The sequence below is a fragment of the Blastococcus atacamensis genome (assembly GCF_002938425.1).
In the GTDB taxonomy this organism is placed as follows: domain Bacteria; phylum Actinomycetota; class Actinomycetes; order Mycobacteriales; family Geodermatophilaceae; genus Blastococcus; species Blastococcus atacamensis.
Map to the genome: position 1 here is coordinate 1 of NZ_POQU01000004.1, position 57,018 is coordinate 57,018.

At 73.8% G+C, this 57,018-nt stretch carries 56 protein-coding genes and 3 tRNA genes; 19 read left to right on the plus strand and 40 right to left on the minus strand.

The window, feature by feature from the left end; all coding sequences use genetic code 11:
• Positions 1 to 234: 234 nt before the first annotated feature.
• Positions 235 to 1,584, plus strand: a complete 1,350-nt coding sequence (locus tag C5508_RS01885; RefSeq protein WP_232796853.1) for an LCP family protein — start codon at positions 235 to 237, stop codon at positions 1,582 to 1,584.
• Positions 1,585 to 1,625: 41 nt separating this feature from the next.
• Here the strand turns inward: C5508_RS01885 and C5508_RS01890 are convergent, their stop codons facing one another.
• The 6 genes from C5508_RS01890 to C5508_RS01915 all read right to left on the minus strand — a co-directional run bounded on the left by C5508_RS01890 (position 1,626) and on the right by C5508_RS01915 (position 8,787).
• Positions 1,626 to 2,711 (minus strand): amidohydrolase family protein, encoded by a 1,086-nt coding sequence (locus C5508_RS01890; protein ID WP_104523063.1) that lies wholly within the window; start codon positions 2,709 to 2,711, stop codon positions 1,626 to 1,628.
• Positions 2,708 to 4,288 carry a signal recognition particle protein gene (gene ffh / locus C5508_RS01895; RefSeq protein WP_104523065.1) on the minus strand — a complete coding sequence of 527 codons (1,581 nt, stop codon included), beginning with the start codon at positions 4,286 to 4,288 and terminating at the stop codon, positions 2,708 to 2,710. Before ffh ends, C5508_RS01890 begins: the two co-directional genes overlap by 4 nt.
• A gap of 78 nt (positions 4,289 to 4,366) precedes the next feature.
• Positions 4,367 to 4,558 (minus strand): hypothetical protein, encoded by a 192-nt coding sequence (locus C5508_RS01900; RefSeq protein ID WP_104523067.1) that lies wholly within the window; start codon positions 4,556 to 4,558, stop codon positions 4,367 to 4,369.
• 95 nt (positions 4,559 to 4,653) lie between these two features.
• Positions 4,654 to 7,011, minus strand: coding sequence for a [protein-PII] uridylyltransferase (locus C5508_RS01905; RefSeq protein ID WP_104523069.1), 2,358 nt, complete (start codon positions 7,009 to 7,011; stop codon positions 4,654 to 4,656).
• Between the two features lie 94 nt (positions 7,012 to 7,105).
• On the minus strand, positions 7,106 to 7,444 hold the full coding sequence (locus C5508_RS01910) for a P-II family nitrogen regulator (protein WP_104523071.1): 339 nt from the start codon (positions 7,442 to 7,444) through the stop codon (positions 7,106 to 7,108).
• Positions 7,441 to 8,787, minus strand: a complete 1,347-nt coding sequence (locus C5508_RS01915) for an ammonium transporter (RefSeq protein WP_104523073.1) — start codon at positions 8,785 to 8,787, stop codon at positions 7,441 to 7,443. The genes C5508_RS01910 and C5508_RS01915 overlap by 4 nt, the downstream gene beginning before the upstream one ends.
• 213 nt (positions 8,788 to 9,000) lie before the next feature.
• On the opposite strand from C5508_RS01915, the gene C5508_RS01920 reads away from it, so the two are divergent.
• The 5 genes from C5508_RS01920 to C5508_RS01935 all read left to right on the plus strand — a co-directional run bounded on the left by C5508_RS01920 (position 9,001) and on the right by C5508_RS01935 (position 12,530).
• Positions 9,001 to 9,702, plus strand: coding sequence for an energy-coupling factor ABC transporter permease (locus C5508_RS01920; RefSeq protein WP_198597794.1), 702 nt, complete (start codon positions 9,001 to 9,003; stop codon positions 9,700 to 9,702).
• Entirely contained in the window at positions 9,699 to 10,010 is a 312-nt protein-coding gene (locus C5508_RS19755; protein WP_198597795.1) for a PDGLE domain-containing protein, read from the plus strand. The genes C5508_RS01920 and C5508_RS19755 overlap by 4 nt, the downstream gene beginning before the upstream one ends.
• A 1-nt stretch (position 10,011) precedes the next feature.
• Positions 10,012 to 10,794, plus strand: a complete 783-nt coding sequence (gene cbiQ / locus C5508_RS01925) for a cobalt ECF transporter T component CbiQ (protein ID WP_104523075.1) — start codon at positions 10,012 to 10,014, stop codon at positions 10,792 to 10,794.
• Positions 10,791 to 11,540, plus strand: a complete 750-nt coding sequence (locus C5508_RS01930; protein ID WP_104523077.1) for an energy-coupling factor ABC transporter ATP-binding protein — start codon at positions 10,791 to 10,793, stop codon at positions 11,538 to 11,540. The genes cbiQ and C5508_RS01930 overlap by 4 nt, the downstream gene beginning before the upstream one ends.
• 201 nt (positions 11,541 to 11,741) lie before the next feature.
• The gene (locus tag C5508_RS01935; protein ID WP_104523079.1) at positions 11,742 to 12,530 is read left to right on the plus strand and encodes a hypothetical protein; all 789 of its coding nucleotides are present in this window, start codon (positions 11,742 to 11,744) and stop codon (positions 12,528 to 12,530) included.
• A gap of 4 nt (positions 12,531 to 12,534) precedes the next feature.
• Here C5508_RS01935 and ftsY read toward each other — a convergent pair whose 3' ends face one another.
• The gene (ftsY, locus tag C5508_RS01940) at positions 12,535 to 13,728 is read right to left on the minus strand and encodes a signal recognition particle-docking protein FtsY (protein ID WP_104523081.1); all 1,194 of its coding nucleotides are present in this window, start codon (positions 13,726 to 13,728) and stop codon (positions 12,535 to 12,537) included.
• 75 nt (positions 13,729 to 13,803) lie between these two features.
• Between ftsY and C5508_RS01945 the strand changes: the two genes are divergently transcribed.
• Positions 13,804 to 15,477, plus strand: a complete 1,674-nt coding sequence (locus C5508_RS01945; RefSeq protein ID WP_104523083.1) for an alkaline phosphatase D family protein — start codon at positions 13,804 to 13,806, stop codon at positions 15,475 to 15,477.
• Positions 15,478 to 15,489: 12 nt separating this feature from the next.
• Positions 15,490 to 16,302, plus strand: coding sequence for an endonuclease/exonuclease/phosphatase family protein (locus C5508_RS01950; RefSeq protein ID WP_104523085.1), 813 nt, complete (start codon positions 15,490 to 15,492; stop codon positions 16,300 to 16,302).
• Positions 16,303 to 16,317: 15 nt separating this feature from the next.
• Here C5508_RS01950 and C5508_RS01955 read toward each other — a convergent pair whose 3' ends face one another.
• The 12 genes from C5508_RS01955 to C5508_RS02010 form a co-directional block, all read right to left on the minus strand.
• Positions 16,318 to 16,917, minus strand: a complete 600-nt coding sequence (locus C5508_RS01955) for a hypothetical protein (RefSeq protein WP_104523087.1) — start codon at positions 16,915 to 16,917, stop codon at positions 16,318 to 16,320.
• Positions 16,918 to 17,098: 181 nt separating this feature from the next.
• Entirely contained in the window at positions 17,099 to 20,665 is a 3,567-nt protein-coding gene (gene smc / locus C5508_RS01960) for a chromosome segregation protein SMC (RefSeq protein ID WP_104523089.1), read from the minus strand.
• A gap of 107 nt (positions 20,666 to 20,772) precedes the next feature.
• Positions 20,773 to 20,955 (minus strand): hypothetical protein, encoded by a 183-nt coding sequence (locus C5508_RS01965; RefSeq protein WP_104523091.1) that lies wholly within the window; start codon positions 20,953 to 20,955, stop codon positions 20,773 to 20,775.
• Between the two features lie 190 nt (positions 20,956 to 21,145).
• On the minus strand, positions 21,146 to 22,036 hold the full coding sequence (gene mutM / locus C5508_RS01970; RefSeq protein WP_104523093.1) for a bifunctional DNA-formamidopyrimidine glycosylase/DNA-(apurinic or apyrimidinic site) lyase: 891 nt from the start codon (positions 22,034 to 22,036) through the stop codon (positions 21,146 to 21,148).
• 16 nt (positions 22,037 to 22,052) lie between these two features.
• Positions 22,053 to 22,820 (minus strand): ribonuclease III, encoded by a 768-nt coding sequence (gene rnc, locus C5508_RS01975; RefSeq protein ID WP_104523095.1) that lies wholly within the window; start codon positions 22,818 to 22,820, stop codon positions 22,053 to 22,055.
• A gap of 19 nt (positions 22,821 to 22,839) precedes the next feature.
• On the minus strand, positions 22,840 to 23,019 hold the full coding sequence (gene rpmF / locus C5508_RS01980) for a 50S ribosomal protein L32 (RefSeq protein ID WP_104523097.1): 180 nt from the start codon (positions 23,017 to 23,019) through the stop codon (positions 22,840 to 22,842).
• Position 23,020: 1 nt separating this feature from the next.
• A complete protein-coding gene (locus C5508_RS01985) occupies positions 23,021 to 23,545 on the minus strand; it encodes a YceD family protein (RefSeq protein WP_232796854.1) in 525 nt (174 codons plus the stop codon).
• Positions 23,546 to 23,856: 311 nt separating this feature from the next.
• Entirely contained in the window at positions 23,857 to 24,534 is a 678-nt protein-coding gene (locus tag C5508_RS01990) for a hypothetical protein (RefSeq protein WP_104523101.1), read from the minus strand.
• Complete coding sequence (coaD, locus tag C5508_RS01995; protein WP_104523103.1) at positions 24,531 to 25,016, minus strand: pantetheine-phosphate adenylyltransferase; 486 nt, start codon at positions 25,014 to 25,016, stop codon at positions 24,531 to 24,533. Before coaD ends, C5508_RS01990 begins: the two co-directional genes overlap by 4 nt.
• Positions 25,013 to 25,567, minus strand: a complete 555-nt coding sequence (rsmD, locus tag C5508_RS02000; RefSeq protein WP_104523105.1) for a 16S rRNA (guanine(966)-N(2))-methyltransferase RsmD — start codon at positions 25,565 to 25,567, stop codon at positions 25,013 to 25,015. Before rsmD ends, coaD begins: the two co-directional genes overlap by 4 nt.
• Before the next feature lie 61 nt (positions 25,568 to 25,628).
• Positions 25,629 to 27,824, minus strand: a complete 2,196-nt coding sequence (gene recG / locus C5508_RS02005; protein ID WP_104523107.1) for an ATP-dependent DNA helicase RecG — start codon at positions 27,822 to 27,824, stop codon at positions 25,629 to 25,631.
• A 2-nt stretch (positions 27,825 to 27,826) separates the two neighbouring features.
• A complete protein-coding gene (locus tag C5508_RS02010; RefSeq protein ID WP_104523109.1) occupies positions 27,827 to 29,422 on the minus strand; it encodes a DAK2 domain-containing protein in 1,596 nt (531 codons plus the stop codon).
• A 186-nt stretch (positions 29,423 to 29,608) separates the two neighbouring features.
• Between C5508_RS02010 and rpmB the strand changes: the two genes are divergently transcribed.
• Positions 29,609 to 29,800 (plus strand): 50S ribosomal protein L28, encoded by a 192-nt coding sequence (rpmB, locus tag C5508_RS02015; RefSeq protein ID WP_104523111.1) that lies wholly within the window; start codon positions 29,609 to 29,611, stop codon positions 29,798 to 29,800.
• A 114-nt stretch (positions 29,801 to 29,914) separates the two neighbouring features.
• On the opposite strand, the gene C5508_RS02020 is transcribed toward rpmB, so the two are convergent.
• Genes C5508_RS02020 through C5508_RS02030 form a run of 3 tightly spaced genes read right to left on the minus strand, consistent with a single transcriptional unit; the run spans position 29,915 to position 32,083 of the window.
• Positions 29,915 to 30,541, minus strand: coding sequence for a cytidylate kinase-like family protein (locus tag C5508_RS02020; RefSeq protein WP_104523113.1), 627 nt, complete (start codon positions 30,539 to 30,541; stop codon positions 29,915 to 29,917).
• Entirely contained in the window at positions 30,529 to 31,059 is a 531-nt protein-coding gene (locus tag C5508_RS02025; RefSeq protein WP_104523115.1) for a GNAT family N-acetyltransferase, read from the minus strand. The genes C5508_RS02020 and C5508_RS02025 overlap by 13 nt, the downstream gene beginning before the upstream one ends.
• Positions 31,043 to 32,083, minus strand: coding sequence for a thiamine-phosphate kinase (locus tag C5508_RS02030; RefSeq protein WP_104523117.1), 1,041 nt, complete (start codon positions 32,081 to 32,083; stop codon positions 31,043 to 31,045). The genes C5508_RS02025 and C5508_RS02030 overlap by 17 nt, the downstream gene beginning before the upstream one ends.
• Positions 32,084 to 32,175: 92 nt before the next feature.
• On the opposite strand from C5508_RS02030, the gene C5508_RS02035 reads away from it, so the two are divergent.
• Both C5508_RS02035 and C5508_RS02040 read left to right on the plus strand, forming a co-directional pair.
• Positions 32,176 to 32,409: an Lrp/AsnC ligand binding domain-containing protein gene (locus tag C5508_RS02035; protein WP_104523119.1), complete on the plus strand. Its 234-nt coding sequence runs from the start codon at positions 32,176 to 32,178 to the stop codon at positions 32,407 to 32,409.
• A 65-nt stretch (positions 32,410 to 32,474) separates the two neighbouring features.
• Entirely contained in the window at positions 32,475 to 33,002 is a 528-nt protein-coding gene (locus C5508_RS02040; RefSeq protein WP_232796855.1) for a DUF3515 domain-containing protein, read from the plus strand.
• An 8-nt stretch (positions 33,003 to 33,010) separates the two neighbouring features.
• Here the strand turns inward: C5508_RS02040 and C5508_RS02045 are convergent, their stop codons facing one another.
• A complete protein-coding gene (locus C5508_RS02045; protein ID WP_104523123.1) occupies positions 33,011 to 33,682 on the minus strand; it encodes a hypothetical protein in 672 nt (223 codons plus the stop codon).
• A complete protein-coding gene (locus tag C5508_RS02050; RefSeq protein WP_104523125.1) occupies positions 33,679 to 34,815 on the minus strand; it encodes a D-alanine--D-alanine ligase family protein in 1,137 nt (378 codons plus the stop codon). Before C5508_RS02050 ends, C5508_RS02045 begins: the two co-directional genes overlap by 4 nt.
• Positions 34,816 to 34,912: 97 nt before the next feature.
• Between C5508_RS02050 and C5508_RS02055 the strand changes: the two genes are divergently transcribed.
• Positions 34,913 to 35,683 carry a CDP-alcohol phosphatidyltransferase family protein gene (locus C5508_RS02055; protein WP_104523127.1) on the plus strand — a complete coding sequence of 257 codons (771 nt, stop codon included), beginning with the start codon at positions 34,913 to 34,915 and terminating at the stop codon, positions 35,681 to 35,683.
• On the opposite strand, the gene C5508_RS02060 is transcribed toward C5508_RS02055, so the two are convergent.
• The 3 genes from C5508_RS02060 to C5508_RS02070 form a co-directional block, all read right to left on the minus strand.
• Positions 35,654 to 36,814 (minus strand): cystathionine gamma-lyase, encoded by a 1,161-nt coding sequence (locus C5508_RS02060; protein ID WP_104523129.1) that lies wholly within the window; start codon positions 36,812 to 36,814, stop codon positions 35,654 to 35,656. The two genes, C5508_RS02055 and C5508_RS02060, sit on opposite strands and share 30 nt — an antisense overlap.
• Before the next feature lie 149 nt (positions 36,815 to 36,963).
• Positions 36,964 to 37,959, minus strand: a complete 996-nt coding sequence (locus C5508_RS02065; RefSeq protein WP_104523131.1) for an NAD(P)H-dependent glycerol-3-phosphate dehydrogenase — start codon at positions 37,957 to 37,959, stop codon at positions 36,964 to 36,966.
• Positions 37,956 to 38,723 carry a lysophospholipid acyltransferase family protein gene (locus tag C5508_RS02070; protein WP_104523133.1) on the minus strand — a complete coding sequence of 256 codons (768 nt, stop codon included), beginning with the start codon at positions 38,721 to 38,723 and terminating at the stop codon, positions 37,956 to 37,958. The genes C5508_RS02065 and C5508_RS02070 overlap by 4 nt, the downstream gene beginning before the upstream one ends.
• A gap of 102 nt (positions 38,724 to 38,825) precedes the next feature.
• On the opposite strand from C5508_RS02070, the gene cofC reads away from it, so the two are divergent.
• Genes cofC through C5508_RS02085 form a run of 3 tightly spaced genes read left to right on the plus strand, consistent with a single transcriptional unit; the run spans position 38,826 to position 42,469 of the window.
• Positions 38,826 to 39,473 carry a 2-phospho-L-lactate guanylyltransferase gene (gene cofC / locus C5508_RS02075; RefSeq protein WP_232796856.1) on the plus strand — a complete coding sequence of 216 codons (648 nt, stop codon included), beginning with the start codon at positions 38,826 to 38,828 and terminating at the stop codon, positions 39,471 to 39,473.
• 4 nt (positions 39,474 to 39,477) lie between these two features.
• Positions 39,478 to 41,568 (plus strand): RNA degradosome polyphosphate kinase, encoded by a 2,091-nt coding sequence (locus C5508_RS02080; protein WP_232796857.1) that lies wholly within the window; start codon positions 39,478 to 39,480, stop codon positions 41,566 to 41,568.
• The gene (locus tag C5508_RS02085; protein ID WP_104523139.1) at positions 41,552 to 42,469 is read left to right on the plus strand and encodes an NUDIX hydrolase; all 918 of its coding nucleotides are present in this window, start codon (positions 41,552 to 41,554) and stop codon (positions 42,467 to 42,469) included. The genes C5508_RS02080 and C5508_RS02085 overlap by 17 nt, the downstream gene beginning before the upstream one ends.
• A 72-nt stretch (positions 42,470 to 42,541) precedes the next feature.
• Here C5508_RS02085 and leuD read toward each other — a convergent pair whose 3' ends face one another.
• The gene (gene leuD, locus C5508_RS02090; RefSeq protein WP_104523141.1) at positions 42,542 to 43,165 is read right to left on the minus strand and encodes a 3-isopropylmalate dehydratase small subunit; all 624 of its coding nucleotides are present in this window, start codon (positions 43,163 to 43,165) and stop codon (positions 42,542 to 42,544) included.
• Between the two features lie 3 nt (positions 43,166 to 43,168).
• On the minus strand, positions 43,169 to 44,575 hold the full coding sequence (leuC, locus tag C5508_RS02095) for a 3-isopropylmalate dehydratase large subunit (RefSeq protein ID WP_104523143.1): 1,407 nt from the start codon (positions 44,573 to 44,575) through the stop codon (positions 43,169 to 43,171).
• Between the two features lie 115 nt (positions 44,576 to 44,690).
• Between leuC and C5508_RS02100 the strand changes: the two genes are divergently transcribed.
• The gene (locus tag C5508_RS02100) at positions 44,691 to 45,353 is read left to right on the plus strand and encodes an IclR family transcriptional regulator (RefSeq protein WP_269801738.1); all 663 of its coding nucleotides are present in this window, start codon (positions 44,691 to 44,693) and stop codon (positions 45,351 to 45,353) included.
• 4 nt (positions 45,354 to 45,357) lie between these two features.
• Here C5508_RS02100 and C5508_RS02105 read toward each other — a convergent pair whose 3' ends face one another.
• The 10 genes from C5508_RS02105 to C5508_RS02150 form a co-directional block, all read right to left on the minus strand.
• Positions 45,358 to 45,618: a hypothetical protein gene (locus tag C5508_RS02105; RefSeq protein ID WP_104523147.1), complete on the minus strand. Its 261-nt coding sequence runs from the start codon at positions 45,616 to 45,618 to the stop codon at positions 45,358 to 45,360.
• 11 nt (positions 45,619 to 45,629) lie between these two features.
• The gene (locus C5508_RS02110) at positions 45,630 to 47,294 is read right to left on the minus strand and encodes a sodium:solute symporter family protein (protein WP_104523149.1); all 1,665 of its coding nucleotides are present in this window, start codon (positions 47,292 to 47,294) and stop codon (positions 45,630 to 45,632) included.
• 25 nt (positions 47,295 to 47,319) lie between these two features.
• Positions 47,320 to 48,486 carry a galactokinase gene (galK, locus tag C5508_RS02115; protein WP_104523216.1) on the minus strand — a complete coding sequence of 389 codons (1,167 nt, stop codon included), beginning with the start codon at positions 48,484 to 48,486 and terminating at the stop codon, positions 47,320 to 47,322.
• Positions 48,483 to 49,568, minus strand: a complete 1,086-nt coding sequence (galT, locus tag C5508_RS02120; protein ID WP_104523151.1) for a galactose-1-phosphate uridylyltransferase — start codon at positions 49,566 to 49,568, stop codon at positions 48,483 to 48,485. Before galT ends, galK begins: the two co-directional genes overlap by 4 nt.
• Before the next feature lie 179 nt (positions 49,569 to 49,747).
• Positions 49,748 to 49,820 (minus strand) — tRNA-Glu (locus tag C5508_RS02125).
• A 109-nt stretch (positions 49,821 to 49,929) separates the two neighbouring features.
• A tRNA-Glu gene (locus C5508_RS02130) sits at positions 49,930 to 50,002 on the minus strand.
• Positions 50,003 to 50,036: 34 nt separating this feature from the next.
• A tRNA-Gln gene (locus C5508_RS02135) sits at positions 50,037 to 50,108 on the minus strand.
• An 80-nt stretch (positions 50,109 to 50,188) separates the two neighbouring features.
• Entirely contained in the window at positions 50,189 to 51,148 is a 960-nt protein-coding gene (locus C5508_RS02140) for a CPBP family intramembrane glutamic endopeptidase (RefSeq protein WP_104523153.1), read from the minus strand.
• Between the two features lie 185 nt (positions 51,149 to 51,333).
• Positions 51,334 to 52,824 (minus strand): glutamate--tRNA ligase, encoded by a 1,491-nt coding sequence (gltX, locus tag C5508_RS02145; RefSeq protein ID WP_104523155.1) that lies wholly within the window; start codon positions 52,822 to 52,824, stop codon positions 51,334 to 51,336.
• Complete coding sequence (locus C5508_RS02150) at positions 52,821 to 53,633, minus strand: fumarylacetoacetate hydrolase family protein (protein WP_104523157.1); 813 nt, start codon at positions 53,631 to 53,633, stop codon at positions 52,821 to 52,823. The genes gltX and C5508_RS02150 overlap by 4 nt, the downstream gene beginning before the upstream one ends.
• A gap of 61 nt (positions 53,634 to 53,694) precedes the next feature.
• Between C5508_RS02150 and C5508_RS02155 the strand changes: the two genes are divergently transcribed.
• The 3 genes from C5508_RS02155 to C5508_RS02165 all read left to right on the plus strand — a co-directional run bounded on the left by C5508_RS02155 (position 53,695) and on the right by C5508_RS02165 (position 55,260).
• On the plus strand, positions 53,695 to 54,063 hold the full coding sequence (locus tag C5508_RS02155; protein WP_104523159.1) for a VOC family protein: 369 nt from the start codon (positions 53,695 to 53,697) through the stop codon (positions 54,061 to 54,063).
• Positions 54,064 to 54,184: 121 nt separating this feature from the next.
• Positions 54,185 to 54,511, plus strand: coding sequence for a putative quinol monooxygenase (locus C5508_RS02160; protein WP_104523161.1), 327 nt, complete (start codon positions 54,185 to 54,187; stop codon positions 54,509 to 54,511).
• A gap of 38 nt (positions 54,512 to 54,549) precedes the next feature.
• On the plus strand, positions 54,550 to 55,260 hold the full coding sequence (locus C5508_RS02165) for a glutamine amidotransferase (protein WP_232796865.1): 711 nt from the start codon (positions 54,550 to 54,552) through the stop codon (positions 55,258 to 55,260).
• Here C5508_RS02165 and cimA read toward each other — a convergent pair.
• On the minus strand, positions 55,211 to 56,839 hold the full coding sequence (gene cimA / locus C5508_RS02170; RefSeq protein ID WP_104523163.1) for a citramalate synthase: 1,629 nt from the start codon (positions 56,837 to 56,839) through the stop codon (positions 55,211 to 55,213). The genes C5508_RS02165 and cimA overlap by 50 nt on opposite strands.
• Positions 56,840 to 57,018: the final 179 nt, after the last annotated feature.

The window sequence follows — 57,018 nt, forward strand, 5'->3', positions numbered from 1 at the left end:
CCCCGGAATCGATGCACCGTGAGCGGATGCCGCGACCAGCAGGCCGAACCCGCTGGTCGGCCCCGGCCCCCGAGGCTTGACCCGCGCGCCGGGCTGCCGCCGCGATCCCGAGCCGGCGCCCGGCCCGCCCGTCCCGCGCCGCCCGCCCGTCCCGCGCCGTCGGCCCGGCCGTCGTCCGCTCGCCGCAGCCCCCGGGCCGCGGTCATCGGCCGCGTCGTCGCCGGCCTGCTGTCGGTGGCGGTCCTCGCCGGCTCCGGCTGGGGCTGGTACCTCGGCCAGGTGGCCGACGCGACGGTGAACCGGACCGACGCCATCCCCAGTGAGGGGAACGAGGGCGACGGCGAGGCGCTGAACCTGCTGCTGGTGGGCAACGACAGCCGCAGCGACCTCACCGAGGAGCAGCTCGCGGAGCTCAACGCCGGCACCGACTCCGGCGTCAACACCGACACGATGATCCTGGTGCACGTGCCCGCCGACGGGTCGGGCGCCTCGTTCGTCTCGTTCCCCCGCGACTCCTACGTGGAGATCCCCGGCCACGGCGAGGACAAGCTCAACGCCGCCTACTCCTACGGCTACCACGGGATGGAGGACTCGGCGCCGGAGAACCAGCGGCAGGCGGCCGGCGCGCAGCTCCTGGTCCAGACGATCAGCCGGCTGTCCGGCCTGCAGATCGACCACTACGCCGAGGTCGACCTGCTCGGCTTCTTCAACCTGACCTCGGTCGTGGGCGGTGTGGAGGTGAACCTCTGCGAGGCGGTCGACGACTCCTTCTACTCCGGCGCGGTCTTCCCCGCCGGCAAGCAGACGATCAGCGGGGCCGACGCACTCAAGTTCGTCCGGCAGCGGCACGGCCTGCCGCGGGTGGACATCGACCGGATCGTGCGCCAGCAGGTCTTCATCGCCGGCGTGCTCCGCAAGATGCTCTCCGACGAGGTCCTGCTCGACCTGGGCAAGCAGCGGGAGCTCGTCCAGGCCGCCGCCGAGTCGCTGACCGTCGACAGGAACCTCGACCTGCTGCAACTCGCCGAGCAGATGCAGTCGGTCACCGCGGAGGCCATCGAGTTCCGGACCATCCCGATCGCCAACCCCGACGGCCGCGACGAGGACGGCCGCTCGATCGTGGAGCTGGAGGACGAGGAGACGCTGCACCGGTTCTTCGCGGGCCTGTCGGCCGAGCCCGAGGAGTCGGCGCCGGAGGCCGAGGCGCCGGAGCCCGCCGACCCGTCCGAGGTCTTCGTCGCGGTGTTCAACGGATCGGGCATCAGCGGGCTCGCCGCGTCGGCGCGGGACGAGTTGGAGGCGGGTGGCTTTCCCGTCGTCTCGGCCGGCAACGCCGCCTCCTCCGACCTCGAGCAGACCGAGATCCGGCACGCCGCCGGCGACGAGGCCCTGGCCGCCGGGCTCGCCGCCGTCGTCCCCGGCGCGGTCCTCACCGTCACCGACGACGCGACGCCGGGCACCGTGCAGCTCGTCCTGGGCTCCGACTTCAACGGCATCGGGCAGGCTCCGGACGCGGAGGCACCAGCGGACCCGGCGGCCGGGGACGAGGCCCGGACCGCCGCGGACACCGGCTGCATCTACTGAGAGCCAGCTGCCGGAACGTACAGCGGCTGTAGGGAACGGCCTCAGCCGACGACGCGCCCGCGGAGGATCGTTCGTTGCGGTCGCTGTAGCGAATCGAGGTCGGCGCGCGGATCGGTCTCGTACACCACGACGTCGGCCTGCGCGCCCTCCTCGATGCCGCGCAGCCCCAGCCACTCCCGCGCCTTCCAGGAGCCTGCCGCCAGGGCCGCCTCGGCCGGGATGCCCGCCTCGCACAGCGCCCGGATCTCGTCGGCGATCACGCCGTGGTCGATCCCGCCGCCGGCGTCGGTGCCGGCGAACACCGGCACACCCGCCTCGTAGGCGGCCCGCACCACGGCACCGGAGTGCGCGTAGAGCCGCCGCATCGTGCTGGCGTAGGTGGGGAACTTCTTCTCCCCCGCCTCGGCGAAGCCGGGGAAGTTCTCCACGTTCACCAGGGTCGGGACGACGGCGGTGCCCCGGCGGGCCATCTCGCCGATGAGCTCCTCGGTGAGCCCGGTGCCGTGCTCGATGCAGTCGATGCCCGCCTCGATCAGGGCGGGCAGGGCGTCGGTGCCGAAGGTGTGCGCCGTGGCCCGCGCGCCCTCCTCGTGCGCGGCCGCGATCGCCGCCGCCACGACGTCGGGCGGCCACTCGGGAGCGAGATCACCGACGGAGCGGTCGATCCAGTCACCGACCAGCTTGACCCATCCGTCGCCGCGCCGGGCCTGGATGCGGGTCTGCTCGACGAGGTCCTCGGGCTCGATCTCGACGCCCAGGCCCGGGATGTACCGGCGGGTGCGCGCGATGTGCCGTCCGGCCCGGATGATCGTCGGCAGGTCCGGCTCGTCGTCCAGCGCCCGGGTGTCGACCGGGGATCCGCAGTCGCGCAGCGCCAGCACTCCGGCGTCCCGCTCGGTGAGCGCCTGCGCGCGGGCCTCGGCGAGGTCCTCGGCGTGGCCGCCGCCGCGCAGGATCCCGACGTGGCAGTGCGCGTCCACGAGGCCGGGGATCAGCCAGCCGCCGCGGCTGACGGTCTCCGCGCCCGGAACCGGCTCGAAGGTGAACCGGCCCTCGCGCACCCAGACATCGCGGTGCTCCCCCTGGGGGAGCACCACACCGGCGAGGTGGAGCGCGGGTCCGCTCACTTGCCCTGCTGGTCCTTGAACTGGTCGAAGTTCAGCTTGCTCAGGTCGGGCAGCCCCTGACCCGGCGGCAGCCCGGGCACCCCTCCGCCGAAGGGGTTGGCGCCACCCGGGAAGCCGCCGCCGGGCGGCAGGCCCGGAGCGCCCACGGGCCGCCGGGCCGGACCGCCCTTCGGCTTGCCGCCCTTGCCCTTCTTGCCCTTGCCGCGGGCGGCCTGCGCCTGCTGCTGGCGGCCGCGCTGCTTCTTCGACATCGGGCCCATGCCGGGCAGGCCCATGCTGCCGGCCATCTGGCTCATCATCTTCTGGGCCTGCGCGAACCGCTCCAGCAGCTGGTTGACGTCGGTGACGCTGCGCCCGGAACCGTTGGCGATGCGCACCCGCCGCGAGGCGTTGATGACCTTGGAGTTGACCCGCTCCTCGGGCGTCATCGACCGGATGATCGCGGTGATCCGGTCCAACTCCCGGTCGTCGAGCTGCTTGAGCTGCTCCTTCATCTGACCGGCGCCGGGCAGCATGCCGAGCAGGTTCGCGATCGGCCCCATCTTGCGGATGGCGATCATCTGCTCGAGAAAGTCCTCGAGCGTGAAGCCCTCGCGGGAGGCGAGCTTGCCGGCCATGCGCTCGGCCTGGTCGGCGTCGAACGTCTTCTCGGCCTGCTCGATGAGCGTGAGCACGTCGCCCATGCCGAGGATGCGCGAGGCCATCCGCTCGGGGTGGAAGACGTCGAAGTCGGTGAGCTTCTCGCCGGTGGAGGCGAACATGATCGGCTGGCCGGTCACGTGCCGGACCGAGAGCGCCGCACCACCGCGGGCGTCGCCGTCGAGCTTGGTCAGGACGACGCCGGAGAAGCCGACGCCGTCGGCGAAGGCCTGCGCGGTGTTGACCGCGTCCTGCCCGATCATCGCGTCGACGACGAACAGGGTCTCGTCGGGCCGGACGGCGTCGCGGATGTCGGCGGCCTGCTGCATCAGCTCGGCGTCGATGCCCAGCCGGCCGGCGGTGTCGACGACGACGACGTCGTGCATCGTGCGGCGGGCGTGGTCGATCGAGTCGCGGGCCACCTGCACGGGGTCGCCCACGCCGTTGCCGGGCTCCGGGGCGAACACGTCGACACCGGCCTGGCCGGCCACGATCGAGAGCTGGTTGACCGCGTTCGGGCGCTGCAGGTCGGCGGCGACGAGCAGCGGGGTGTGGCCTTGCTCCTTGAGCCAGCGACCGAGCTTCCCGGCGAGCGTGGTCTTACCGGCACCCTGCAGACCGGCCAGCATGATCACCGTCGGCGACTGCTTGGCCAGCCGGATGCGGCGGGTCTCGCCACCGAGGATCTGGATGAGCTCCTCGTTGACGATCTTGACGACCTGCTGCGCCGGGTTCAGCGCCTGGGAGACGTCGGCGCCGCGGGCGCGCTGCTTGATCGCGTCGATGAAGGCCCGGACCACCGGCAGCGCGACGTCGGCCTCCAGCAGCGCGATGCGGATCTCGCGCGCAGTGGCGTCGATGTCGGCGTCGGAGAGCCGACCCTTGCCCCGCAGGCCGGTGAAGACCTTGTCGAGGCGGTCGGAGAGGGTCTCGAACACAGCACGTCCTCAGCAGTCACGGGCGCGGGCTCGCCGCGCCACCTGACTCCCAGCCTAACGAGGGAGCGCCCGGACCGTTCAGGCCGCGCGGGCGGAGGCGACGACGACCGGCAGCACGGCCGCGTCGCCGGTCACGATCGCGGTGCCGCAGTCGGCGCAGGCCCACTCCGGGCACTCGGCGCCGTCCTCGGTGTGACCGTCGACGCACGGCGGCTGCACGAAGTCGGTGTCCTCCCCGCAGGCGGGGCAGGGCCACTGGCGGCTGTCCACGAGGCGCTCCTCTCGACGACGAATCTCAAAGCAGGGGACCGTTCCGTCCCGATCGGTTCCGACCGTCGCACGCACCTCTGACAGAACGCCGTAGGTCAGGACGGCGTGTCGGCCCCCACCGCCACCGCGCCGCCGCCCCGGGTCGCCGCGGCAAGCGCGGAGTCCACCCGCTCGCGCTGCCTGGCGTCCACGGGCGAGCCCGAGGGATCGGCCACGTAGAAGCAGTCGACCGCGTCGCCGCCGAGGGTCTCGATCCGGGCACCGGTCACGTCCAGCCCCTCGTCCGCAATCGCGGCCGTCAGCCGGTAGAGCAGCCCGGCCCGGTCGCCGGCCCGCACCTCGACGATGCCGGTGGCCAGCCCGCTCACCTCGGCGTTGTGCCAGGAGATCCGCGGCGGCGCGGCCCGGCCGTCCTGCCGGTAGTCGGCCTCGCGCTGCCGCAGCCGCTCGGCCAGCGGCAGGGTCCCGTCCAGCGCGGCGCGGACGCCGTCGGCCAGGATCTCGGGCACCGGCGCCCGGCCGAAGCGCGGGCGCACGGCGAACACCCCGGTGGCGTAGCCGTCGGCCACCGTCATGTTGGCGGCGCGGACGTCGAGCTGGTTGAGGGCCAGCACGCCGGCACACGTGCTCAGCAGCCCGGACCGGTCGGGTGCGCCGATGGTCACCTGCTGGCCGTCGGCCACGTCCTCGATGCCCACGGTCACCGGGCCCGAGGCCACCTGGGCGGTCACCTGCGGCGCGGTCGGGTGCAGCACGGGCTCGGGCTCCTCGACGGCGATCCCCCCGATCTCCCCCTGCACCCGCGCCACCAGCGCCGCCACCAGGTGCGCCTTCCACGGCGACCATGCCGACGTGCTCGTGGCCGCGCCGTCGGCCTGGGCCACGGCGTGCAGCAGCTGCAGCACCGAGGCGTCGCGGCCGATCGTGTCGGCGACCCGCTCGATGGTCGCCGGATCGTCGATGTCGCGCCGGGTCGCCGTCGCGGGCAGCAGCAGGTGGTGGCGCACGATCGTCGCCAGCGTGGCGACGTCGGCCGGCGGAAAGCCCATGCGCGTCGCGATCCCGGCGGCGACCGGCTCCCCCACCACGCTGTGGTCGCCGGGGTAGCCCTTCCCGATGTCGTGCAGCAGCGCCCCCACGAGCAGCAGGTCGGGCCGGTCGACGTCGCGGGTCAGCTCGCTGGCCGCCGCGGCCGCCTCCACCAGGTGGCGGTCGACGGTGAACCGGTGCCACGGGTGCCGCTGCGGCAGCGAGCGCACCCGGTCCCACTCGGGCAGCAACCGGGAGAGCAGGCCCTCCTGGTCCAGCTGCTCGAGCACCCGGACCGCGGACCGGCCGCTGGCCAGCACCCGCAGGAACGACCAGCGGGCCTCCGGCGGCCACGGCTCGGGCAGCGGCGGGCTGTGCACCGCCAGCACCTTGAGCGTGTACGGCGAGAGCAGCAGGTCGGACCGTGCGGCCGCCGCGGCGGCGCGCAGCACCAGGCCCGGATCGGCGGCCGGTCGCGCGTCGCGGGCGAGCACCACCTCGTCGCCCTGCCGGACGACGCCGTCGGCCAGCGGTTCGCGGCGTACGCGGAGGTAGCGGCCTCGGGGACGCCGCACGAGTGCGGCCTCCACCCGGCGCCAGGTCTCGTCGGCGACGAAGGCCAGCCGCCGGCCGGCCAGGCTCACCTCGCGCAGGAGGTCGTCCTCGTCGGCCAGTCCCAGGGCCTCGGCGACGGGCCGCTGCTCCTGCCGGACCAGGACGTTCCCGGGCCGCCCGCTGCGGGCGCGCAGCTCGTCGCGCACGTCGAGGAGGAAGTCGTAGGCCTGCTCGGCCTCGACGCTGGGCTCGTCGACCACCTGGGCCGCGGCCGCGGCGCGCAGGACCTGCCCCTCCCGCAGCCCGCCGTATGCCTCCTTGAGGTCGGGCTCCAGCAGGAAGGCCAGCTCACCGAGCCGGGCGGCGCGTTCCCGCCGCAGGTCGCGGAGCTGCGGCAGGAGCCGGGAGGCGTGCTGTCGCCAGCTGGCCAGGGTGGCGCTGCGCAGCCGGCCGGCGAGCTCGGCGTCGCCGGCCACGAGCCGCGCGTCGAGCAGACCCAGCCCGGCCTTGGCATCGGTCGAGGCGACCGACACCGCCTCGGCGACCGAGCGGACGGAGTGGTCGAGTCGGAGCCCGGCGTCCCACACCGGGTACCAGAGCGCGTCGGCGATCGCCGCGATCTCCGGCCGGCCGTCGTGGACCAGCACCAGGTCGAGATCACCGTGCGGCGGCAGCTCCCGGCGCCCGAGACTGCCGACCGCCACCAGGGCCAGGCCGTCGGTCCCGGTCCGGGGCGGCAGTCCTCCGCGGCGGGCCTTCGGAGGGGGCGTCCCACCGACGGCATCGGCGAGCAGCCCGGCCAGCCAGGCGTCCAGCGCCGCGACCCGCTCGGCCCTGCTCATCCGCGGCAGCGCCTCGGTGTCCAGCACGACGTCCTCCTCGCCTACAGCACCGTCATGGGGGAAGGACGTCGGCCGGGGCGGTGGACGTTCCCACCACCCCGGCCGACGCGGAGTGCTCGGTCTAGACCGCGTCCTCCCCGCGTTCTCCGGTGCGGACGCGCACGATCTCGTCGATCGTCGTCACCCATACCTTCCCGTCGCCGATCTGACCGGTGGAGGCGGCCTCGACGACGGCGTCGACCACCCGGGCGGCGTCGAGCTCGCTGACGACCACCTCGATGCGGACCTTGGGGACGAAGTCCACCTGGTACTCCGCGCCGCGGTACACCTCGGTGTGGCCGCGCTGACGGCCGAAGCCCTGGACCTCGCTGACGGTCAGACCGGCGATGCCGATCAGCTCGAGGGCGTTCTTGACGTCGTCGAGCTTGAACGGCTTGACGATCGCGGTGACCAGCTTCATGCCAGCGTCCTCTCGGTGTTGCGGGCCAGGCTGTCGGTGGAGGTGGCGCGCGCCTGGCCGGCCAGTGGTGCGGTGGAACCGCTGCTGCCGAGCGAGGCGAAGTCGTAGCCGGACTCCGCGTGCACGACGGTGTCGATACCGGTGATCTCGTCCTCCTCGGGAATCCGGAAGCCCATCGTCTTCTGGATCACCCAGCCGATGACCAGCGTAAGGACGAAGGAGAAGACCAGCACCGCCGCCGCCCCGACGACCTGGCGCCACAGCTGGTCGGCGCTGCCGCCGAAGAACACGCTCTCGACGCCGGCCGGCGCGTCCGGGTCGGCCAGGAAGCCGATGGCGATCGTGCCCCAGAGGCCACCGACGAGGTGGACGCCGACGACGTCGAGGGAGTCGTCGTAGCCCAGCGTGTACTTCAGGCCCACGGCCAGGGCGCAGAGCACACCGGCGATCGCCCCGAGGATGATCGCGCCGACCGGCGAGACGGCGGAGCACGCCGGGGTGATGGCGACCAGACCGGCGACGACACCGGACGCGGCGCCCAGCGACGTGGAGTGCCCGTCGCGCACCTTCTCCACCAGGAGCCAGCCGAGCGTGGCCGCCGCGGTGGCGACGAGGGTGTTCACCCAGGCCACCGACGCGGTGTTGTTTGCGGCCAGGGCGGAGCCGGCGTTGAAGCCGAACCACCCGAACCACAGCAGGCCGGCGCCGATCATGACCAGCGGCAGGTTGTGCGGGCGCATGGCCTCACGGCCGAAACCGCGTCGCTTGCCCAGGACCAGGGCGAGCGCCAGGCCCGCGGCACCGGCGTTGATGTGCACCGCGGTGCCACCGGCGAAGTCGATGGCCGCCAGGTTGTTCGCGATCCAGCCGCCGACGTGCTCGTCCAGGCTGAAGTCGAACACCCAGTGCGCCACCGGGAAGTAGACGATCGTCGCCCACACGCCCGCGAAGACCATCCACGCACCGAACCTGGCCCGGTCGGCGATGGCGCCGGAGATCAGCGCGACGGTGATGATGGCGAAGACGGCCTGGAAGCCGACGAAGGCCATGGCCGGGAGGCCGCCCTCCTCGCCGGTGGCGTCCTCCATCAGGCCCGTGAGCCCGAAGTACTGCGACGGATCGCCGAGCAGGCCGGCACCGACGTCGTCCCCGAAGGCGATCGAGTAGCCGTAGAGGACCCACAGCACGCTGATCAGCGCCAGAGCCCCGAAGCTCATCATCATCATGTTCAACACGCTCTTCGCGCGGACCATGCCGCCGTAGAAGAGCGCGAGGCCGGGGGTCATCAGCAGCACGAGAGCGGCGCTGACGAGCACCCAGGCGGTGTCGCCGGTGTTGACCACGGCAACCTCCTCCAGTGTTCCGGGGCCGTAGCCGACCCGTCGTCGAGTGGTGTTCACCGTGCCGGTGCAGTGTTTCCGGCGACGGCGACCCGACGTTTCGGTGCGGTGAACTCCGCGGCGCGTGTCCGGCTGGTTCGTTGCGGGGGTGTTGCGCGGGCCTCTCCCGGCTCCCGGAGGCGCCAGTTGCAAACGATGTGCAATAAGGTCGACGTCGTGCACGTCCCCGATGGCTTCCTCGACCCCGCCACCTCCGTCTCCACCGGAGTTCTGGCCGCGGGCACGGTCGCGCTCGCTCTGAACCGGGCCCGCGCCGAGCTCGACGACCGGACCGCTCCGCTGGCCGGGCTCACCGCCGCGTTCGTCTTCGCGGGCCAGATGATCAACTTCCCGGTCGCCGCGGGCACCAGCGGCCACCTGATCGGCGCGGTGCTCACCGCCGTCCTGGTCGGGCCGTGGACCGCCTTGCTCTGCATGACGGCGGTGCTGCTCGTGCAGGCCGTGCTCTTCGCCGACGGTGGTCTCACCGCGCTGGGCACCAACGTCACGCTGATGGGCCTGCTCGCCGTGCTCGTCGGCTACGGCGTGTTCCGCGGGCTGGCCGCCGTGCTCCCTCGCACCCGCACCGGCGTGCTGACCGCCGCGGGCGGAGCGGCCTTCCTCTCCGTGCCCGCCGCGGCGCTGACCTTCGTGGGCCTCTTCGCCCTCGGCGGCGCGGTCGACCTCCCGCTCGGCGCCGTCGCCTCGGCGATGACCGGCGTGCACCTGCTCATCGGCCTGGGCGAGGCCGCGATCACCGTCGCCGTGGTCGGTGCCGTGCTCGCCGTCCGGCCCGACCTCGTGCACGGGGCGCAGGGGCTGCGCACCGCCGCCGCGCTCCAGGACCGCCGGCCCACCGCGGCGGGAGCGGCCCGATGACCAGCCGCGGCCGCACGCTGTGGATCGTCGGCGTCGTCGTCGCCCTGGCCGTCGCCGGGATCGTCAGCTGGTACGCCAGCGGATCCCCCGACGGCCTCGAGTGGGCCGCCGAGCAGGCCGGCTTCGCACACACCGCCGAGGGCAGCGCGACGGCGGGCTCACCGTTCGCCGACTACCTGTGGAACGGCGAGGAGAACCGATTGTCCGCGGGCGCCTCCGGCGTCGTGGGCGTGCTGGTCACCCTGGGCCTGGCCGGGGGCGTGACCTGGCTGGTCCGCCGCCGCGGCACTCCCGCCGGCAAGAACTGACGTGGGAGCGGGCCACGGGGGTGCGCTGACCGCCCGCTTCCTGCCGGGCGACAGCGTCGTCCACCGCCTCGAGCCGCATGCCAAGCTCGTGGCGGTCCTGGCGTTCGCCGTGGTCGTCGTCGCCACTCCCGTCCACGCCCCCTGGGCGCCCGCCGCCTACGCCGGGTACCTCGTCGCCGTCCTGGGCGCCGCCGCGGTTGCCGGGGTCGGCCCGGGGCGCCTGCTGCGCGGGCTGGTCGTCGAGGTGCCCTTCGTGGCGTTCGCCGTGCTGCTGCCCTTCGTGGCCCGCGGACCCCGCGTCGAGGTGCTCGGCCTCGCCCTGTCCCAGAGCGGCCTCGCCGCCGGCGGCGGGCTGCTGGCCAAGGCGACGCTGTCGATCCTCGCCGCGACGGTGCTCGCCGCGACGACCGAGCCCCGTGCCCTCCTGCGCGGTCTCCAGCGGCTGCGGCTGCCCTCGCTGCTGGTCCAGATCCTGATGTTCATGATCCGCTACGCCGACGTCGTCGGCTCCGAGCTGCACCGGATGCGGGTGGCCCGCGAGTCGCGGGGCTTCACCGGCGGCGGGCTCCGCGGCCTGCGCGTCCTGGCCGCTACCGCCGGAGCGCTGTTCGTCCGCTCCTACGAGCGCGGGGAGCGGGTGCACCTGGCGATGCTCAGCCGCGGGTACACCGGCAGCCTGCCCACCGGCCCGGCACCCACCGTCGACGCCCACTCGTGGGCCGTCGCCCTGGCCCTGCCCCTGGCCGCCGCCGGCGTGCTGGCGGCGGGGATGCTGGCGGGGTGACCACTCCGCCGCCGTCCCTGCTGGTGGAGGACCTCGCCTTCGCCTATCCCGACGGGCACCAGGCCCTGTTCGGCGTGGACCTGCGCATCGAGCGGGGTGAGCGGGTCGCGCTGCTCGGGCCCAACGGCGCGGGCAAGACGACGCTGGTGCTGCACCTCAACGGCATCCTGCGCGGCGGCCGCGGCCGGGTGACCGTCGCCGGGCTGGAGGCGGACAAGCGGTCGCTGCCCGAGATCCGCCGGCGGGTCGGCGTCGTGTTCCAGGACCCCGACGACCAGCTGTTCATGCCGACCGTCGGCGAGGACGTCGCGTTCGGGCCGCGCAACCTCGGGCTCCCCGAGAACGAGGTCGCCGTCCGGGTCGCCGAGGCGCTGGACCGGGTGGGCATGTCCGACGCCGCCGATCGCCCGCCGCACCACCTGTCCTTCGGTCAGCGCCGGCGGGTCGCGGTGGCCACGGTGCTGGCGATGCGGCCGGAGATCATCGTGCTCGACGAGCCGTCGTCCAACCTCGACCCGGCCGGCCGCAGGGAGCTGGCGGAGGTCCTCGAGGAGCTGCCGGTGACCCTGCTGATGGTCACCCACGACCTGCCCTACGCCGCCCAGCTGTGCCCGCGCTCGGTGATCCTCGACGGCGGCGTGGTCGTCGCGGACGGCCCGACGCACGAGGTGCTGGCCGACGCCCCGCTCCTGGCCGCCCACCGGCTGGAGCTGCCCTACGGCTTCACCCCGCGCCCGGCCGGCTGAGCGCGGGGCGGCAGCGCCCCCGTAGCGCTGCCGCCCCCCGGACGCCCCGGCAATGCCCCGTCCGCGCACCGGACCGCCCCGCCGTGGTCAGGGACGGAGCGGCTCCTCAGGATGAGCGCGATGCCGCCGCTGAGGGGCGACGCAGTTCCGGGTTTGCGGTAACTTGCGCCGGTCGCGGGGGGTTCCGGAACACGGGGACGAATGTCCAGCACGACGACGGACGCGCACGGGAATCGCAACCCGGCCGACGACCCGTTCGTCCGGCAGATCGTCTGGCTGGTCAACGCCCACGGCGGCCGTGACCAGCTGTCCCGGACATCGGGCAACCGGGTCAGTCCCCGGACCCTGGACAACTGGTGCCGCGGCCGGTACCCGCGCAACGCCGTCACCGGTGCCGTGCGCGAGCTCGACGCCTGGGCACTGGAGAACTCCCCCGGCTATCCCGAGGCGGCGGGTGCTCCGCGCCTGGTCGAGACCTGCGGTCCCGCCTCCGGACCGGCCGCGCCGGTCGAGGACGCCGTCGAACCCGCGCCCGAGGCCGCACCGGCCGGCGAGGACCCGCCCGCGGCACGCGCCTCGTGGCGACGCAGGTGGGTCGCGGCCGCCGCGGCGCTGCTCGTGCTGGCGGCCGGCGGCACCACCGCCCTGCTGCTGCGCGAAGACGGCCCGGACCCGATCCCACCCCTGCCCAGCACCGGCGACGGCCGGCTCCGCCCTGAGACCACCGGCAGCCTCGGGGCGAACACCTTCGCCGATCCGCGGACGCTGCAGGGGCAGGCGCAGCCGATCCCGCCGGACACCACGGTGGAGGTCCGCTGCCGCTACTACGCGCCGAGCATCCCGAGCGTCACGCCCGACGGGTTCTGGTACCTCGTCGACTCCGGCGAGTGGGCCGGCCGGTGGTCACCGGCGAACTCGTTCATGAACGGCGACGTGAAGGGCGAGCCCACGCTGCACAACACCGATTTCGACGTGCCGGTCTGCCGCTGACCGGTCAGACCTCGCCGACGAGACCCTCCGCGAATGCGCGCGGCTCGAACGGCGCGAGGTCGTCCGGGCCCTCCCCCAGGCCGATCAGCTTCACCGGGATGCCGAGCTCCTGCTGCACCCGGACGACGATGCCGCCCTTCGCGGTGCCGTCGAGCTTGGTGAGCGCGACGCCGGTGACGGTGACGGCCTCGGTGAACACCCGGGCCTGGACGACGCCGTTCTGACCCGTCGTCGCGTCGAGCACGAGCAGCACCTCGGTCACCGGTGACTGTTTCTCGACGACCCGCTTCACCTTGCCCAGCTCGTCCATGAGCCCGGACTTCGTGTGCAGCCGGCCCGCGGTGTCGACGACGACGGTGTCCACCTCGGCCTCGACGCCGGTGCGCACCGCCTCGAAGGCCACGGCCGCGGGGTCGCCGCCCTCGCGGCCGCGCACGGTCAGCACGCCGACCCGCTCCCCCCACGTCTCCAGCTGGTCGGCGGCGGCCGCGCGGAAGGTGTCGGCCGCGCCGAGGATCACGCTCTTGCCGTCCCCGACGAGCACGCGGGCGAGCTTGCCCACGGTCGTCGTCTTGCCGGCCCCGTTCACCCCGACGACGAGCACCACGCCCGGCCGCCCCTCGTGCCGGTCGGTGCCCAGCGTCCGGTCCAGGTCGGGGCCGAGGACGGCGGTGAGCTCGTTGACCAGCAGCTCGCGCAGGTCGGCCCCGGAGGCGGTCGCCAGCACCATCGACTGGGTGCGCAGCCGCTCGACGATCTGGGTGGTGGCCGCGATGCCGACGTCGGCCGCCAGGAGGGTCTCCTCAACCTCCTCCCAGTCGTCCTCGGTGAGCTTCTCGCGGGCCAGCACGGTGAGCAGACCGCGGCCGAGCGAGGACTGCGAGCGGGCCAGCCGCGAGCGCAGCCGCACCAGTCGGCCGGCCGAGGGCAGCGGGGTGTCGAAGACCAGGCCGGGCTCGGGCCGGGCCGGGGGCAGCTCCACCGCCGGCGGCGCGTCCGCCACGACCGCGTCGGGCTGGTCGGTGGGAGGCGCCGGCGCCGGAGAGGTCGGTGGAACCGGTCGCGGGCGGGTCAGCGTGGTGCCGGCCGCGTCGTCGTCCTCCAGCCGCATCGTCCGACGCCCGCGGCCGACGAGGAGGCTGATCCCGGTGATCAGCGCGACGACCAGGATCGCGATGGCGATCAGCACGAATTCCATGCCCGCGAGTCTTCCAGTCCGGGGCTCGCGGGGACGCGCGGCCCGGCGCCGACACACATGCGCCAGGCTGTAGTCATGTCGCACCCCGACCGGACCGCCCCGGCCCTGCTCCTCGGACCGCTGCTGCGGCACGTCGACCCGGTCTCCGCGACGCTCTGGGTGGAGGTCGACCGGCCCTGCGAGGTGACCGTGCTCGACCGCCGGGCCCGCACCTTCTCGGTCGCCGGCCACCACTACGCCCTGGTCGTGGTGGAGGACCTGGAGCCCGGCAGCGCGACCCCGTACGAGGTGCACCTGGACGGCACGCGCGTCTGGCCGCCGGAGGACTCCGCGTTCCCGCCCAGCCGGATCCGCACGCCCGGCCGGGCCGGCCCCTTCCGGCTCGCCTTCGGTTCGTGCCGGTACGCCAGCCCGCGGACCGTCGAGGCTTCGGAGGGCATTCCGCCGGACGCGCTGGACCTCTACGCCCAGCGGGTCGCGGCCCAACCGGAGGACCAGTGGCCCGATGCCCTCGTCCTGCTCGGCGACCAGGTGTACGCCGACGAACTCACCGCGCACACGAAGTCGCAGCTCCACCGCCGGCGCGACGCGAAGACCGAGCGCCGGGCAATGGGCGACCAGGTCGCGGACTTCGAGGAGTACACCCGCCTCTACGACGAGTCCTGGAGCGACCCCCAGGTGCGGTGGCTGCTGTCGACGATCCCCTCCTCGATGATCTTCGACGACCACGAGATGATCGACGACTGGAACACGTCGGCGGCGTGGCGGGCCACGGTCTCCCAGAAGCGCTGGTGGCGCGGGCGCATCACCGGGGGCCTGGTCAGCTACTGGGTCTACCAGCACCTGGGCAACCTCAGCCCGCACGAGCTGGCGGAGGACCGGACCTGGCGGGCGATCCAGGGGCTGAGCGCGGACGACCCCACCCGCGATGCCGAGCCGATGCTGCGCGCCATGGCCGAGCTGGCCGACGCCGAGCCCGCGACGATCCGGTGGAGCTTCGTGCGGCACTGGGGCGACGTGCGGCTGATCATGGTCGACAGCCGCGCCGGGAGGGTGCTGGAGGAACAGCACCGCCGGATGCTGGACGAGGACGAGTTCGCCTGGGTCGAGACCGCGATGCGGCGAGCCGTCGAGGACGGCGTCGACCACCTCATCGTCGGCACCTCGCTGCCCTGGCTGCTGCCCCACGCGATCCACAACCTGGAACGGTGGAACGAGACGCTCAACGTCCGCCACCACGGCAAGCTCCGGGGGCGCCTGGCCGAGACGATCCGGCAGGCGGCCGACCTGGAGCACTGGTCGGCGTTCGGGCACTCGTTCGAGCGGCTGGGCGCGGCGCTGGCCTCGGTCGCCCGTGGCGAGCACGGCCGGGCGCCGGCCACCGCGCTGGTGCTCTCCGGCGACGTCCACCACGCCTACGCCGCGGAACTGGTGCGCCCGGCCGGGCTCGAGGCCCGCGTGCACCAGCTCACGGTGTCGCCGTTGCACAACCAGGCACCGCACCCCATCCGCGTCGGCTTTCGGATCGGCTGGAGCCGGACGGCGCGCCGGTGGACCGAGCGCCTGGTGCGGCTGGTCAAGGCGGAACCCACCGATCTCGAGTGGGACAAGAAGGCCGGTCCCTACTTCGGCAACCAGATCGGCGAGCTGGTGCTGAGCGGCCGGCAGGCCCGGTTCCTGCTGTCGGTGTCGGAACAGGGCGACGAGCACCTCCGGCAGGTTCTCGACGAGCCGCTGTCCGACGCCTGAGAGGGTGGAGGAGTGACGAAGCCGGCCCCCGGTCCCGAGCAGCCACCGATCCCCGTACGCCTGGTCACCTTCAACACCCACCACGGCGTGGGTGAGGACGACCGTCACGACCTGCCTCGGCTGGCCAAGCTGCTGGCCTCGGTGGACGCCGACGTCATCTGCCTGCAGGAGGTCGACCGGCGGTTCGGCGCCCGCAGCGAGGACGTCGACCAGGCGGTGCTGCTCTCCCGGGCGCTGGACATGCAGCTGGCCTGGGGCCCGGCGATCGACCGCGGCGGCGAGGAGCGCCCACCGCACGGGGAGCCGCACCGGCAGTACGGGAACGCGCTGCTGTCGCGCCTGCCGATCCTCATCAGCGACGTGCACCCGCTGCCAGGCGGCGGCGAGCCCCGCAGCGCGCTGCGCACCATGGTGGAGCTCGACGGCGGCGCGCTGTGGATCACCGCCACCCACCTGACCACCCGCTCGGCGGAGGAACGCGCCGCCCAGGTCGAGGCCCTGGCCGGCCTGCACACCGAGCCGATGGACACCGGCGTCCTGGTCGGGGACTTCAACACCGAGCCCGACGCACCGGAGCTCGACGCGCTGCGCCAGCGGTTCACCGACGCCTGGAAGCTGGCCCGGGCCCGCGACGACCAGGCCGGCTGGAAGTTCTGGCAGGCCGAGGCGGGGAACACCCATCCCGCGCGTTCCCCGCACCGCCGCATCGACCAGGTGTGGGTGTCCTCCGGGGTCGCGGTGGCTGGCGCCTCTGTCCTGGACGCCGACGGCGCCTCGGACCACCTGCCGCTCATCGTCGACCTCGAGGTTCGCAGCGGCGTCTGAGCCTCGGCAGCGCGATCAGCGACGTTCGAGGCGACTGATCAGGGTCATCAGCGAGGCGATGTCGCGGGGTAGGTAGTCAGTACCGTTCACGACGATCCACGCTTGATCCGCCCCCCACGCTCCTGCCAGGTGGTGCGCGGTCGCGACGACGTCCTCGTCCAAGACACCGCACGCCTCAGCAAGATCCTCGAGGGCATCACGCGCTTCCCAGGGAAAAGCAAGGGTCCCGTTCTTGCTGGTGAAGGCCGCACCGAGCACGTCTTCCAACTGCCCTGTGAGCGACGTGAGCTGCCTCCGCTTGGACAGGTGGATCGCCGAGAGGATCTGATCTGCAGGGCTGTAGATGGGTCTCCTCACCCCGTACGCGTTCGCGACGATGGCGAGTGCTCCGTGGATGGAGGCGTTCAGTCGGATCTCCGCCTGCTTGCGGTCTCGCGCCTCTTGGTCGCGGCGGGACAGAGCATCCACAACCAGAACGACGATGCCGATCTGCCCCATGGCAACGAGGAGCGAGGCGATCACGCCTCCCGCGAAGCCCTGCGGTTCGTGGAACCGGACGAGGAGCAGGTATGACGCGGCCGCCAGCCCGACCAGGGTTAGCGCCGCCACCGTCACCGAGCGCCTCGGCCGAAGGCCACCGAACAACAGCTCGAACCGGCCAGGACCCCAATCGTCCCGACGCCATCTGCGGCGCACGGAACCGGAGCTCCGCCGGACCCGGGACGTCACGCGTCCGTGCCCTTGATCGCGTAGGACAACGGCGCGTCCAGCAACGCCCCCACGTCCCCGTATGCCATCACGCGGTCTCGAGCTCCCGGAGACGCTGGCTGATGACGCCGGTGATGCCGTCGCCGCGCATGCTCACGCCGTAGAGCGCGTCGGCGATCTCCATCGTCCGCTTCTGGTGCGTGATGATGATCAGCTGCGAGGTCGAGCGCAGCTGCTCGACCAGCACGAGGAGCCGGCCGAGGTTGACGTCGTCCAGCGCCGCCTCGACCTCGTCCAGGACGTAGAACGGCGAAGGGCGGGCGCGGAAGATCGCGACCAGCATCGCCACCGCGGTCAGGGAGCGCTCGCCACCGGACAGCAGCGACAGCCGCTTGACCTTCTTGCCCGGCGGCCGGGCCTCGACCTCGACGCCGGTGGTCAGCATGTTCTCCGGGTCGGTGAGCACCAGCCGGCCGGAGCCGCCCGGGAAGAGGGTGGCGAAGACCTGCTCGAACTCGCGCGCCACGTCGGCGAACGCGGCGGCGAAGACGTCGTGGATGCGCCCGTCGACCTCGCGGACGACCGTGAGCAGGTCGCGGCGGGTGTTCTTGAGGTCCTCCAGCTGCGTGGCGAGGAAGGTGTGCCGCTCCTCGAGCGCCGCGAACTCCTCCAGCGCCAGCGGGTTGACCTTGCCCAGGGTGGCGAGGTCGCGCTCGGCGCGGGCGACCCGCCGCTCCTGCACCGCCCGCTCGTAGGGCACCGGCTCGGGCACGGGCTCCCCCGCCGCCTCCGCCGTCGTCACCTGCTGGGGCGAGGGCGGTACCGGCGCGGCGGGTCCGTACTCGCCGATCAGGGTGGCCAGGTCGACGCCGAACTCCTCCGCCGCCCGGTTCTCCAGCGACTCGATCCGGTACCGCTGCTCGGTCCGCGCGACCTCGTCCCGGTGCACCTCGTCGGTGAGCCGATCCAGCTCTCCGGTGGCCGCGCGCACGCGGCTGCGGATCTCGAGCAGCTCGGCCTCGAAGCCGCTGCGCGCCGAGGCGAGGGCGTCCCGCTCGGCGGCGGCGCGGGCGAGCGAGCCCTGGAGCGCGGCGAGCGCGGCGTCGGCGTCGGTGCGCACCGTGGCGGCGACGGCCGCCCCGCGCTGCCGTGCCTCCCGGGCGGCCGCGGCCCGCTCGCGGGCGGCCCGCTCCTGCCGGGCCTGCCGGCGGAGGGACTCGGCGCGGCCCTGGAGCGCCCGTGCCCGCTCCTCGGCGGTGCGGACGGCCAGCCGTGCCTCGGTCTCGGCCTGCCGGGCGGCGGCGACCTCGGCCCGCAGCCGGTCGCGCTCCTCGGTGGGCGGCTCCTCCTCGACCGGCGCCGCCTCGGCCTCGGCGAGCTGCGCCTCGAGTCGCGTCTGGGCCTCGAGGGCCTGTTCGAGTGCCTGCTCGGCTCGCACCCGCGCGGCCAGCGAGCGCTCCGCCTCCGACGCCGCGGACCGTGCCGCCGCGCCGAGCTCGGCCAGGGCGGCGGCCTCGGCGGACCGGGTGCGGTCGGCGGTCTGGCGGGCGGCGAGGGCCTCGTCGACGTCGGCCGACCGGACCTGCGCCTCCTGGCGGGCGACGGTCAGCTGCTCGGCCAGTTCCGCCGCGCGGGCGGTCGCGGCCGTCAGCTCGGTGCCGGCCTCGTCCACGCGGGCGCGCAGCTCCAGGTTCGAGGGTGCGTCCACCTGTCCGCCCACGGCCCAGTCGGCACCGAGTAGCGCACCGGTGGCGGTGACGGCACGGACGCGCGGATGGGTGCGGATCAGCGCGACGGCGGCATCGAGATCGGCGACCAGGGCCACCCGCTCCAGCGCGCGGGCCAGCGCGGGGCGCAGCGGCTCGGGCGCCTGCACGGCGTCCAGCGCCCACCGCGTACCGGCCGGGAGCTCCGGCCAGCCGTCGCGCGGCACGGGCGGCAGCCCGCCGGTCACGAGCAGTCCGGCGCGACCACCCTCGGTCCGGGTGAGGTGGTCCAGCGCCGCGGCGGCCTCGGCCACCCCCTCGACGACGACGGCGTCGGCCATGCCGCCCAGTGCGGCCGCGACCGCGACCTCGTCGCCGGCGGCGACGGTCAGCTGCTCGGTCACCGGCCCGACGACGCCGGCCAGCCCGGCACCGAGCACGGCCGCCGCGCCGTCGGCCGGGGTGAGGCCGAGCGCGAGGGCGTCCCGGCGGGCCTGCCAGGAGGCGCGGTCGCGCTCAGCGGCGCGCTCGGCCTCGGCCAGCTCGGTGACCCGGCGGGCGACGGCGGCGTGCGCGGCGAGGGCGTCCTCGTGGGCGGCCACCAGCGCGACGTCGGTGTCCTCCAGTTCCGCCACCTGGCCGCGCCGGTCGGCCAGCCGCTCGGCGGCGACCTCGGCCCGGTCGGCGGCCTCCGCCGCGGCGAGGGTGAGCCGGTCGATCTCGGCCTGTCCGGCACCGACCCTCGACCGGGCCGCGGCGACCTGGCCGGAGAGCCGGGCCAGGCCCTCCCTGCGGTCCGCGAGCGCTCGCGCGGCCGCGACCCACGCCTTCTCGGCAGCGGCGAGCGCGGACTCCAGCTCCGCCCGCCCGGACACGACGGTCGCCAGCCGCTGCCGCTCGGCCGCGAGCCCGGCCGCCAGCTCGGCCTCGGTGGCGGCCACCCGGTCGGCCTCGGCGTCGAGCTGATCGGGATCCCGTCCGCTTGCGGCGGCGGGTGCGGCGGCGGAGAGGTGCCGGTGCCGTTCGGCGGCCAGTTGAGCGACGCTGCGGAAGCGCTCGCCCAGGGCGGAGAGCCGGTACCAGGTGTCCGACGCCGTCTGCAGGCGCGGTGCGCCGGCGGCGAGCTCCCGCTCCAGCTCCGACTCCCGCCGGGAGACGACGGCGAGCTCGCGCTCCACCACGGTGCGGCGTTCGCGGGCCGCCGTCTCGTCGGCGACGTCGCGGTCCAGGGCGTCGCGCAGCTGCACCAGGTCGTCGGCGAGCAGCCGCAGCCGGGCGTCGCGCAGGTCGGCCTGCACGCCGGCCGCGCGGCGGGCGACCTCGGCCTGCCGGCCCAACGGCTTGAGCTGGCGGCGGAGCTCGGCGGTGAGGTCGGCCAGCCGGTCGAGGTTGGCCTGCATGCCGTCGAGCTTGCGGAGCGCCTTCTCCTTGCGCTTGCGGTGCTTGAGGACGCCGGCGGCCTCCTCGATGAAGGCGCGTCGGTCCTCGGGACGGCCGGAGAGGACGGCGTCGAGCTGACCCTGGCCGACGATGACGTGCATCTCGCGGCCGATACCGGAGTCGCTGAGCAGCTCCTGGACGTCGAGCAGGCGGACCTTGTCGCCGTTGATCTCGTACTCGCTCTCCCCGGAGCGGTACATGCGGCGGGTGATCGACACCTCGGTGTACTCGATCGGCAGCGCGCCGTCGGTGTTGTCGATCGTCAGCGTCACCTCGGCCCGGCCGAGGGCGGGGCGGCCGGCGGTGCCGGCGAAGATGACGTCCTCCATCTTGCCGCCGCGCAGGCTCTTCGCGCCCTGCTCGCCGAGCACCCAGGCGATGGCGTCCACGACGTTGGACTTGCCCGACCCGTTGGGGCCGACGACGGCGGTGATCCCCGGCTCGAGCCGCAACGTGGTCGCGGACGCGAAGGACTTGAAGCCCTTCAGCGTGAGGCTCGAGAGGTGCACGGGTGAACCTTAACCGCGGGTAACGACGACGAGCCGCTCCTGTGACGGCCTCGCCGTAGGGGCCCGCACCGAGCGGAACGAGGGGCGGGGGGCGGCGAGGTCCTTCGTCAGGCCAGTGCGGGGTCGCCGGTCATCGAGAGCAGCTCGTGGGCGATCGCGGCGTCGCGCTGGGCACGGAGCTCCTCGAGCTCCCGCTCCAGCCGGCGGACCTTGGCACGGAGAACGGCGTTCTCCTCGACCACCCGGAGCTCCGTGGAGGTGACGACGTGACCGAACAGGGCCTTGGCCATGGCTGTGACGGCCTTTCCGACAGCGAGAGGGGGTGACCGGCGCCCCGGCGTGCGGTCGGCGCGGTCTGGTGTTTTCCAGGGTGACAGCCACGGACACGCAGGTCAACGGCGCCGCAGCGGGGCCCCTCGAACCGGGTGGTGTTCCGTTCGTCACGTTCCCGGAGCCGCTCGTCAGGTTCCCGGGGCCGCGTCAGCCGCGGGACGGAGCCTTCCGGGCGCGCGGCCGGGGCTGGCAGGTGGGGCAGCTGTAGCTGGACCGGTTCATGAACGGCTCCCGGCGGATGGGCGTCCCGCAGCGCGGGCACGGCCGGTCTCCCTGCCCGTAGACGGCGAGGAACCGGGAGAAGTAGCCGCTCTGCCCGTTGACGTCGACGTAGAGGGAGTCGAACGAGGTCCCGCCCTGGGCCAGCGCCTCCCCCAGGACGTCACGCACGCCGTCCAGCAGGTCGGCGACCTGGGCGTTGGTGAGCCTGTCCGTCGGCCGGGTGCCGTGCAGCTTGGCGCGCCAGAGCGACTCGTCGGCATAGATGTTGCCGACGCCGCCGATCAGCGTCTGGTCCAGCAGGGCCCGCTTCACCTCGGTGCGGCGACGGCGGAGCGCGGCGGCGAAGGCGGCGGTGTCGAAGGATCCGTCCAGCGGGTCGATGGCGATGTGCGCCAGCCGCGGTGGCACGGCGTCGGGATCTGGGGCCTCCTCGACGGTCAGCCCGCCGAAGGTGCGCTGGTCGACGAAGCGGAGCTCACGACCGCCGTCGGTGAAGGTGAACCGCGCCCGCAGGTGCGTCTCCTCGGGCGCCGACGGCTTCTCCACCAGCAGCTGGCCGCTCATGCCCAGGTGCGCGACGAGCGCCCGCCCCGAGGGTGCGCCGTCCTGCTCGGCCAGCGGCAGCCAGAGGTACTTGCCGCGCCGGGAGGCTGCGGTGAACGTGCGGCCGGTGAGTGCCTGCACGAAGTGGTCGGTGCCCTCGAGGTGCCGGCGCACGGCCCGCGGGTGGCGCACCTCGACGGTCGCCACGGTCCGCCCGGCGACCCACTGCTCCAGGCCCCGGCGGACCACCTCGACCTCGGGAAGCTCCGGCACCGGTCAGTCCCGCGACTCAGGCATCGGACAGCGCGCGCCAGGCGGCCTCGGCGGCCTCCTGCTCGGCGGCCTTCTTGGTGCGTCCGGTGCCCCGGCCGCGGACGACGTCGGCCAGCAGCACCTGAGCGGTGAAGGTCTTCGCGTGATCGGGACCCTCGTCGGCCACCCGGTAGACCGGAGCGCCCAGACCGGCGGCGGCTCCGAGTTCCTGGAGGCTGGTCTTCCAGTCCAGGCCGGCGCCACGGGTCGCGGCCTCGACGAGCAGCGGGTCGAACAGCCGGTGGACGATCAGCGAGGCGGTGTCCAGCCCGCAGCCCAGGTGGATCGCGCCGATCAGCGCCTCGAGCGCGTCGGCGAGGATCGAGTCCTTCTCCCGCCCGCCGGTGGTCTCCTCGCCGCGACCCAGCAGCAGGTGCGCGCCCAGACCGCCCTCGCCGAGCCGGCGGGCGACCGCGGCGAGCGAGGTCATGTTGACCACCGAGGCCCGCAGCTTGGCCAGCTGCCCCTCGGGGAGGTCGGGCTGGCTGCGGTAGAGCTCGTCGGTGACGACAAGCCCGAGCACCGAGTCCCCCAGGAACTCCAGGCGCTCGTTGGTGGGCAGGCCACCGTTCTCGTAGGCGAAGGACCGGTGGGTCAGCGCCAACCACAGCAAGCCGCCGGGCAGTTCGACGCCGAGGGCGTCGGACAGCCAGGCGGCGGAGCGCTGGGCGTGCTCGGGCCCGCCGGGGGGACGTCCGTCGACGGCACCCTCGGACGGGTGCGGAGCGGCGGCCGTCGTCCCCACGGCGGTTACCTCGGGCAGATCAGACGGAGAGGACCTGGCGGCCGGCGTACTGGCCGCAGGTCGGGCACGCGATGTGCGGGGGCTTGAGCTCGCCGCAGGCGCGGTTCGGGCACGGGGTCAGGGTCGGCGCGGTGGCCTTCCACTGCGACCGGCGCATGCGGGTGTTGGCCCGCGACATCTTCCGCTTCGGAACAGCCACGTCAGTTCTCCTCTGGGGTGGTGGATTCGCCGGGGGTGCCCGACGAGGAGGCAGGGGTGCCGAACTTCGCGGCGAGACCGGCCCAGCGGGGGTCGACGATCTCGTGCGAGTGGTCGGCGGGCAGGTCGTTGAGGCGCTCACCGCAGTCGACGCACAGGCCTTCGCAGTCCTCGGTGCAGACCGGGGCGAGCGGCAGGTTCAGGACGACGGTGTCGCGGGCCAGCGGCTCGAGGTCGAGGAAGTCGCCCTCGATCCGGCGCACCTCGTCCTCCTCGCTCGTGGCCTCCGTGGTGCTGCCCGCGTAGGCGTACAGCTCCTGCACGGCGAGCCGGAGGGTGTCCTCGATCGGATCCAGGCAGCGCGCGCAGGACCCGACCACCGGTACGTCCATCTCCCCGGTGACCAGGACGCCCTCCATGACCGACTCCAGCCGCAGCTGCAGGTGCACGTCGGCCTTCTCCGGCACGCCGATGAGCTCGACCCGCCAGTCGCCGGGGGCCGGGACGGTGCGGTCGAGCTCCTGCATGGCTCCCGCACGCCGGCCGAGCTCCCGGAGGTCGAGCTTCCAGGGGTTGGCAGCGGGACGCCGGTCCTGGGAGGCCGTTGGCCTGGAGGACGGAGCGCCGGTGCGGTGCGGCTGAACGGCAGACATGTCAGTACTCGCGGTCGTGAGCGGGAAGGAGGAGGCCGGCCCGGGAGGAACCCGTGGCAGTCGGACCAGGGATCAAGACTACCCGATCGTCGTCGACGGTCGCCGTGGCGAGGGGTGGCCTCCACCACGCGGCCTCGTCCGGGGCTCGCCGCGAGCCCGCGAGCGGTGAGAGGGACGAGGTCCTCCTACTCGCGGAGGGTGCTGCGCGCCTTCTCGACCGAGCGGAGCATCCGCTCCAGCGTCGTCCCGAACTCGGCCAGCCGGGTGTCGACGTACTCGTCGACCTCCGCCCGCATCCGGGCGGCGTCGGCGTGCGACTGGGCGCCCAGTTCGTCGGCGCGGTCGACGGCGGTGCGGTAGACCTCGGTCTCGCCGATCAGCCGCTCGTGCTCGGCCTGTGCCTCGGCCAGCATCTGCGCCCGCAGCTGCCGCCCCTCGGCCAGCAGCACCTCGGCCTCGGCCTCCGCCTCGACGATGATCTGCTCCGCTTCCTCCTGCGTGCGGGTGAGCAGGTCGTCGCGCTGGCGACGGGCGGTGCCCAGGATCTCGTCCCGCTGGCGGCGCGCCTGGCCGAGCAGCTGCTCGCTCTCGGTCCGGGTGCGACCGGTGAGCCGTTCCGCCTCGGCCTGCGCCTGCTGCAGGATCTCGGTCCGCTGCTCGACGATCGCGCCGGCGGCCTGGACATCCTCCGGCAGCGACTCCCGCAGGTCGTCCAGCAGGTCGAGGACCAGATCGCGGGGCACCATGCAGGACCCCGACATCGGCACGCTGCGAGCGTTCTCGATGACCTGGGTGAGCTCGTCGACGGTCTCGTAGAGGCGGTAGACGACCTCGGTGTTCTGCTTGCGCGAGGGACGGGTCATCGGGACGACCGCCGGGCGTGCTCGGCCAGCCGGTCGTGGACTGCCTTGGGCACCAGCGTCGAGACGTCGCCGCCGAAGGTGGCGATCTGCTTCACCAGGCTGGAGGACAGGTGGCCCACCTGCGGCGCCGTGGGCACGAACAGCGTCTCGATCGCGGCCAGCTCACGGTTCATCTGCGCCATCTGCAGCTCGTACTCGAAGTCGCTCACCGCCCGCAGGCCCTTGACGATCACCGGGATGTCCTGGGCCCGGCAGTAGTCGACCAGCAGCCCCTGGAAGCTGTCGACGGTGACGTTGGGCAGGTCGGCGACGGCCTCGCGCAGCAGCTCCATGCGCTCCTCGACCGGGAACAGCCCCGCCTTGCCCGGGTTGACCAGCACGGCCACGACCAGTTCGTCGTAGAGCGCGGCGGCCCGGTTGATGACGTCGACGTGCCCGTTGGTCACCGGGTCGAAGGAACCTGGGCAGACGGCGCGTCTCACGGTCGCCGACCGTACCGGAGCACGGCCTCGCCGTAGCGCCGGTCGCGCAGCCCTTCCAGGGGTGTCGGCCACTCCCACGGCTGTTCGCGGCTGGACCGCTCCACCACCACCACGCCGCCGGGGGCCAGCCAGCTCCCGGAGACGAGGGCGCGCAGCACGGTCAGCACGTCGTCCACGGGCACGTCGTAGGGCGGATCGGCAAGGACCACGTCGAACTCCCGGGGCGCCGCCCCCGCGACCACGGTCGGCACCGAGCCGGCGATCACCCGCGCGCCGGGCAGGCCGACGGCGGCGACGTTCTCCCGCAGCACCGGCAGCACCCGGGGCCCGGACTCCACGAGGACGACGTCGGCCGCGCCGCGGGAGAGCGCCTCCAGCCCGAGGGCGCCGGAGCCGGCGTAGAGGTCGAGCACCGCGGCGCCCTCGAGGTCGACCAGGGAGGCCAGCGAGTTGAACAGGGCGCCGCGAGCCTTGTCGCCGGTGGGCCGCACCCCGGTGGGGGGGACCTTGAGCCGCCGCCCCCCGGCCACGCCGGCGATGAGTCTCGTCACGCCTGCGGGCCCCTGCAGGGTTCCGCGGCGAGCCTGCGGGTCGCGGGGGGCAGGGGGTCCTTCATGCCTTCTCCAACCACTCGGCGCGCTCGTCGCTCGCCAGCGCGGCCACCTCCTGGGCCAGCCCCGGGTGGTCGGCCAGCCCGCGGTCACTGGACAGCAGGGCGGTGGCCTCGGTGCGGGCCTCGGCGATGAGGTCCTCGTCCTCGAGCAGGGACAGCATCCTGATCCCCGAGCGCTTGCCCGACTGTGCGGCGCCGAGGACATCCCCCTCCCGCCGGGTCTCCAGGTCCAGCCGGGCGAGCTCGAAGCCGTCGGAGGTGGCGGCGACCGAGGCCAGGCGCTCGCCGGTCGGCGAGGCCGAGGGGGCCTCGGTGACCAGCAGGCACAGGCCCGCGTGCTTGCCCCGGGCGACCCGGCCGCGCAGCTGGTGCAGCTGGCTGACGCCGAAGCGGTCGGCGTCCATCACGACCATGACGGTGGCGTTGGGGACGTCGACGCCGACCTCGACGACCGTGGTGGCCACCAGGACCTGGGTCTCCCCCGCGGCGAAGGCGCGCATGACGCCGTCCTTCTCCTCGGGGGTCATCCGCCCGTGCAGGACGTCGAGCCGCAGCCCGGCCAGCGGGCCGGCGCGCAGCGCCTCGGCGACGTCGAGCACCGCCAGCGGCGGCCGGCGGTCGCTGCGGCCCTCCTCCTCCGGCGGGGCGCCGTCGGCGTCCTCGGGGGCGTCGTCGGCGCCGGGCACGTCGCCGATGCGGGGGCAGACCACGTAGGCCTGCCGGCCGGCGGCGACCTCCTCGCGCAGCCGCTCCCAGGCGCGGTCCAGCCAGCCCGGCTTCTCCGTGACCGGGACGACGGAGCTGGAGACCCCCCCGCGGCCGCTGGGCAGCTGGCGCAGCGTCGAGATCTCGAGATCGCCGTAGACGGTCATGGCCACCGTCCGCGGGATGGGGGTCGCGGTCATGACCAGCACGTGCGGTGGCCGGTTGCCCTTCGCCCGGAGGGCATCGCGCTGCTCCACCCCGAACCGGTGCTGCTCGTCGACGACGACCAGGCCCAGGTCGGCGAAGTCGACGCCCTCCTGCAGCAGGGCGTGCGTGCCGACGACGATGCCGGCGCGCCCCTCGGCCACCTCGGCCCGGGCCTCCCGGCGGGCGGCGGCCTTCAGCGAGCCGGTGAGCAGGGTCACCCGGGTGCCGGCGGGGTCGCCGTCGATCTCCCCGGCCCGGCCGAGCGGTCCGAGCAGCGCCCGGATGCCGCGGACGTGCTGGGCGGCGAGCACCTCGGTGGGCGCGAGCAGCGCGGCCTGGCCCCCGGCGTCCACCACCTGGGCCATCGCACGCAGCGCGACGACGGTCTTGCCCGAGCCGACCTCGCCCTGCAGCAGCCGGTGCATCGGCTGGTCGCGGTCCAGCTCGGCGGCCAGCTCCTCCCCCACCTCCTGCTGCCCCTCGGTGAGCTCGAACGGCAGGGCCGCGTCGACGGCGTCCAGCAGGCCGCCGGCCTTGCGCGGCCGGGCGGTGCCGGGTTCCAGGGCGGCCGCCCGGCGGCGCGCGGCGAGGGTGAGCTGGAGGGTGAGCGCCTCGTCCCACTTCAGCCGGCGTCCGGCGCGGGCGACGTCCTCGGAGGTGGTCGGCCGGTGGATGTCGAGCAGCGCGGCCGGCAGCGAGAGCAGCCCGTGCCGGGTGCGGATCTCCTCCGGCAGCGGGTCGGTGACCAGGTCGCCCAGGTTGCCGGAGCCCCCGAGCAGCAGCTTCACCGACTTCTGGATCACCCAGCTGGAGACGTCCTTGCTCGCCGGGTAGATGGGCACCAGCTCGCGAGCCCAGTCGTCGTCGTCGGCGTCCTCGCCGCTGAGCAGGTGCATGTCGGGGTGGGTGAACTGCAGCTTGCCCTGGTACGTGCCGACCGTGCCGGCGAACATGCCCCAGGCACCGGGCGCCAGGCGCGCGTGCTGGCGGGTGAAGAAGACCAGCTTCATGGTGCTGGCGCCGTCGCCGACGGTGACCTCGGTGATCGTGCCCCGGCGCTGGCGCATGGGCCGACTGCTCACCGTCCTCACCTGGGCCAGGACGGTGACCCGGTCGCCGGCCTGCAGGTCGTCGAGCCGGGCCATCTCGCCACGGCGGGCGTAGCGGCGCGGGTAGTGCCGGAGCAGGTGGCGGACGGTGTGCAGGCCGAGCGAGTCGGCCATGCCGGTGGCGGTCTTGGGTCCGAGCACCTTCGCCAGCGGGGTCTCGAGGGTGACCGCCACGGTCACTCCACCCCGATCTGCAGCGGCAGCGAACTCGGGCCACCGCCGTAGCGGACCACCTCGACCGTGGGGTGCGTCGACGAGAGGTGCGCGCACACCGTGGCGCCGAGCTCCTCGTCGGGTCCGACGAGCAGGGTGGCCATCTCGCCGCCGGCCGAGAGCAGCCGGTCGAGCAGGTCGCAGGCGACCGACGCCAGGTCCGGCCCGATCACGACGACGTCGCCCTCGGCCGAGCCCAGCGCGTCGCCCGGCTGGCACCGGCCCGCCGAGGTGAGCGCCTCCTGGTCGGCGACGGTGACCTCCGCCCAGCGGGTGGCGGCCGCGGCCTCGGCCATGGCGATGACGTCGTCGCCGAAGCGCCGCTCCGGATCGGCGACCGCCACCGCGGCGAGCCCCTGCACCGGCGACCGGGTGGGGACGACGCCGACCTCCCGTCCCTCCTCCCGGGCCCGGGTGGCGGCCCGGGAGGCGACCGGGAGGAGGGCGGGGTCGTTGGGCAGGACCGCCACCTCCTCCGCGCCCGAGGCGGCGATCGCCTCGTGGATGTCGTCCTCGGTGACCCCTCCCTCGTCGCAGACGACGACCCGGACGCCCTCGGCGGCGAACAGGGCGGCCACCCCGTCGCTGTGCACGACCGCGACGACGACACGCAGGCCCGGCGCCGGCTCCGGCGGACGGACCGGCGCCAGGGGGCTCACCGAGATGCGGTGCGGCCGGCCGGCCTCGACGCCGGCCTCGATGGCGGCGCCGACGTCGGAGACGTGCACGTGCACGTTCCACTCGCGGCCGGTAGGGGTGTCGACGCCCACCACGACGAGGCTGTCGCCGAGCTCGGCCAGTCGCTGCTGCAGCCGTTCCACCGCGGCCTCGTCGGTGTCGGCGAGCAGGTACTGGACCTCGCTGCCCGGACCTGGCGGCGGCTGGTGCGGGGCGTGCTCGTGCCGGTGGTGGTGGTTGGGCAGCGCCAGCGCCGGGCGGACCGGCTCGGTCCCGGTCACCGTGCGGACGAGCGCGTCGAGCACCAGGCACAGCCCCGCGCCACCGGCGTCGACGACGCCGGCCTCGCGCAGGACCGCGAGCTGCCCCGGAGTGCGCTCCAGGGCGGCACGCGCGCCGTCGGCCGCGGCCGTGACCACGTCGGCCAGGGTGGCGCGGCCCTCGCCGGCCGCGGCGACGGCGGCCTCACCGCCGGCCCGGGCCACGGTGAGGAAGGTGCCCTCCTCGGGATCGGCGACGGCGGCGTACGCGCCGTCGGCCGCCTTCTGCAGCGCGTCGGCGAAGGCGGGGCCCTCGGCCGGGGGCTGGGCGGCCAGCTGGTCACCGAGGCCGCGCAGCAGCTGGGCGAGGATCGTGCCCGAGTTCCCCCGCGCGGCCAGGACGGCCCCGCGGGCCACCACGGTCCAGACCGGCTCCGCCGGAGCCGCCGCGTCCAGGGCCGCCAGGGCGCCCTCGGCGGTGTGCAGGAGGTTGGTGCCGGTGTCGCCGTCGGGCACCGGGAAGACGTTCAGCTCGTCGAGCCGGCTCCTGGAGCCGGACAGCGCCTCGACCGCGGCCCGGCACCACTGACCGACCGCCGCGTCGTCCAGCGCCTGCAGCACGGGGGGAAGGCTACCCACCCGGGCCGACAGGACCTGGCATCATCAGGGGTGGAGCCGCCTGATCGAGGCGCGACCGGAGGGCGCTGCGACATCGTCGCGCCCGAGCGGTTAGACTGCTGGACGGTCTTGATGCGGGTGCTGCCTTGCCCCGCCGTCTGTGAACGATTCTTCTGGGAGTGATCAACCGTGGCTGCCAACTGCGATGTGTGTGGCAAGGGCCCCGGTTTCGGTATGTCGGTGTCGCACTCGCACCGCCGCACGCCGCGCCGTTGGAACCCGAACATCCAGTCCGTGCGGGCGCTGATCGCCCCCGGGAACCGTCGTCGGATCAACGCGTGCACCTCGTGCATCCGCGCCGGCAAGGTCGTCCGCGCATAAGAAGGACCGCCCTTCCCCCACGTCTCGCACGTTCGGCGCGGGATCCTGGAGGGCGGCCGTCCCATCACGTCACGTTGAGCCCCGGAGGTCACCGACCTCCGGGGCTCAACGCGTTCAGCGCCCGATGCCCCGCGCCCGCGCGGCCGTGACGACCAGCTCCACGGCAGTGTCCAGCGGCAGCGCGGTGGTGTCGACCACCAGGTGGTAGAGCCGGGCGTCGGCCGGATCGCGGCGGTAGAAGTGCCGCACGTAGGCCTCGCGCCCGCGGTCGGCCGCCGCCATCTCGCGGGCCACCTCCTCGCGCGAGAGACCCGACCGTTCCGCCGCCGCCGCCAGCCGCCGCTCGCGCGGTCCGTCGAGCCGCACGTGCAAGGTGTCGGGGCGGTCCGCCAGCACCAGCGCCGCGGCCCTGCCCAGGACCACCCCGCCGTCACCCTCGGCGATCTCGGTGAGCACCCGTTCGGTCTGGTCCCGGTAGGCCCGGGCGTCCGGCGGCACCGCTCCGGGCACGAGGGCGCCCACGGGGTCGGGCATGGTGCCGAGCGAGGCGACGAGCCGCCACAGCCCCCGCACGACGTTCTCGTCGTTCGCCTCCGCCTCCGACACCGGAACGCCCAGCCGGCCGGCCACCCGGCCGGGGATCGCCCGGTCGTGGAAGGTCAGCCCGAGCTGCTCGGCGACGGCCGGGGCGATCTCGGCACCGGCGGCGCCGTACGGGGCCGAGACGGTCACGACACCCATGCCTGCTCCTCCTGGTCGGCCGGTTCAGGCAGATCCTTGCCCAGGAAGACCGCATCCGGCGAGCAGGCGTACACGCCGTACCCGGGCACGGGGACGTACCCGAGCTCGCCGTAGAGCGCGACGGCCTCGGGCTGCTTCGCGCCGGTGTTGAGCACCACGGACCGGTGACCGGCACGGGCCGCCGTGGACTCGAGCTCGGCCATCAGCACCTGGGCCAGGCCACGTCGCCGGAAGCCCTGCGCGACGTACAGGCGCTTGATCTCGACGCCGCCCGGCGGGTAGGCGCGCCACGCCCCGCACCCCGCGGGCTCACCGTCCACCTCGGCGACGAGGAAGAGCCCTTCCGGCGGCAGGAACTCGCCCGGGTCGACCGGAGCGGCGTCGCGTCCGCCGTAGCGGGCGACGTACTCCTGCTGCACCTCCTCGACGAGCCGCTGGGCCAGCGGGTCGTCGTAGGGCAACGGCCGCAGTCGGGCCGTGGACCCGTCGCGCAGGACCCGCTCACCCGAAGTGGACATGCCCGGCCCTCTCCGCTCCGACGGCCTGCAGGGCCTCCGCGGCCGCCCGACCGTCGACCCGGACCCCGGGCTCCCGGCCGGGGGCGCGGACGGAGCCGACCACCGACCACCCGTAGGGCAGGACGGCGTTCGGCGGGAAGGTGGCCAGCAGCGCGTGGTCCTCTCCCCCGCTGAGCACCCACGCCATGGGGTCGACCCCCAGCGCCGAGCCCACCTGCTGCAGAGGGCCGACGGGCTCCAGGCATGCCTGCCGCAGAGCCGCGCTGTCCAGGTCGATCACCACCCCGCTGTCCCGGGCCAGGTGGCCCGCGTCGGCCACCAACCCGTCGCTGACGTCGCACATGGCGCTGGCCCGGGCGTCGGCGGCCGCCGGGCCGGCGGCGTAGGGCGGGCCGGGCCGCCGGTGCGCGGCCACCACCGAGTGCGGGCTGGTGAAACCCCGGCGCAGCACCGCCAGTCCGGCCGCCGACCAGCCCAGCCGCCCGGCCAGCGCCACCACCTGCCCCGCCCGGGCACCGGAGCGGCGCACGGGCGCCCGGCCGCCCAGGTCGCCCAGCGCGGTCACCGACAGGACGACGCCCGTGCTGTCCGGGGCCGCGGAGACCGTGTCCCCGCCGACGACCGCGGCACCCATCGGCGCGCACTCCGCGGCCAGGCCCGCCGCGACACCCTCCAACCAGCTCGTCGGCGTGTCCGGCGGGCAGGCCAGGCCGACCACGAGCGCCGTCGTCGTCGCCCCCATGGCGGCGACGTCGGCGAGGTTGGCGGCGGCCGCCTTGTGGCCGACGTCCTCCGCACTCGACCAGTCCCGCCGGAAGTGCCGGCCCTCGACCAGCACGTCGGTGGTGACGACGACGCGTCCGTCGGCGGCCCGCACCACCGCGGCGTCGTCGCCCGGGCCGACCTCGGCGGCCGCGGCGGTGCCCGCGCGGGCGAGCACCCGGGCGATCACGCCGAACTCCCCGACGACGCGGACGCTGTCGGACGGATCACTGCGAGGTACGAGCGGTCGGGGCCGACTCATCGGTGCACTCCTGCTGCTGCGGTAGGTTGCCGACGAGTCCGCCAGCCGGCGGGGACGACGTCTCGGCCTTGTTGCCGGAGGAAGGATCTCCCGTGGTCCACGCCTACATCCTCATCCAGACCGAAGTCGGCAAGGCCGCCCAGGTCGCCACGACGATCAGCGAGATCGACGGCGTCACGAAGGCCGAGGACGTGACCGGCCCGTACGACGTGATCGTGCGCGCCGAGGCCGACACCGTCGACGACCTCGGCCGGCTCGTCGTCGCCCGCGTGCAGTCCGTCGACGGGATCACCCGCACGCTCACCTGCCCGGTCGTGAACATCTGACCGGTCAGGCGCCGGACCCGCTGCGGCGGGCCGCTCTGCTGACGACGGCGATCGCCGTCCCGGTGGTGATCGCGCTCGTGGTGCTCGTGCAGGTGCTCGGCGCCGACGACGGGACCTCGCCGGACGATCCGCGCGCCGGCCGCTCCGGTCCGGCGCAGGTCGAGGGCGTCGAGCCGGGCGCCCGCGAGGAGCTGCCGGTGCTGCCGCTCGAGGTTCCCCCGGTCACGCCGGCGGCCGAGGAGCACTGTCCGGCGGTCATGGGGACGCTGCCCCTGGAGCTGGCCGGGGAGGTGTCCCGCCGGGTGCAGTCCGACAGCCCGTACGTGTACGCGTGGGGCGAGCCGCCGGTGGTGCTGACCTGCGGGGTGGAGCGTCCCGCAGGCTGGACGGTGAGCGCCGCCGCGATCCAGATCAACGGCGTGCAGTGGTACGTCGACACCGCCGATCCGGACAGCACCGTGTGGACGGCCGTGGACCGCCCGGTGTACGTCGAGGTCCGGCTGCCCTCCGGGGTGGACAGCGCCCCGGTCACGGCGCTGACCGTCCCGCTGGCCGAGGCGCTGCCCTACCAGGAGCCCACGCCCGGGCCCTGAGCCCTCGGTCATGCCGGCGGCAACAGCGCGAGCTGCCGGTCCATCACGGCGGACACCTCGACGAGCGCCTCGTCCACGGTCGGCCCGACGGCGGTCACCGCGACGCTGAAGACGCCGTGCCAGCACCAGGCGAACGCGGCCGGCTCGGTGAGCCCCGCGTCAGGGACGGGCTCCCGGACGACCAGCTCCCGGCAGTTGGGCGGCAGGTCGGGCGGGTCCTCGCTCAGCGTGCCCCGGTAGAGCTCGGCCTTGTTGACCGCGAGGTCCTCGGCGTACGCGCCGGCTCCGGCCCGGCGCGTGAACTGGTCCACGAAGATGCCGGTCATGGGCCCACTGCCGTGACCCCAGAAGCGCTCCCAGCCGTGCCGGTAGCCGTAGTCCTCCAGCACGGTGCGCTCCCGTGCCGGATCGGTGGAGTACCCGGCGACGTCCTCCAGCTGCTTGGCACCGGCCGGCGGCTGCACCTCGTCGTCGGGCAACCGCGGCAGGCCCGAGGGCACCTCGGTGACCAGGAGCGGCTCGAGCTCTCGCGGGGAGGCGGGCCGGTCCGACGGCTGGACCGCCGTGGGTCGGCCGTCGACCGCCCGGCCGCAGCCGGCCAGGGTCAGCCCCGCGGCGACGACGGCGGGCAGCAGGGCGAGGGCGAGCCGCGTGCGGGCGGCGGGTCGCCCCTTCGTCACCGCGCCGGCCGGGAGGCGCCGGCGAGGGCGCCGGCGACCAGCCGGTCGACGATCTCCGCGAACTCCACGCCGCTGGCCGCCCACATGCGGGCGAACATGGAGATCGGGGTGAACCCCGGCATGGTGTTGACCTCGTTGATGACCAGCCGGTCCTCGCCGTCGGGCCCCTCGGCCAGGAAGAAGTCCACCCGGGCCAGGCCCTGGCAGTCCATCGCCAGGTACGCCCGGCGGGCCGCCTCCTGCACGGCGGCCGTCTGCGCGGGGGTGAGATCGGCCGGGATGTCGAAGTCGGCCGCGTCGTCGAGGTACTTGGCGGCGAAGTCGTACCAGTCGACCCCCGGGCGCAGCCGGATCTCCGCCGGGAGGCTGGCCTCGGGCAGCCCGGACCCCCGCGCGGCCAGCACGCCGCACTCGATCTCCCGACCGGGGATGGCGGCCTCGACGATGACCTTGGGGTCGACGGCGGCGGCCTCGGCGACCGCGGCCGGGAACTGCGACCAGTCGGTGACCCGGGTGATGCCGATGCTGGACCCGGCTCGCGCGGGCTTGACGAAGACCGGCAGCCCGAGCCGTTCGCGGGCCGCCTCGTCGAGGACCTCGGGATCGGCGCAGACGGCGCCGGCGGGGTCGCGCAGCACCACGTGGTCGCCCTGCGGCAGCCCGGCCGCGGCCAGCAGCTTCTTGGTGAACTCCTTGTCCATGGACGCGGCGCTGGAGAACACCCCAGAGCCCACGTAGGGCAGCCCGGTCATCTCCAGCAGCCCCTGGACGGTGCCGTCCTCACCGAAGGTGCCGTGCAGCACCGGGAAGACGACGTCGACCTCGGTGAGCACCTTCCCCACGGCGGCGCCGGGCTCGAGCACGGCCAGGCCGCGCGCCTCCGGGTCACCGACGAGGGAGACCGCGGTCCCCCCGGTGACCTCGGGCAGCGCGCCGTCGGTGATCGTGAGCCGCTGACCCGGGTCGGGCAGCACCCAGCGCCCGTCCCGCGCGATGCCGACCGGGGTCACCTCGTAGCGCTCGGGGTCCAGCGCGGCCATCACGGCGCCGCCGGACACGCACGAGATCGCGTGCTCCTCGCTGCGTCCGCCGAACACGACCGCCACACGCACCTTGCCAGCCTGTCCGCTCATCCCCGCGACCCTAACCGAGAGCCCCGCCCGCCCCTCGCGGCGACGTCGACGTCCCGGCGTCCGTGCCCGGTCCGCCCGCGTGTGACAACCTCGTCGCGTGCAGGACCAGGCAGCTCCCCCGGCGGAGACGTTCACCCGCGGCTTCCGGCTGGCCGGTGCCGCCGTGCACCTCTACACCGCCAGCGGCTCGGTGCTGGCCCTGTTGATCGTGCTCGCGGCGATCGACGGCGACGTCGTCACCGCCCTGTGGCTGGTGCTGGCGACCCTGTTCGTCGACGGCACCGACGGGATGCTGGCCCGGCGCCTGCGGGTCAAGGAGACGATCCCGTGGTTCGACGGCGCCCGGATGGACGACATCGTCGACTACATCACCTACGTCTTCGCCGCCGTGGTCCTCCTCTGGACGACCGACCGGCTCCCGCCCGGCGCCTGGGGCTGGGTGCTGGCGGCGCTCCCGCTGCTGGCCTCCTGCTACCAGTTCTGCCGCGTCGACGCGAAGACCGACGACCACTACTTCCTCGGCTTCCCGAGCTACTGGAACGTCGTCGCCTTCTACGCGATCGTGCTCGACATCGGCACCACCGGCGTGGGCATCGCGCTCGCCGTCCTCACCGTGCTGGTCTTCGTGCCGGTCAAGTACGTCTACCCCTCGCGCACGAAGCTGCTGCGCAGCGTCAACCTGGGGCTGGCCGCGGTCTGGCTGGTCAGCTCGGGGGTGCTGCTCGTCCAGTACCCCGACCCGCACCCGGGAGTCGTCGTGCTGAGCCTGGCCTACCTCGTCTACTACTTCGGCGTGAGCATCTGGCTGACCGTCGTCGGCAGCCGGCGCGAGCCCGTGTCAGCCGAGCGCGTCGAGAGCGCCGGCTAGGTCCGCCACCAGGTCGGCGGTGTCCTCGATGCCGCAGGACAGGCGGACGAAACCGGCCGGCACGTCGTCCCCGCCCCACTGCGCCCGCCGGTCGATCGTGCTGTGCACGCCGCCGAAGCTCGTGGCCGCGGCCCAGAGCCGGCTCGCGCCGAGCAGCCGCGAGACGGCGGCCTCGTCGGCCAGCTCCAGCGACACCACGCCGTTGGGCCGCAGCATCTGCACCGACGCCAGCGCGGACGACGGATCGCCCGGACGCCACGGCCAGCGCAGGTTCGCCACTGCCGGGTGCCCGTCGAGCAGCTCCACCACGGCGGCCGCGTTGGCCGCCTGGCGGGCCAGCCGCAGGTCCAGGGTGCTCATCGACCGGTGCCCGAGCCACGCCTCGAACGGGCCGGGGGTGGCACCGGTGCGGTCCCGGAAGCCCTTCAGCCGTGCGTGCAGGCCGGCGTCGGTCACCGTGACGTGCCCCAGCAGGACGTCGCTGTGCCCGGTCAACGCCTTGGTGTCGCTGCCCACGGTGAGGTCGGCACCCAGGGCCAGCGGCCGCTGCCCCAGCGGCGTGGCGGTGGTGTTGTCCACGGCGACCAGTGCGCCGGCCGCGTGCGCGGCGGTGGCCACGGCGGCGATGTCGCAGACGTCGAGCTGCGGGTTGCTGGGGGTCTCCAACAGCACCATCGAGACACCCGCCAGCCCACCCTCGGCGGCGAACCGCTCGATCTCCGGCGTCGACACGTACTGCACGTCGACGCCGAAGCGGGTCAGCTCCTCCGCGGCGAGCATGCGGGTGGCGTAGTACCCGTCCGAGGGCAGGACGATCCGGTCGCCGCTGCGGGCACAGGCCAGGACGGCGGCGGTCAGGGCGGCCATCCCGGTCGCGAAGGACAGGCAGCGTCCGCCGTCGAGCTCGCCGACGGCGTCCTCGAACACCCGCAGCGTCGGGTGCTCGGTGCGCGCGTAGGCGTCGGCGCCGTTCACCCGCGGCGGCTGGTCGCCCAGGTGGAAGGGAGCGGCGAACACCGGCGAGGGCCGCAGCGGCGCCCCGGGGACGGCGGAGCCCTCCCCCGCGCGCACCGACCGGGTGCCGTCGCCGTACCCGCCCAGGTCCCCGCTGACCGCCGTCTGCTCGCTCACTGCACTCCGTTCGCTCCCGCGGGGCGCTCCGCTCCTCGCTCCGGAGTTCAGTCCGCCTCCGCGGTCGGTCCGCTCCTCGCTCGTTCCTCGCTGCGATGCTCCCTCCCTGTCGGCGGCCGCCTCGCGGCGATGCTCACGCCCCTGTCCGCTCACTCGGACTTCGCCTCCCGCGACATGATCTCCCGCACCATCTGCCCGGGCGCCTCGCCCTCGTGGCACACCCGCACGACGGCCTCGGTGATCGGCACGTCGACGCCGTGCGCCCGCGCGAGGTCGAGCACCGAGCGGCAGCTCTTCACGCCCTCGGCGGTCTGCCGGGTGCTCTGCTGCACCTCCTCGACGGTCATCCCGCGGCCCAGCTTCTCCCCGAACGTGCGGTTGCGGGACAGCGGCGAGCTGCAGGTGGCGACCAGGTCACCGAGGCCGGCCAGACCGGCGAAGGTGGTGAGCTCCGCCCCGAGCGCGAGCCCGAGGCGGGCGGTCTCGGCCAGGCCGCGGGTGATCAGCGAGGCGCGGGTGTTGTCGCCGAACCCGAGCCCCTCCGCGATGCCGCAGGACAGCGCGATCACGTTCTTCACGGCTCCGCCCAGCTCGCAGCCGACGAGGTCGGGGTTGGTGTAGGGCCGGAAGTACCGCGTGTGGCAGGCGGCCTGCAGCTGCTCGGCCCGATCCGTGTCGGAACAGGCGATCACGGTCGCCGCGGGCTGCTCCTCGGCGATCTCGCGGGCCAGGTTGGGCCCGGACAGCGCGGCCACCCGCTCGGGGCCGGCACCGGTGATCTCCTGGATCACCTCGCTCATGCGCTTGGTGCTGCCGAGCTCGATGCCCTTCATCAGCGACAGCAGGGTCGCGTCGCGCGGCAGCAGGTCCCGCCAGGCGGTGAGGTTGTCGCGCAGGGACTGCGACGGGACGGCGAGCACCACGATCTCGGCGTCCAGCAGCGCCTCGCCGGCGTCCGACGTGGCCCGCAGCCGGTCGGGCAGCCGCACGCCGGGCAGGTAGTCGCCGTTCTCGCTCTCCTCGGTGATGGCCTTGGCCAGCTCCGGGCGCCGGGCGTGCAGCACCACGTCGCAGCCGGCGTCGGCCAGCACCTTCGCGAACGTCGTCCCCCAGGAACCGGCGCCCAGCACCGCCGCGCGCGTCACGCCGCGCTCCCGGCTGCGCCGCTCCGCCGCTCGCGGCGGGGTGCGGGGTGGACCGCGAGGGGCGCGGGTTCCCCGCGCAGCTCGGCCAGCTGGTCGCGGACCCGGGACATCATCAACTCGGTCGTCTCCCGCAGCAGCTCGGCATCGATGATGCGGCCCGCCCGGACCTCGGCCCGCAGCGCGGAGAGGTCGAGGGGCTCGCCGACGAGGTAGTCGGCGGGCGTGCGGAACCGCAGGTGGAACTTCTCGGCGTGGTAGTCGTGCACCCGCTGGGGTCCCCACTGGGCGACCGGCAGGACGAGGGCCTCGCTGGTGAGCGCCAGGTGCGCCGCACCCGTACGTGCCTGCATCGGCCACCAGTCGGGGTCCCGGGTGACCGAGCCCTCGGGGTAGACGACGATCAGGTTGCCCGCGCGCAGGTCGGCCTCCGCGGCGGCGAGCGCTCCCCGCGCGGCGGTGGAGAACCGGGCCACGGGGATCTGGCCGGCGGCCCGCAGGATGGTGCCGGCGAGCCCTCGGAACAAGGATTCCTTGGCCAGGAAGTGCGGGATCCGGCCGGCGTCGAAGACCAGGCGCGCGCAGGCCAGCGGGTCGAGGACCGACACGTGGTTGGCCACGAGCAGCACCGGCCCGCGGGACGGGATGCGGTCGGCGTTCCGGTAGCGCAGGCGGAACAGCACGGACGCCACCGGGTAGACGACGAGGATGCACAGCCACAGCGCGACGGGGATTGGGCCGCGGGTGCGCCACTTCTGCGTCGACACCGGTGCACCCCCTCTCCTGTGAGCCGTCCCATGATCGACCCGTGCCGGCGTCCGGGGTGCACCGGGGTCCCCACGGGGACGCGGTGTGCTCACATTGTGGCCGTGATCAGCTGGTCGGTCGTGGTCCCGGCGAAGCGGCTCGCCGTGGCCAAGACCCGGTTGCAGCCGCTCACCGGTCTGCCCGGCGGGCACCACGCCGCCCTGGTGCTGGCGCTGCTGGCCGACACCGTCGCCGCGGCGCTGGCGTGCCCGGAGGTGGGCTCGGTCGTCGTCGTGACCGACGAGCCGGAGGCCGCCGAGCTGGTCCGGCACCTCGGCGCCCGGGTGGTGCCCGACGTGCCCGACCGCGGCCTGAACCCCGCACTGGAGCACGGGGCCCGGCAGGCCGGTGGAGACGCCGTCGCGGCCCTCTCCTCCGACCTGCCCGCGCTCCGCCCGGCCGAGCTCGCCGCCGCCCTGGAGGCGGCCTCTCCCGCTCGTCGCGCCTTCGTCGCCGACGCCCAGGGCACCGGCACGACCCTCCTCAGCGCCGTCGGGACGCCGCTGCGTCCGCGGTTCGGCCGGCACTCCGCGTCCGCCCACCGCGAGGACGGCGCCGTGCCGCTGACCGGCCACTGGCCGGGATTGCTGCGCGACGTCGACACCCCCGACGACCTGCGTGCCGCGCTCGCGCTCGGGGTCGGGGCACGCACCGCCGAGCTGGTGCGCACCTCGTCAACTCTCGCCGTTCACCTCGGTGCGGCACGATGACCACGTGCCCTCCGAGACCGCGAACCGCACGGGCCCGCCGCCGTCGACCGACCGCTACCTGAACCGCGAGCTGTCCTGGCTGGACTTCAATGCCCGCGTCCTGGAACTGGCCGAGGACGACGCCCTGCCGCTGCTGGAGCGGGTCAAGTACCTCGCGATCTTCGCCAGCAACCTCGACGAGTTCTACATGGTCCGCATCGCCGGGCTGAAGCGCCGGCAGAGCACCGGGCTCACCGTCCGCTCGCCCGACGGCCTGACCATCCGCGAGCAGCTGGAGCGGGTCACCGCCCGCACACAGGAGCTGGTGCAGCGGCACTCCGACGTCTTCAACGACGACGTCCTCCCCCGGCTGCAGGACGCCGGGATCCGGATCGTCCGCTGGGAGCAGCTGGAGGACGAGGCGACGATCCGGCTCCGCGAGTACTTCCGCGACCAGGTGTTCCCCGTCCTGACCCCGCTGGCCGTCGACCCGGCACACCCGTTCCCCTACATCAGCGGGTTGTCGCTCAACCTCGCGGTGTCGGTGCGCGACCCGGAGACCGGCGCGCCCCGCTTCGCCCGGCTCAAGGTGCCCAACAACGTGCCGCGCTTCGTGCGGGTGGCCGCGTCCCCGGGCGAGGACGGGGCCGACACGGCCACCTTCCTCCCCCTCGAGGACCTCATCGCCGCCCACCTGCCGCAGCTGTTCCCGGGCCTGGAGGTCATCGACCACCACATCTTCCGGGTCACCCGCAACGCCGACCTGGAGGTCGAGGAGGACCGCGACGAGGACCTCCTGCATGCCCTGGAGCGCGAGCTCGCCCGCCGTCGCTTCGGTCCGGCCGTGCGGCTGGAGGTCGCCGAGCCGATGGATCCGCGGATCCTGGAGGTGCTCGTCTCCGAGCTGGAGGTCTCCCCCGACGACGTCGTCCACGTGCCCGGGCTGCTCGACCTCGCGTCGTTGTGGGCGCTGTACGACCTGGACCGGCCCGAGCTCAAGGACGAGACGTTCGTGCCGGCCACCCATCCCCGGCTGAGCGAGGGCGAGACGCCCAAGAGCGTCTTCGCGACGCTGCGGGAGGGCGACGTCCTGCTGCACCACCCCTACCACTCGTTCGCGACCAGCGTGCAGCGGTTCATCGAGCAGGCCGCCGCGGATCCGAACGTCCTGGCGATCAAGCAGACGCTCTACCGCACCTCGGGTGACTCCCCGATCGTCAACGCCCTCATCGAGGCGGCCCAGGCCGGCAAGCAGGTCGTCGTCCTCGTGGAGATCAAGGCGCGGTTCGACGAGGAGGCCAACATCAGCTGGGCCCGCTCGCTGGAGCGCGCCGGCTGCCACGTCGTCTACGGCCTCGTCGGGCTGAAGACCCACTGCAAGACGGCGCTCGTGGTCCGCCGGGAGCAGGGCGTCATCCGGCGCTACTGCCACATCGGCACGGGCAACTACAACCCGAAGACGGCGCGCATCTACGAGGACGTCGGCATCCTGACCGCCGACCCCCGCGTGGGCGCCGACCTCACCGACCTGTTCAACACCCTCACCGGCTATTCGCGCCAGACCAACTACCGCACGCTGATGGTCGCCCCGTACGGCATCCGCAACGGCCTGGTCGAGAAGATCCGCCGCGAGGCCCGCCACGCCGCCGAGGGACGGCCGTCGGGCATCCGCATCAAGGTGAACTCGCTGGTCGACGAGAAGATCATCGACGCCCTCTACGAGGCGTCGCAGGCCGGCGTGCCGGTCGAGCTCTTCGTGCGCGGCATCTGCGCGCTGCGCCCCGGCGTCCCCGGCCTCTCCGAGACCATCCGGGTGCGCTCGATCGTGGGTCGCTTCCTCGAGCACTCGCGGGTCATCTCCTTCCTCAACGGTGGCGAGGCCGAGTGGTGGATCGGCAGCGCCGACCTGATGCACCGCAACCTGGACCGCCGGGTGGAGGTGCTGCTGCGGGTCTGCGACGAGGCTGCGCGCGCGCAGCTGCACGAGACCCTGGCGCCGGCGATGGCGCCGGGCGTGCGCTCCTGGGAGCTGCGCAGCGACGGCTGCTGGGAGCGCCTGGAGGGACGGGACTACCAGGCCGAGCTGCTGCACCGGATCCATGACCTCGCCGGCTGAGGAAGCGGTGCGCACCATCGCGGCCGCGGGCGGCGCGGTGTGGCGCCCGGGCCGGGACGGCGGGCTGGAGACCGTGGTGGTCCACCGGCCACGCTACGACGACTGGTCGCTCCCCAAGGGAAAGCTGGATCCGGGCGAGCACCCGCTCACCGCCGCGGTCCGCGAGGTCCTCGAGGAGACCGGCCTGGGGGTGGTGGCCGGGCGGCGCAGCGTCACCAGCCGGTACCGGGTGCTGGAGCGGGACAAGCGGGTCGACTACTGGCTGATGCGGGCCACCGGCGGGGAGTTCACGCCCAACGACGAGGTGGACGAGCTCCGCTGGCTCTCCCCCGGCGAGGCCGCCGCGCTGTGCACGCACGACGCCGACCGCGCGGTGCTGGCCGACCTGGTGCGCACCGACGTACCGCGGGAGCCGTCGCTGATCCTGGTGCGGCACGGCAAGGCCGGGAGCAGCGACGCCTGGGACGGCCCTGACGAGGAACGACCGCTGACGGCCAACGGCCGGGAGCAGGCCCGGCAGCTGGCCGCGGTGCTCCCGCTGTTCGGGCCGACCACCGTCGCCACGGCCACGCCGCTGCGCTGCCGGCAGACCGTGACGCCGCTGGCCGAGCAGCTGGGGCTGGAGGTCACCGAGCTGACCGAGTTCGGGGAGCCGGAGTTCGGCGGCGACCCGCACCGCGCACTGGCGACCGCGCAGCGACTGCTGGCGGCGCCGGGGCTCGCCGTCGTCTGCAGCCAGGGCGGCACCATCCCCACCGTGCTCGGCGCGCTGGGCGTGCACGGGCACGGTGTGCCCGGACTACCCGCTCCGGCCGCCAAGGGCAGCGCGTGGGTGCTGGGCGGACGCCCGGGCGAGCTGGCGGCCGACTACTACCGCGACCTGGACGCCCCCTCGGTCTAGGCATGGGAAGCGATGCACCCGTTGTGCGGCGAATACCGGGTGTATCGCTTCCCATGCCCGGGGGCGCGGTGCTCAGCGGGCGGGAAGGGCCGGGAGTGCCTTGGGGAGCCAGGCGGGGCGGCCGCTCTCGAAGCTCCGGATGTCGTCGAGGTGCCGCTCGGTCAGGCCGACGTCGTCGAGCCCCTCGAGCAGCCGCCAACGGGTGTAGTCGTCGGCGTCGAACGGCACCGTCGTCTGCCCGCCCGCCCCATCGCCGTAGCTGATCTCCTTGGACTGCAGGTCCACGGTCACCTGCGTCGTGGGGTCGGCTTCCGCGGCCGCCCACAGGGCCTCGACCTCGGTCTGCGGCAGGACGACGGTGAGCAGCCCGGCCTTGGTCGAGTTGTTCTTGAAGATGTCGGCGAACCGGGAGCTGATGACCACCCGGAAGCCGCCGTCGAGCAGCGCCCACACCGCGTGCTCGCGCGAGGAGCCGGTACCGAAATCGGGGCCGGCCACCAGGATCGAGGCGTCGGCGTACTCGGGCTTGTTGAGCACGAAGTCCGGCTCGTTGGTGCGCCAGGCGACGAACAGGCCGTCCTCGAACCCGGTGCGGGTGATCCGCTTCAGGTACTCGGCCGGGATGATCTGGTCGGTGTCCACGGCGCTGCGGCGCAGCGGCGCGACGGTGCCGGTGTGGCTGATGAAGGCGTCCATGGCTCAGGCTCCGATCAGGGCGGCGGGGGCGGTCAGGCGGCCGGTGATCGCGGTGGCCGCGGCCACCGACGGCGACACGAGGTGCGTGCGCCCACCCTTGCCCTGCCGGCCCTGGAAGTTGCGGTTGCTGGTCGAGGCCGAGCGCTCGCCGGGCTTGAGCTGGTCGGGGTTCATGCCCAGGCACATCGAGCAGCCGGCGCCGCGCCACTCCGCGCCCGCCTCGACGAAGACCTTGTCCAGGCCCTCGGCCTCGGCCTGCATCTTGACGCCGACGGAGCCCGGCACGACCAGCATCCGGGTGTTGGGGTCCACCCGCTTGCCCCGGAGCAGGTCCGCGGCGACCCGCAGGTCCTCGATCCGGCCGTTGGTGCAGGAGCCGAGGAAGACGGTGTCCACCTCGATCTCGGCCAGCGGCGTCCCCGGGGCCAGGCCCATGTAGGCCAGCGCCTGCTCGGCGGCGCGGCGCTCGCCCTCGTCGGCGATGGTCGCGGGGTCGGGCACCCGCTCGCTCAGGGGCAGGCCCTGGCCGGGGTTGGTGCCCCAGGTGACGAACGGGGTGAGCGTCGAGGCGTCCAGGACGACCTCGGAGTCGAAGACCGCGCCCTCGTCGGTGCGCAGCGTGGACCAGTACTCGACGGCGGCATCCCAGTCGGCGCCCTGCGGCGCGTGCGGGCGGCCGTGCAGGAAGTCGAAGGTCTTCTGGTCCGGCGCGATGAGCCCGGCCTTGGCGCCCGCCTCGATCGACATGTTGCAGATCGTCATGCGGGCCTCCATCGACAGCGCCTCGATGGCGCTGCCGCGGTACTCGATGACGTGGCCGGCGGCACCGTTGGTGCCGATCTGGGCGATGACGGCCAGGATGATGTCCTTCGCCGAGACGCCCGGCGCGAGCTCGCCGTCCACGGTGACCGACATCTGCTTGGGCCGGTACTGCGGCAGCGTCTGGGTGGCGAGCACGTGCTCGACCTCGCTGGTGCCGATACCGAAGGCCAGGGCGCCGAAGGCGCCGTGCGTGGAGGTGTGGCTGTCCCCGCAGACGATCGTCATGCCGGGCTGGGTGAGACCCAGCTGCGGGCCGATGACGTGCACGATCCCCTGGTCGCGGTCACCCATGGGCGCCAGCCGGATGCCGAACTCCGCCGCGTTGGCGCGCAGCGCGTCGACCTGGGCCCGGCTGACCGGGTCGGCGATGGGCTTGAGGATGTCCAGCGTCGGGACGTTGTGGTCCTCGGTCGCCATGGTGAGGTCGGGGCGCCGCACCGTCCGGCCCGCGGCCCGGAGACCGTCGAAGGCCTGCGGGCTGGTCACCTCGTGCACGAGGTGCAGGTCGATGTAGAGAAGGTCGGGCTCGCCCGGGGTGCTGCGCACCACGTGCGCCTCGTAGACCTTCTCGGCCAGGGTCTTCGGCACGGTTCGTCCTCTCACCGGGCACCCACTCGGGGGATCGCGGTAGCGATCTCACGATGTGAGATGCAAGTATTGCTGTGTGGGACAGCCTAACCCGGTAGCGGTTCTGGACAAAGCGGTGTCGATCCTCCATGCCGTGGCACAGGAGCCGGCGACCCTCGCCGAGCTCGTGACGCGCACCGGTCTGCCCCGTGCCACGGCGCACCGGCTGGCCGTCGCGCTCGAGGGCCACCGGCTGGTGCGCCGGACCGACGGCGGCAGCTGGGCCCCGGGCCCGGCGCTGGCCGAGCTCGGGCGGGCGACCGCCGACATCGGCGAGATCGCGGGCCGGCACCTCGTCACCCTGCGCGACGCCACCGGGGAGAGCGCCCAGTTCTACGTGCGCGACGGCGCCACCCGCGTCTGCGTCGCCGCCGCCGAGCGCACCAGCGGCCTGCGCGACACCGTGCCCGTGGGAGCACGGCTGCCGATGACCGCCGGCTCCGCCGCGCACGCCCTGCTGGCGTTCATGCCGGCCGACGAGGTGACCCGCCTGCTGCCCTCGGCGAGCTTCACCGCCCGCACCCTGCTCGACGTCCGCCGTCGTGGCTGGGCGCACAGCGTGGCCGAGCGCGAGGCGGGCGTCGCCTCGCTGTCCGCCCCGGTGCGCGACGCCACGGGCGCGGTCCTGGGCGCGGTCTCGATCTCCGGCCCGGTCGAGCGGCTCGGCCGCCGACCCGCCGCCGAGGTCATCGGCGCCGTCCTCGACGCCGCGGCCGCGATCTCCCGCGCCGCCCGCTGACCGCTCAGCCGGCGGCGTCCCCCGCCGCCGGTTGCTCGACGACGGTCGGCCGCAGCCGCGACCACAGCGCGAAGGCCACCGCCACGACCAGCATGCCGATGCCGGCCCACAGGTTCGCGTTCACCCCACCGGTCTTGGCCATCGCCTCGGCCGAGTCGTCGACCAGCCCGACCACGACGAGCACGACGCCGTAGAAGCCGATCAGCTCGGCGATGACGTTGCGGACGTCGAAGGCGCCCGCCTTCGACTTCTGCCGCTTGCTCACGGGGTCTCCCCTCACCGGAAGATGACGTTCAGGACGATGACCATGGCCAGGGCGATCCCGGCCAGCGGCACCGGCGAGCGATACCAGGGCAGCCTGTGCGCCTCGGGGTCGGTGCGCACCTCGCGGGGCGTCTCCGAGTAGACCAGGCCGGCCAGCTCCGCCACCGGCTTGGGCGCGGTCACCCGGCTGACGACGACGCTCACCACGATGTCGACGACGAAGGCCGCCCCGGCCGCCACGAAGGCGCCGCCCTGACCCGGGAGGTCGAGGACGCCGATCTCGACGAGGACGAAGACGGCGATCGCGGCGCTGGTGCCCGAGACCAGGCCCGCCCAGCCGGCCGTCGGCGTCATCCGCTTCCAGAACATGCCGAGGATGAACGTGGCGAACAGCGGGGCGTTGAAGAACCCGAACAGCGTCTGCAGGTAGTCCATCAGGTTCGTGTAGCCCGACGCGATCAGCGCCGTCCCGATCGCGGCGACGGTGGCGCCGACGGTCGCCCAGCGCCCGACCTTCAGGTAGTAACCGTCGGGCCGGTCCTTCTTCACGTACTGCTGCCAGAGGTCGTAGCTGAAGACGGTGTTGAAGGCCGAGATGTTGGCCGCCATGCCGGCCATGAAGGCGGCCAGCAGGCCCGCCAGGGCCACGCCGAGCAGGCCGGTGGGCAGCACGTCGCGGATCAGCAGCAGGATCGCGTTGTTGTAATCGAAGTCGGCGTCGGCGTTCGCCTTGGCCTCGATGACCTCGGGCACCAGCACGGTGGCGATGAGGCCCGGGATCACCACGATGAACGGGATGAACATCTTCGGGAAGGCGCCGATGATCGGCGTGCTGCGGGCCGCGGAGATCGAGTTCGTGGCCATGGCCCGCTGGACCTCGACGAAGTTGGTCGTCCAGTAGCCGAACGAGAGCACGAAGCCCAGGCCGAAGACGATGCCGACGGCCGACCACACCGGGCTCTCGAAGCCGGACAGCGCGGTGGCCGGCCAGGACGAGAGCTGCTCCTCACCGCCGGACTCGGTGACCTTGTCGACCAGACCGCCGACACCTCCCACCCGGTGCAGGCCGATCAGCGTCAGCGGCAGCAGCGCGGCCACGATGACGAAGAACTGCAGCACCTCGTTGTAGATCGCCGCGGAGAGCCCACCGAGGGTGATGTAGCTGAGCACCACCGCCGCGGCCGCGATCAGCGAGACCCACAGCGGCCAGCCGAGCAGCGCGTTCACGATCGTGGCGAGCAGGTACAGGTTGATGCCGGCGATGAGCACCTGCGCCACGGCGAAGCTGATCGCGTTCACCAGGTGCGCCCCGGTGCCGAACCGGCGACGCATGAACTCCGGGACGCTGCGCACCTTGGAGCCGTAGTAGAAGGGCATCATGACGACGCCCAGGAACAGCATCGCCGGAACGGCGCCGATCCAGAAGTAGTGCATGGTCGCCATGCCGTACTGCGCGCCGTTGGCCGACATCCCGACGATCTCGACCGCGCCGAGGTTGGCCGAGATGAACGCCAGCCCGGTCACCCAGGCCGGCAGGGACCGGCCGGACAGGAAGAAGTCCAGGCTGTCGGACACCCGCCGGCGCGCGGCCACACCGATCAGCAGGACGACGGCGAAGTAGGCGGCGACCAGGGCGTAGTCGACGAAGGAGGCATCGAGCCTCAGCTGATCGTCCACGGGTTCCTTCTCTCGGGGGTGCGGCTCAGGCCAGGCGGCGGGCGCCGGCGGACGGGACGACGACGAAGGTGCGCGGGGCGGGCTGCGACGCGTGGGCGAAGCGCTCGGTGACGGCGGCGGTGACGGAGTCGACGGCGTCGGTGTCCACGAGCGCCACGACGCTGCCGCCGAACCCGCCACCGACCATCCGGGCTCCGTGCGCGCCGGCGGCCAGCGCGGCGTCCACGCAGACGTCGATCAGCGGCACCGACACCTCGAAGTCGTCGCGCAGCGAGACGTGCCCTGCGGTGAGCACCGGGCCGATCGCCCGCGGGTCGGCGTCCTCCCGCAGCGCGGTGACCACCTCGAGCACCCGGGCGTCCTCGGTGACCACGTGCCGGGCGCGGCGCAGCAGCACCTCGCCGTCGTCACCGCTGCCGGCCAGCGGCTCCAGGGCGGCGGGGTCCTCGACCTCGCGCAGCAGGTCCACGCCGAGCGCGGCGGCGGCACGCTCGCACTCGCGGCGCCGATCCCGGTACCCGCCCTCGGCGTGGTCGTGGGTGGTGCCGGTGTCGACGACCAGCAGCGCGAGCCCCGCCGCCGCAAGGTCGAGGGGCACCTGCTCCCTGGTTCCGTCGCGGGTGTCGAGGAAGAGCGCGTGGCCCGCCGTGCAGAGGATCGACGCCGACTGGTCCAGGATGCCCGTGGGAGCGTCCACGAAGTCGTTCTCGGCGCGGCGGGCCACGTCGACGAGCGCGTCGGCGTCCAGGTCGAGGCCCAGCAGGTCGCGCACGGCGAGCGCCACCGAGCAGGACAGCGCCGCCGAGGACGACAGGCCCGCACCGGAGGGGACGTCGCCGTCGACCAGGATGCTCAGCCCGCCGGGCACGGAGCCGGCGAGGGCGTGCACGACACCGGCCGGGTAGCCCGCCCATCCGCCGGGACGGCCCGGCTCGAGATCGGCGACCGCGACCTCGGCGTCCTGCCCCGGATGCTGCACGGAGGTCAGCACGAGCAGGCCGTCGTCCCGGCGGGCCACCGCGGCGCGGGTGGTGTGCGGCAGCGCCACCGGCAGGACGAAGCCGCCGTTGTAGTCGGTGTGCTCGCCGATGACGTTGACCCGACCCGGTGCGGCCCACACCCCGTCGGGCTGCCGCCCGAACCGCCGGGCGAAGGCGTCGGCGGTGCTGCGTGCGGCCCCGGCGTCACTCACCACGTGAGGGACCGCAGCTGCTCGGCGACGTCCTCGGGGTTGGTGTCGGTGATGAACGCACCCATGCCGGACTCCGAGCCGGCCAGGTACTTGAGCTTGCCCGGCGCCCGGCGCAGCGAGAACAGCTGCAGGTGCAACCACCAGTCCTCGCGCGCCTGCGCCGGCGCCTGGTTCCAGGCAGCGATGTAGGGCATGGGGGTGTCGAAGCGGTGCGCGAAGCGGCCGAGGACGTCGAGGTAGACGGCGACGAAGGCGTCCCGCTCGTCGTCGGTCAGCTCGGGGAGGTCGGGCACCTTGCGGGTGGGGAAGAGCTGCACCTCGTAGGGCCAGCGCGCCGCGGCCGGGACGAACGCCGTCCAGTGGTCGTTCGCGGCGACCACCCGCGGACCGGAGCGCTCCGCGGCGACGACGTCGGCGAACAGGTCGCCCCCGGTCGACTCCCGGTGCCGGCGCACCGACCCGAGGACCTTCGCCACCCGCGGCGTGACGAACGGGTAGGCGTAGATCTGGCCGTGGGGATGCGAGAGCGTCACCCCGATCTCCTCGCCGTGGTTCTCGAAGCAGAAGACCTGCTCGACGCCGTCGATCGCCGACAGCTCGGCGGTGCGCTCGGCCCACACGTCCACCACCAGCCGCGCCCGCTCGGGGCCGAGTGAGAAGAAGTCGCGGTCGTGGTCGCTGGTGAAGCAGACGACCTCGCACCGGCCGAACCCCGGGCGCAGCCCGGCCAGCGGGTTGCCCGGCACCGCGGGCGGCACGTCGCGGACGACGTCGAGGGCCAGCGAGGGGAACCGGTTCTCGAAGACGACGACCTGGTAGTCGCGCTCCGGCACCTCGGTCGCGCGTCCCGGCGTCGAGGGGCACAGCGGGCACTGGTCGGCCGGCGGCAGGAAGGTGCGGGTCTGCCGATGGGCGGCCACGACGACCTCCTCGCCGAGCAGCGGATCGAAGCGGAGCTCGGAGCGGGTGGTGACGGCCGGCAGGTCGCGCGAGTCGGTGGCGTTCCGGACCGGGGCGTCGCGGTCGGCGTCGAAGTAGAGGATCTCGCGGCCGTCGGCCAGCTGCCGGGACGTCCGGATCACCGCGCGACCACCTCTCCGCCGTCGTCACCCAGCGTGAGCGGCGGACCGACGGTAGCCCCGGCCATGATCATGCTGCCACCGGGAGCGGGTGCGATCTCCGATACGCCCGATCGGGTTCCGGCAGGAGGCCCGGGAACGGCGAGAGCCCCCGGCCTGGTGGCCGGGGGCTCTCGGTCGCGTAGCCCCGAAGGGATTCGAACCCTCGCTACCGCCGTGAGAGGGCGGCGTCCTGGGCCGCTAGACGACGGGGCCGTGCGGAAGACATGGTGCCATGCCGCGGAGACCTGCCGGGCAGGGGTCCCGCCCGATGCCCCGGAATGGCGAGAGCCCCCGGCCTGGTGGCCGGGGGCTCTCGGTCGCGTAGCCCCGAAGGGATTCGAACCCTCGCTACCGCCGTGAGAGGGCGGCGTCCTGGGCCGCTAGACGACGGGGCCGTGCTGGTGGTGCAAGAGGAACCAGGATTCCTCGCTGGGGTACCAGGACTCGAACCTAGACTAACGGAACCAGAAACCGTCGGGCTGCCAATTACCCCATACCCCATGGGTGGGCACCTCGCGGCGCCGGAGAAGACTCTACCTGACGCTTCCCGAGGGGGCGGAACCACCCCCTCGCCCGGCGGGTCAGGCAGCCGGGACCGGAGCCGGCAGGAACGGCTGGCGCAGGTCCTGCGCCGCCGTCCGCGTCTCCGGCTGCGCCCGGCGACGCCACCGGGCCACCAGCGCGACGTAGGCGAGAGTGCCCGCCAGCCCGATCAGCAGCGGGAGCACCGAGGCGCCCTCCGGCAGCGACTCGGTCGCCACTCCCCCGCCCAGCAGCGCGGCGAGGAGGAACACCACCACGTTGTTGACGGCGTGGAGGACGATCGCCGCCTCCAGGCCTCCGGTCAGCCACACCACCGCGGATGCGGCCAGGGCGAAGGCGAACCGGTCCAAGAAGGTGATCAGGTCCGGAGGCAGGTGTGCCAGCGAGAAGAGCGCGCCGGTGATCAGCGCCGCGAGCACCGCACCGATCGACGGGCTGCGCACCCAGCCGGCGATCGCCTGGCTCAGGTACCCGCGGAACAGGTACTCCTCCGCGGCGGACTGCAGCGGTGTGGTGAGCAGGACGACGGCGAGCAGCCAGCCCCAGCCGGGCGCCGGGCCCTCGAGCTCGCCCTCCCCCGTGGCGACGTCCAGCAGCACCGCCAGACCGATGCCGACCCCGAGCGAGAGGAAGGCGAGCAGCGTGAACCGGGGCAGCAGGCGCCAGCGCAGGCGGGCCAGCACCGAGGAGGACCACCCCGGGCTCATGCCGTGCGCCACCGCCCACGCCAGCCACACGACCGGGATGCCGACGACGAGCGTCGCGTTGGTGACCAGCAGGACGCCGGGGTCGGTCAGATCGCCCATGGTCAGGTCGGGGCTGATGCCGGTGACGATGCCGACCACCGCGAGCACCGCCCCCGCGACCAGGAAGACCACGGCGAGCAGGAGCAGACCGACGACCGGGCGCCACCAGGCCCAGTCCCGCGCCCGCATCGCGTGCAGGAACGGCTTCGGCTCGTCGTGCGGCGGCGTTCCCGGTGGCGGCGCCCAGGTCACCTGCGGCGGCGGCGCGGGTGACCACGGCTGGGGAGCCCAGGCACCCGGCGGCGGGCCGGCCCACCCCGGTCCGGGGGAACCCGGGGGCCACGGGGCCGGCGGGAGCTGCCCCGGCCCGGGCCGCAGGGTCGGCGGCGGGCCGCCGTACGGCTGCTCGTCCGGCCTCGCGCCTGGCCCGGGCAGGCTCATCCCGCCGTCGCCACCTCACGGGCAGCGGCCAGGCGGGCCAGCGTCCGCTCGCGACCCAGCAGCTCCATCGACTCGTACAGCGGAGGCGACACGGTGCGGCCGCTCACCGCGACGCGGACCGGGCCGAACGCCTGCCGGGGCTTGCGACCCAGACCCTCGACCAGTGCGTCCTTGAGCGCCTGCTCGATGGCCGGCGTGCTCCAGTCGGGCAGCTCGCGCAGCACCGTCGTCGCCGCATCCAGGATCTCGACCGCGGCGTCGCCGGTCAGCTGCTTCTCCGCCGCGGCGGGCTCGATGTCGACGTCGTTGACGAAGAGGAAGCGCAGCAGCCCGACCGCCTCCGAGAGCACGACCATGCGCTCCTGGGCCAGCGGCGCGATCGCCCGCAGCACCCGGTCCTGCTCGGGCGTCGGCGGCTCGGCCAGCAGCCCCTCGGCGGCGAGATGCGGCACGACGCGGTCGACGAACTCCTCGACCGGCAGCGCGCGCAGGTGCGTGGCGTTGATCGCCTCGGCCTTCTTGAGGTCGAAGCGGGCCGGGTTCGGGCTCACCCGTGTCACGTCGAAGGCCTCGACCATCTCCTCCATCGAGAAGATGTCCCGGTCCTCGGCGATCGACCAGCCGAGCAGCGCCAGGTAGTTGGCGAAGCCCTCGGGCAGGAAGCCGCGGTCGCGGTAGACGTCGAGGTTGGACTGCGGGTCGCGCTTGGACAGCTTCTTGCTGCCCTCGCCGGTCACGTAGGGCAGGTGACCGAAGCGCGGGGTGCCCTCGGCCACGCCGATGTCGGTGAGCGCGGCGTAGAGGGCGAGCTGACGCGGGGTCGAGGGCAGCAGGTCCTCGCCGCGGAGCACGTCGGTGATCCGCATCAGGGCGTCGTCGACCGGGTTGACGAACGGGTACAGCGGCGCGCCGTTGCCCCGCACCAGCACGAAGTCGGGCACCGAGCCCGCGGCGAAGCGGATCTCGCCGCGCACGAGGTCGGTCCAGACCAGGTCCTCGTCGGGCATCTTCAGCCGCAGGACGGGCTGACGGCCCTCGTCGCGGAAGGCTGTCTTCTGCGCGTCGGTGAGGAAGCGGTCGGCGTTGTCGTAGCCGAGCTTCGGGTCCTGGCCGGCCGCCCGCCGACGGGCGTCGACCTCCTCGTTCGTGGAGAACGACTCGTAGGCGTGCCCGGACTCCACCAGCTTGGCGGCGACCTCGCGGTAGACGTCGGACCGCTCCGACTGCCGGTAGGGGCCGTACGAGCCGCCCACCTCGGGGCCCTCGTCCCAGGTGAGACCCATCCAGCGCAGGCAGTCCAGCAGGTGCCGGTAGGACTCCTCGGAGTCCCGGGCGGCGTCGGTGTCCTCGATGCGGAAGACGAACGTGCCACCGGTGTGCCGGGCGTGCGCCCAGTTGAACAGGGCCGTGCGCATCAGGCCGACGTGCACCATGCCCGTCGGCGACGGGCAGAACCGGGTGCGCACCCCGGTGGCGGGTGCCGTCACAGGCCACCGCCCGCGGTGGAGACGGCGTCGGCGGCGCTGACGGTGTTGGTCAGCGTGCCCAAGCCCTGGATCGCGCACTCGACCTGCTGGCCGGGACGGATCGGGCCGACACCCGACGGGGTGCCGGTGAGGACCACGTCGCCGGGCAGCAGCGTCATCACGCGGGAGATGTAGGAGATGAGGGTCGGGATGCCGAACAGCAGCTGGCTCGTGCGGCCCTGCTGACGACGCTCGCCGTCGACCGTGCAGCCGATCTCGAGGTCGGAGGGGTCCAGCCCCAGGCCGGGCAGGTCGGTCTCGATCCACGGGCCCAAGGGGCAGAAGGAGTCGAAGCCCTTGGCCCGGGTCCACTGCCCGTCGCTCTTCTGCATGTCGCGCTCGGTCACGTCGTTGCCGATCGTGTAGCCGAAGACGCTGCTCAGCGCCTGCTCGGGCGACACGTTGCGGGCACCGCGGGCACCGATGACGACGGCGAGCTCCGCCTCGTGGTGCACGTTGGTGCTGCCCGGCGGGATGCGGATGGCGTCGCCGGGGCCGATCACCGACGTCGAGGGCTTGAGGAACAGCAGCGGCTCCCCGGGAGCGTCGCCGGTGTTCATCTCCTTCACGTGGTCGGCGTAGTTCTTGCCGACGCACACGACCTTGCTCGGCAGGATCGGCGAGAGCAGCCGGATGTCGGCCTGCGCGTAGCGGGTGCCGGTGAAGGAGATCTGGCCGAAGGGGTGGCCCTCGATCTGGGCGACCTGGCCGTCCCCGTCGAGAACGCCGAAGGACATGCCCTGAGGTGAGGCGAAACGGACGATGCGCACGCACCGAGGTTAGTCGGCCCGCGGATCGGCGCCCCTCGGGTGCATCGGGTTGACTGCCGTCATGGCATGCCGTTTCTCCGAACTCGTCGTGGACAGCCGCGATCCCGAGTCGCTCGCCGCCTTCTGGGCCGCCGTCCTGGACTACCGGGTCCTCGGCGACGAGCACGGCGCCATCGAGATCGGCCCGGAGGCCGGCTTCGGCGGGCCCGCCCCCACGCTGGTGTTCGCGCCCGTCGCCGATCCGACACCGGGCAAGGTCCGACTGCACATCGATCTCAACCCGACCGACCGCGACCAGGACGCCGAGCTGCAGCGGCTCCTGGATCTCGGCGCCACGCACGCCGACGTCGGGCAGTCCGGCGAGCAGGGCTGGCACGTGCTGGCCGACCCCGAGGGCAACGAGTTCTGCCTGTTGCGGACCTGGCTGTGACATCGTCGGCCTACCGTCCGACACCGCGGCCAGGTGCCGTCCCCCCGTTCCGCAGAGCCGTTTCATCGTGCCTGCGCGGAGCCCTCCGGGCCCCACTCGGCACGACACGAAAGGACTTCCCGTGATCCTCATCGTTGTCAAGATGCCCATCCGACCCGAGCGAGCCGATGAGTGGGCCGGGCTGGCCGCCGACTACGCCCGGGCGGTGAACGCCGAGGAGGGAAGCCTGTTCTTCGAGTGGTCCCGGAGCCTCGAGGAACCGGACACCTTCGTGTGCGTCGAGGGCTTCCGCGACTCCGAGGCCGGCGCCGCGCACGTGGGCACCGATGCCTTCAAGCGCTTCGTGGACCAGGCCCCCGACCTCGTCTCGGCACAGCCGCAGATCATCTACGTCGACGCGCCCGAGGTCTCCGGCTGGGGCCCGATGGGCGAGATCCAGCCCCGCTGAGCGCCGTCACCGGCCGCCCGGGGCGGCCGTTCCTGCTGCTGTCCTCCCGGCCCGAGGACGCCGCGGCCGACCAGGAGTACGTCTCCTTCCTCCGCGCCACGGGCCTGCCCGCCGACCGGTTGCGCCGCATCCGGATGGAGGCCGGGCCGCTGCCCGCCCTCGACCTGGACGACTACGCCGGCCTCGTGCTCGGGGGCAGCCCGTTCAACTCCAGCGACCCGCCGGAGGCGAAGTCCGCGGTCCAGTTGCGGGTGGAGCGCGCGGTGGCCGCGCTGCTCGACGAGGTGGTGGCCGGCGACATCCCGTTCCTCGGCGCCTGCTACGGGATCGGCACGCTCGTGACCCACCAGGGCGGGGCCGTGGACCGCACCTTCGGGGAGCCCGTCTCGGCGGTCGAGGTGACCCTCACCGCGGAGGGACGGCGCGACCCGCTGCTGGCCGGGGTGCCCGAGCGGTTCGGCGCCTTCGTCGGGCACAAGGAGGCCTGCCGGGTACTGCCGCCGGAGGCGGTGCTGCTGGCCTCCTCGGCCACCTGCCCGGTCCAGATGTTCCGGGTGCGGCAGAACGTCTACGCCACCCAGTTCCACCCGGAGCTGGACGTCGACGGGCTGGTGGCCAGGGCCCGGATCTACCAGCACGCCGGGTACTTCCCGCCGACCGAGTTCGAGGAGGTCGTGGCCCGGGTGACCGGCGCCGCGGTCAGCGAGCCGGCGCGGGTCCTGTCGAACTTCGTGCACCGCTACGGCTGAGGACGGCGTAGCTGAGGGCGTCCACCAGGGCGTGCCAGGACGCCTCGACGATGTTGGCGTGCACGCCGACGGTGGTCCACTCCCCCACCCCGTCGGTGGTGTCGATGAGCACGCGGGTGGTGGCGCTCGACCCGCCCTTCCAGCCGAGGATGCGGACCTTGTAGTCGGCCAGCGAGACGCCCGCCAGTTGCGGGTAGCGGCCGACCAGCGCCTGGCGCAGCGCGTTGTCCAGGGCGTTCACCGGCCCGTTCCCCTCACCGGTGCTGATGATCCTCTCGCTGGTGCCGTCGTCGTTGCGGAGGTGCACCTTCACCGTCGCCTCGCTGACGACGACCCCGTTGCCCCAGTGCTCGACGGAGGTCTTGTAGCTCTCCAGCTCGAACAGCGGGGCCGGGGCGTCGGGCAGCTGGGCGCGCAGCAGCAGCTCGAACGAGGCGTCGGCGGCCTCGAAGGACCAGCCGTCGGCCTCGAGCACCTTGACCTGGTCGACGACGCGGCCGATGGCCTCGGCCTGCCCGGTGAGGTCCACGCCGAGCTCGCGCCCCTTCAGCTCGACCGAGGCGCGGCCGGCCATCTCGGTCACCAGGATGCGCATGTCGTTGCCGACGACCGCGGGCTCGAGGTGGTTGTAGAGCTCGGGACTCACCTTGATGGCGCTGGCGTGCAGGCCGGCCTTGTGCGCGAACGCCGAGGCACCGACGAACGGCTGGTGGTCGTCGGGGGCGATGTTGGCCAGCTCGGCGATCGCGTGGCTGACCCGCTTCAGCTCCGGCAGGCACTCGGCCGGCACCGCCGGGATGCCCATCTTCGTGGCCAGGTTCGCGACGAGCACGAAGGTGTCGGCGTTGCCGGCGCGCTCCCCGTAGCCGTTCGCCGTCCCCTGGACGTGCGTGACCCCCGCCTCCACCGCGGCGAGGGTGTTGGCGACCGCGCACCCGGTGTCGTCCTGGCAGTGGATGCCGAGCCTCCCGCTCACCCGGGAGCGCACATCGGCCACGACCCGGCCGACGCCCATCGGCAGCATCCCGCCGTTGGTGTCGCAGAGGACGCCGACCTCGGCACCGGCGGCGAACGCCGTCTCGAGCACCCGGACGCCGTAGCCCGAGTCGGCCGCGTACCCGTCGAAGAAGTGCTCGCAGTCGAGGAACACCCGGCGCCCGTGCGCCACCAGGAAGGCGACGGTGTCGGCCACCATCGCCAAGTTCTCCTCCGGCGTCGTCCGCAGCGCCTCCCGCACGTGGCGGACGTCGGACTTCGCGACCAGGCAGACCACCGGCGTCCCCGCGTCGAGCAGCGCCCGCACCTGGGGGTCCTCCTCCACCCGCACACCGGCCTTGCGGGTCGCCCCGAACGCGACGAGCTGTGCGTGCTGCAGCTTCAGCTCGGTGCGAGCACGGGCGAAGAACTCGGTGTCCTTGGGCAGGGCGCCGGGCCAGCCGCCCTCGATGAAGCCGACGCCGATCTCGTCGAGCAGCCGGGCGACCGCCAGCTTGTCGGCGACCGAGTAGCTGATGCCCTCGCGCTGGGCACCGTCGCGCAGCGTGGTGTCGAAGACCTGGAACTCGGTGTCGCTGGGCACGGGGGCTCCTCGGATCGGGTGGACGGCGTCCCGGAAAACAAAAAGACCCCCCGGGTACGGGAGGTCTGCGCGCAGTCGGAGGAGGACTGCGCGCTAGGCGATAATGATCGTGCTGGTGGCGGTCATCGCCGATGAGTAAAGCACGGCCGGCCGCACGCCCTCCCCGATTCCGGAGAACC

Bases quoted from the DNA above. Each gene is read 5' to 3' on its own strand.
- C5508_RS01910 (WP_104523071.1), bottom strand. From the start codon at position 7,444: ATGAAGCTGGTCACCGCGATCGTCAAGCCGTTCAAGCTCGACGACGTC.
- C5508_RS19755 (WP_198597795.1), top strand. From the start codon at position 9,699: ATGACCAGCCGCGGCCGCACGCTGTGGATCGTCGGCGTCGTCGTCGCC.
- C5508_RS01935 (WP_104523079.1), top strand. From the start codon at position 11,742: ATGTCCAGCACGACGACGGACGCGCACGGGAATCGCAACCCGGCCGAC.
- ftsY (WP_104523081.1), bottom strand. From the start codon at position 13,728: ATGGAATTCGTGCTGATCGCCATCGCGATCCTGGTCGTCGCGCTGATC.
- C5508_RS01945 (WP_104523083.1), top strand. From the start codon at position 13,804: ATGTCGCACCCCGACCGGACCGCCCCGGCCCTGCTCCTCGGACCGCTG.
- C5508_RS01965 (WP_104523091.1), bottom strand. From the start codon at position 20,955: ATGGCCAAGGCCCTGTTCGGTCACGTCGTCACCTCCACGGAGCTCCGG.
- C5508_RS01985 (WP_232796854.1), bottom strand. From the start codon at position 23,545: ATGCAGGAGCTCGACCGCACCGTCCCGGCCCCCGGCGACTGGCGGGTC.
- C5508_RS01990 (WP_104523101.1), bottom strand. From the start codon at position 24,534: ATGACCCGTCCCTCGCGCAAGCAGAACACCGAGGTCGTCTACCGCCTC.
- C5508_RS02020 (WP_104523113.1), bottom strand. From the start codon at position 30,541: ATGGGTGTCGTGACCGTCTCGGCCCCGTACGGCGCCGCCGGTGCCGAG.
- C5508_RS02025 (WP_104523115.1), bottom strand. From the start codon at position 31,059: ATGTCCACTTCGGGTGAGCGGGTCCTGCGCGACGGGTCCACGGCCCGA.
- C5508_RS02030 (WP_104523117.1), bottom strand. From the start codon at position 32,083: ATGAGTCGGCCCCGACCGCTCGTACCTCGCAGTGATCCGTCCGACAGC.
- C5508_RS02050 (WP_104523125.1), bottom strand. From the start codon at position 34,815: ATGAGCGGACAGGCTGGCAAGGTGCGTGTGGCGGTCGTGTTCGGCGGA.
- C5508_RS02085 (WP_104523139.1), top strand. From the start codon at position 41,552: ATGACCTCGCCGGCTGAGGAAGCGGTGCGCACCATCGCGGCCGCGGGC.
- leuD (WP_104523141.1), bottom strand. From the start codon at position 43,165: ATGGACGCCTTCATCAGCCACACCGGCACCGTCGCGCCGCTGCGCCGC.
- C5508_RS02155 (WP_104523159.1), top strand. From the start codon at position 53,695: ATGGCATGCCGTTTCTCCGAACTCGTCGTGGACAGCCGCGATCCCGAG.